Genomic DNA, 57671 nt, shown 5'->3' with positions numbered 1-57671 from the left:
TAAATTTTCAACCGCCGGTACAGGCCTTTCCGAAAATGTGGTCATCAGCGGCATGACCGATGGACTCGAAAACCGCGAGGGTACTTATTTTGATTGGGACAAAGCTTATTTTGGAACAGGAACTTACTTAACTAACGATCTCTCGGTAAGTGGCGGTGATCAAAATACAACCTATTATACTTCCCTAAACTATACAAAAGATCAAAACAGGGTGCGGGTAAATAAATTCGATCGTATTTCTGGTCGTGCAAACATATCTCAGAAAGTGGGAAAACACCTGGAGTTTACTACCAATGTGGGGGTTGCCAGAAACAATCAGTCTGGTTTTAACGATACCAGAAGTTCGGGTGCCAACTACTTCTACCAGGTAAAAAACCTGTTATGGCCTTTTTACTGGCCAACAGACTATAAAACGGGCCAACCGTTTACAGCAAGGTATGGAAGCCTGGCGTACAACAATCTTTATTATAATAATGAATGGGATAATAGTTCAATCACCAAAAGATTTTCTGTAAACGAAACGGTGCTGCTTAATGTTCTGCCGGATCTGAATTTTAAATCTGTATTCTCTTTTGATAACTCTGAGATCAAGGACCATTTGTATTACAGCGCCATTCACTACAACGGTTCTTCAACGAATGGATCGGTAACTGAAACAGGTACCACTGTCTCAAAACTGGTTTCTTCCAATACCGTCAACTACGCAAAAGATTTCGGACAACACAACTTTTCATTTTTAGGCGGTTTTGAAGTAGAGAAAAACAGAACAGACTTCCAGACTTCAACGGCAACAAATCTCGCCTCCAGTGCATTGACCACTTTATCACCGGCAGGTGCTTATGTGGCCAGCGGCTACGAGTATGGCAACTCGATCGTTTCCCTGTTATCGCGCCTGGAGTATAATTACAATCAGAAATATTTTCTCTCGGGGTCTTTTCGTCGTGATGGATCATCGAAACTGGCGCCGGAAACCCGCTGGGGTAATTTCTGGTCAGTGGCAGGATCATGGAAGATCAGCAACGAAGAATTCATGAAGGACCTTACTTATCTTAGTAATTTAAGATTACGTGCTTCCTATGGTATCAATGGTACATTGCCTTCACAAAATTACGGATGGCGAACATTGACCAGTTTTACCCTTCGCTATAACGGCAATCCTGGTGGGTCGCTGTCTGCCCACGCCAATCCAGATCTTACCTGGGAAACGAATTACACAACCAATATTGGTTTGGAGTTTGGCCTCTTCAAACAAAGGTTAACAGGTAGTATTGAGTTTTTCAACCGCGATTCCAGAAATCTTTTGCAGGACGTTCCTACTTCCACAACCACGGGTTTTTCAAGTGCATTGGCCAATGTAGGTGAAATAAATAATAAGGGTGTAGAAGTTGAGATCGGCGGAGATATCATTAACAACAACTTACTCAGGTGGAGCGCATCTGTAAATGCATCGTTCATTAAATCAAAAGTTACCAAATTGTATGGCGGCAGAGATATTATCTGGTACGATCCCACAGGTGGCGATACCAGGTCGCAATTCATTTACAGAGAAGGTTCATCTACCCTGAGTTTTTATGGTTATGAATGGGGTGGTGTAGACTCAAAGAATGGCAACAACGTTTGGTATGTAAACGATCCGGCCGATTCAAAAGCAGGCGACTTTATTTATAATGAAAGAGGCGCCACTTATTCATACAACAAAGCAAATTATAAGATCATTGGTAATGCAATGCCCGATGTTTATGGAGGTTTTAATACAGACGTTGCCTATAAAGGCGTCACACTGGGACTAAACTTTATTTATAAGCTTGGCGGCAATTTGTACGACGGCGCTTTCAAAGATGTTGCCGACGACGGTTATTACTGGGAAAGGATCAGAATAGAATCTTTGTATGGAGATATGTGGACGCCCGAAAACACTGGCGGTAGTATGCCACTGCTCAGAGGTACCGACCTTTTAGATCCAATGCAATACAGCTCACGGCATATGAGCAGCGCCAGCTTTTTACGGTTAAAGAACATCAACCTGTCTTATGATCTTCCCGGTAGTGTAATAGGTAAAGTTGGCATTACCAGTGCGAGAGTGTTCTTTAACGGTAGCAATTTGCTCACCTTCTCAAAGTATAAGAATGCCGATCCTGAAGTAAATAATTATGGAACCCGTGGATGGGAAACGCCCATTGGAAAAATTTACACATTCGGCATTGATCTTAATTTCTAATTCATTAAACTTATTATAAAATGAATAATCAACTGAGAATATTCATAGTCAGCCTACTTGCGCTTGGTTTGTTTTCGTGTAAGAAAACGCTCGATGTAGAACCTACCAACCAGGTAAACGCCAATAATTCAATAAAAACGCCCGCCGATGCGCAAATAATGATCAATGGTATTGTACGCAGCATGAGTAATGCCGATTACTACGGAAGAAATTTCTTACTCTATGGCGATGCAAAAGGTGGCGACATGACAGTTCCACAACAGGGAAGAGGCAATGATGCGTTGTATACGTTTAATCACTCCGCCAGCAATAATAGTTATTCCACTTACTGGTCACAAATATATTTTACCCTGTTACAGGTGAACAACCTGCTCCAGAACATCGAACAATTGGAAGCGGGCGGCGCCACCGGATTTAATAGTTATAAAGGACAGGCATTAACACTTCGTGCCATAATGTATTTTGATTTGGTTCGCCTTTATGGAAAATCGTATGACGTCGATAAAAATGCATATGGCGTTCCGAATATCACAATACCATTAAAGTCAACTGAACAGCCTTTAAGAAATACCGTTGCCGATAACTACAATCAGATATTGTCAGACTTAAAAGCGGCGGCCCCATTATTGGCGAAAACAAAATCGAATGGTTTTGTGAATTATTACGGCAACCTGGCTATGCAGGCCCGGGTTTACCTGTATATGAAAGATTATCCCAATGCTTTAAAAGCAGCAGAAGAGATTATCACAAGCAACGTATATACGTTATATACCAATGCAGCCTGGGTAGACTCCTGGAAAACACAGTATGGTTCAGAATCAATTTTTGAAATTGGTGTTTATCCGCTCGAAGGAGATCTGGGCGCAGGCTCCATAGGTGCTTATCACAGGAAGAAAGGAGATGGCGGATCCAGTATTTTGGGCTGGTTCATAGCCAGTGATTATTTTCTGACCAGACTGAAAGAAGATGCAGCCGATGTACGATGGGGTGTTATGAATGACGATGAGATCTCTACTACAGCCAAACCCCGAAAAGGAGCCTTGTATAAATACAGCGGAAGCATTTCATTGGCAGGTGATGGTAAAGCCACCAATACGGCGGTTAATATTAAATTGATCAGGTTATCTGAAATTTATCTGATAGCTGCAGAAGCTGCCTTGCCTGCTGATGCCCTTAAAGCGGCCACTTACTTAAACGCTATCCGTAAACGTGCACCTAACCTGCCCGCCGCCACCGCAGCAACAGTGACCATTGATATGATACTCGATGAAAGAAGCAAAGAGCTGTTTGGTGAAGGGCAAAGATTTTTTGATATGATACGGCTGAACAGATCTATCACATTTAATGATGAAATTATCGGCATATCGGTAGCTACCCGCCCAAAAACAATTGACAGAACTTTTTATAAAACGCTGTTACCGATCTCCCAGGCAGAGATCAATGCAAACCCTGGCATACAGGCTCAACAGAATCCCCAGTATTAGTAGTTTAACTACAGGACTTACTATTTATACGAAGACCGGCACAGAAATGTGCCGGTCTTTGTTTCTTACCTCCGGTTGCGGACAAATAGAAAATAAATTTAATTCCGAAGTACCCCCTTCGGTAGTCCCACCGTACAGTATATGTACTGTTATTGCAAAAAGGTGGCATGATCACTATGGGCAATTGCCTCTGGTGATCAATTGGAAAAGTATTGCCTGTTGCTGAACCTGAACAAGCTTTAAGTGATAACAGAATCCAGCAGCGTCATGTGGAATAACCAACTTTCAACCGTTACCAGCAAAAACTCATCGGCTATGCCCAACTGCCGGGCGTCAACTCTTGCATACCAATGAATACCAATCACCCACAAGCAGGTCTTGCTGACAGCATAAATCTATAGAACCCCCTATATACCAATACACAAGTATTATTTCTGAACCAATGAAAAATCCAAACCGTACAAACATGAAGATTACCCTTATGAGTAATGAGCTTCTGTTGAAGCAGAAATGGCTGCGATCTGCTGCCATGAAGATGAGAACAACAACGTTGCTTTTTGTGCTCATGCTTTTTGTGCAGCGATCATGGGCCCAAACCGGGTTGCTGAATGATGATTTCTCAACCGGCAGCACCAATAACTGGAAAGCGGCTACCTCCGGTTCTACCGGACAAATTGTAAATGGCCGTTTTGTGGTAACGATGGCCCTGCAGTCAAGCGGCAAATACCGCGGCGATTTTCAAAAAACAGGCGGCGTAACCTTCAACCGTAGCGCCTATCCTATTGTAGCCATCAAGTTCAACAAACCGCCCCGGTGTAACTATTTCTTCGATACCAACCTGGGGTCATTCAATGGTACCAATAACAATGCCACCAAAATAGCTTCGGCTACTGGCAATGTTTATTACTGGGACCTTTCTAAAGGTACCCTGGGAACTACTACATTGGCTGAAGGCAGCGCTACTACCCTTACATCATTCACATTTAAAATAGCCGATGTGGTGTTAAGTTCCACAGAAGTTGCTGCGAATGATATTCAATATGAGGTAGACTGGGTTAAAACCTTTACATCGGCCGACGAGCTGCGTGCGTATGTAGGCGTTAACAATCCACCTTCGTTTTCTTTCACCGGAACCTTTGTACATCCGGGATTATTGCACAACACGGGCGACCTGGCAAGGATAAAAGCAGCTGTGGCAAACAAATTTGGCCGTCCTTATCAAAGTTATCAGTTGCTGCAAAGTTCAACCCGGTCTTCTGCTTCTTACACAATGGCAGGACCTTACCAGCAACTTACCCGCGACGCCAGCGTTACAGTGAACGGTGTAGGCGGCGGTACAATAAAAAATGGCGTGGAAGCCGATTTTCTGGCAGCTTATTACAATGCGCTCATGTATAACATCACAGGTAATGAAGCGCATGCCAAAAAATCTATCGAAATAATAGATGCTTATGCAGCTACCACTACCGGTATTACCGGTGTTGATGCAGAACTGAACGGCCTGTACGGCTTTATGCTGGCCAATGCTGCCGAGCTTATGCGCGCTACATATGCAGCATGGCCGGTGGAAAAGCAACAGCAATGCGCAACCATGCTTAAGAATGTATTTTATCCCGTGCTGCAGAACTTTAAACCCTGCTCACATGGTAACTGGGATATCATTTGTATGAAGGCATTGATGGCAATTGCTATCTACAGCAATGATACCGACATGTTCAACCGGGTAGTAACCTACTTTTACCATGGCGAAGGCAATGGCAGTATCGATAATTATGTATTGACTGCTGCTGGTCAGTTGCAGGAAAGCAACCGCGACCAGCCACACGTAATGCTGGCATTGGGCTCAATGGCCGAACTGGCTGAAATGGGCGTTAAGCAGGGTATCGATCTTTACTCTGCTTCTGGTAATGCCATTATGCGTGGCTATGAGTATACCGCGAAATTTAACTTAGGCAATACCGTAGATTACCAAACAGCCTACGATTATTGCGAAAAGAACTACAGCGATTACACACCCGAAGCTATTTCTGAAAATGGTCGCGGTCAGTTTAGATCTGTATTTGAAATTGCGTATAACCATTATGTTGTTCGCAAGGGACTGCAAATGCCCTGGACATTGCAGGTAATGACTGCTATGGGGCCAGAAGGAGCGCCTGCCGGTGCAGACAATCCGGGTTATGGCTCTTTGTTCTTCTACCTGAATAGCGCTCCCGGTTATCCCGGCGATAGCATTGTAGCGCCGGTTGATACCACTATTGGTTTAATTAAGGATAACTTTACTTCTACAGCCGATGGCTGGGCCGCAGTTACATCTGGTTCAACAGCCAGTGTAGTGGATGGTAAACTGGTAGTTACCCTGGTTACTCAATCGAACGGTAAAGGCCGTGGCGATGCAAAGAGAACAGCAGGCGCCACATTGCATCCTGGCAACTATCCCATCTTTGCCATCAAGTTCAAAAAGCCAACGGCAGGTAATATCACATTCGATACCAACCTGGGTTCGTTTGGAAATGGTGCCAATAAGTGGACTGGCAAAGTAGGTGATGATATTTATTATTACGATCTTACTAAAGGAGGATTCGGCGCAACGCCCACCATGCTGAGCAAGGATAAATCGACCCTGTTAACTACCTTCCAGTTTAAAGTAGCGGATATTAGTTCCGGTGAAACCAGCTATGCAATAGATTGGATAAAAACAGTGAAAACAGTTGCTGATTTGCAGGAACCGGCTCCGCTTACTCCGCAAAGCATCATTTTCGATTCACTGCCAGTGAAGATACTGGGCGATACCACAGCTCTTGTGCTGAAGGCTACTGCCAGCTCGGGCCTGCCGGTTACCTATACCATTTCTGATACTACAATTGCTACTATTGTTAACAATACGGTAGTTGTTAAGAGCGATGGTACTGTGATCATCACCGCCTCACAATCTGGTAATACAACTTATGAGCCTGCAACGCCTGTTGCCCGTACGCTCATCATTAAGGATACCATCAGCGGTTTAATAGATGACAACTTCATTGGTACCAACGATGGCTGGGCTGCTGCAACCAGTGGTTCAGTAGCAACTGTTCAGGATGGTAAACTGGTAGTTGCCCTTGTTACCCAATCGAACGGTAAAGGCCGTGGCGATGCAAAGAGGACCGCCGGCGCCAAATTGTTACCAAACAATTATCCCATCGTAGCCATCCGCGTTAAAAAACCACAGGTAGCCAATATCACATTCGATACCAACCTGGGTGCTTTTGGCAATGGCTCTAATAAGTGGACTGGCATCGTAGGCGATGATATCTATTACTATGACCTTACCAAAGGTACTTTCGGTGCTGCTGCTACCAAACTGCTGCAGGACAGAGGTACTAAACTCACTACATTCCAGTTCAAAGTAGCTGATGTTACTTCTGGTGAAGCCAGCTATGCGATAGAGTGGGTGAAAACAGTAAAATCTATTGAAGATCTGAAGAATACTTTACCCCATATAGAGCAAAGCATCAGCTTTGATTCGCTGGCTGCAGTTACATTGGGCGATACAACTCCAATCGTGCTGAATGCTACCGCCAGCTCAAACCTGCCGGTTAGCTATGCCGTTTCCGATTCTGCTATCGCCACTATTTTGAATGGTGTAGTAATACCTAAACGTGCTGGTACAGTAATGATCACCGCTTCGCAAACAGGTGATTCGGCATACCTGCCTGCTGCACCTGTTTCGCGTACGTTGACGATAAACCGGATGGCACAAAGCATCAGCTTCGATCCTATTCCGGCTGTTCTATTAGGCGATACAGCAGCTATTGTACTCAATGCAACAGCTACCTCTGGTTTGCCTGTTACCTATACCAGTTCCGATTCAACCATCGCTACCATTGTTAATGGCGTGGTTAAGGTTAATCGCGATGGTACTGTGATCATTACCGCTTCTCAATTGGGTGACTCAAATTACCTGCCTGCTGAACCGGTTGCTCGCACGCTCACCATTGCTCCGTTGAAAATAGCTGTACAATCGCTTGATGGCGACAAAGGGAAAACTGCTAATAACAGCATCAATCCTTATCTGAAACTGGAAAATAACGGTACTGCTACTATACCTTATGGTGAGTTAACTGCCCGTTACTGGTTTACTGCAGAGAACTTTGCCGGCATCAATACCTGGATAGATTATGCACAACTGGGTAACAGCAAAGTGAAAATGAAATATGTGCAGCTGGATGCCCCACGCGCCGGTGCTTATGGTTATATCGAATACAGTTTCGATAAATCTGCGGGCAACCTGGTTGCTGGTGCTAATTCCGGTGTAATTCAGTCACGGTTTGCCAATACCGACTGGGTAAACTTCAACGAAACTGATGACTATTCATACGTGTATAACAAAGATTATGCAAACAACAGCCACATTACGTTGTACCGTAATGGCCAATTGGTATGGGGTGAAGAACCTGCAGCCGTAACACCTGAGGTGAAGGTGAAAGTTTATTCATCTTCTAAACACGGAGGCAATAATTCCATCAGTACCGAGCTTACCATTAACAACGAAGGCAATATACCCGTAGCGTATGGCGACCTGAGCGTTCGTTACTGGTTTACAGCCGATGGTACTGCTGCACTTAATTCATGGGTAGACTATGCGAAACTGGGCAATAGCAATATCATCACCAGCTTCAATGAGGTAACTCCTGCAGCAACCGGTGCCGATAAGTACTTCGAGATCAGGATCAGGCCAACGCTGGGTAACCTGTACCCTGCAGGCAATACCGGTACTATTCAATACCGCATAGCAAAATCCGATTGGTCGAACTTTACGTTTGCTAACGACTACTCATATAAAGCGCCTGCGGCATTGGCGGTGAATGATCATATAACCGTTTATTACAAAGGACAATTGATCTTCGGTACAGAACCAACTGCTGAGCAACTGGCACGTGTGGCTACCAATACCACTACGCAGGTAATGGAGAATACAAAAGGTAATGCTGCGGCTGGCAACATCGTTCTGTTCCCGAACCCAACAAAAGATCAGTTGAATATTCAGGTAAGTAGCGTGGTTCCTGGTGCACTGGTACAGGTTTATAGCCTCAATGGCAACCTGTTACTTTCACGCAGCATCACCGCTTCTACCCAAACTATTTCTTTGCAATCACTGGCAACCGGTATTTACGAGGTTCAGGTGCGCAACGGAAATACGGTGACAACAAAACGAATTATCAAACACTAAATCCAATAGCTTCCTTTCGGAGCTACACTTGTTAAATAAAAGACCCGCTGTATAGGCGGGTTTTTTGTTGTTAAATATCAGGTCTGACAACCTTTTACGGTCTGTCGGCTTTCGGGCAACAGGTCAGTTTGATTGGGAAGGTGTCTTTGAAAACAATGTTTTAATCTGCCTATAGTCAATAACTTTTGTTAGCGTAAAATTAAATAAAGGTATTTCGCCTGCTCTTAAATACACTTCACCGCCTAATGATACGCCAGGGCTTTCAACCAAAGTGGCGTCAATATGAAACCGGATATACCAATTCATGCTCGTACTATATTTAGTCATGTCAGTTGTACTCGTTTTTATACGGGATGAGGGATAGCGTAGAATATTAAGGCCACTTTGAAGAAATGTCTTAAGGTTTACAGATGAGCCTGAATGAATGTACATATATCCGAGATATAAATTAGAGTTCCATGAGTTTGTTCGATCTTTTGTGAGCAAAGGGCGGAAAATATAGGAACTGTCTCTCTTTCTTAAGTGGGTAGATGTGTCTGATAGAATACTGTGATTGGTGTAGTTATAGGTATTAGTTTGATAATCGATATAGAAGCCTGCCATAGCATAAAAGTTATAATTATTATTTGGCTTCATTAAGTTTCGGAGGTAGCTAAAGCTAAATCCGAGATTTTCCGTTACTATTTCCCTAAACGAATTGTATTGCCCTCTGGCAATAGTTATTGAATCGGGTTGTCCAGGTTTAAAAACTATATCTGAAAAAGGAATTCTATATAAAGAATCCCTCTCTCTAAAGAATCTATTTTTTTCAAACGTAATGTAAAATTGATGTTTACGCGGTTCATTATTACTCAAGGGTATCAAAAAAGATCCTCTGAAATAAAGATCTTTGGCTTTTACACCATCGACCAGGTCAACATTAGTCCCCACAAAAAACCAGTATTCATTATCATTGTTTTCCAACTCTCCAAAAGGTTTTACATAAATTTCAGTAGTTGTCGATTTATCGTCAGTCAGTCTAATATCATTTCCTTTTTCATCTTTAGCTTTTACTCGAAATACTAAGGTTCTGTCATTCTTGGTGTCCCTGGTAAAAGCCACTTTAAAGGTCACCTCTGAATCCTTTGAAGTGTCTGTTATTTTATGAGTTAATTCGGCGGGCAACATCAAATCCTTAACATTAGTCTTATCAAGGTCAACAGAAAAAAAGATTGTGGGGTTTGAGAAAACTGTTTGTTTGGGAATTTTGATTTTGGATATATAATAGGATTGTGACGAACTCGTGTGAATTGTATCCTTCAATTTTTCAAAACTTACGGTTAGGGATTTATCTTTTTGAGCCAACCCTTCTATGGATATCAGCAAAAAAAATAATGTTATATGTTTTTTCATAACTGCGGTTTAGTTATTGAAAATGCCAATTGGATTTGAAACTCTTCATTACTCGAGATTAAACATATGGCTTGAAGCAAACAAAGGTGTTTTTCACGTTTTTTATTTGACTGGATATAGATAAATTACTAGGTATGAATCATCAAACGAGAGATGACCACAAATACCTTTAAAGTAACCATACATATGGTTTCAAGTCTTGACGGAATTATTGCCAAAAAAGATAATAGCATTTCATGGTTTGAGACATCAGACTATTACGAGAAAGGAATAGGAATTACCGAACAAGACACAGAGGAGTTTCTTAAAAAAATAGATTGCTATATAATGGGGGCCCATACGTACGAACACGCTCTGGAACTTTCAAAATTGTATGGGTGGGCTTATGGCGACGTGCCGACAATTGTAGTAACTCACAGAAACCTGCCAATAGAAAGACAAAACATTGAGATTTATTCGGGCGATCTCAACAAACTTGTGAATGAACAGCTGAAACAAAAATATAAAAATGTTTGGCTCGTTGGTGGAGCTATGCTTGCCAAAAAGTTCATTCTTTTAAAATTAGCGGATGAAATAAGGTTGTCAGTCATGCCAATTATTTTGGGCGATGGAACGTTGTTTTTTGACCATATAGGACACGAACAGGCGTTGCACCTGAAAGACGTAACGGCATACAAAAGCGGAATGGTGGAGCTGTGTTATGAAATCAGGAAATAAAATATCTATCCTCACCGCAGTTTTTTAATCACCTCGATCGAAACCAAATAAACGTCCCCTCTGCTGGCATAGAGTAGTTACTTACCATCGGGATGGCTCCATGGGCAATTACTGCAAACACCAAATAAAATTCATCCGCTTACTTTGTTTTCCAATTAAAATTTAAGGCGCCACACTTGGGATATTTAATATATTCTTCATCAAGACTGTGATAGCTGCAACGATTACAATGCCCATAAACCTTGTTAATATGGGTTACAATGTATTTCGCATCAATATGCTTAATTTTAAATTTGTCCATAAGAAGCCTTACAGTTTGAAGAGGCGAGGTCAAATTCAATTCGTGTAATTCTATTTTTTCAGCCTGTTTGAAATCGGGGATATCTATCACTTCATTTTGCAAACAATTCTTACACTGAACTTTCATGGTTAGTAAATTGTATTAGCGTCCTCGGGCTTATTTATACCTGATATCAAATTTACAGTATCACCGGGCACTTTTACATATATTAGTATCCCCAATTCATTAAAATGACAGCAGAGTTAAAGAAATATTTACTGGAACATTGCAGGGCCTGGATGTTGCCCGAAGAAATTAGGGCATTAACTCGCATTGGACTTACAAAGTATGGTGAAGAAACTGATAGGAAGTTAGCTTTAGTTGAACCTAAAATTGAAGCTATGTATGGATTTGCAGACGAGAAAACCAATCAGCTTGTCGAAATGGGTAAAGAAAGGTTGGAGATCAGGATCGCTGAACGACTTCTAAAGGATTCAGGAGATACGATAATTAACAATTGCCCTAAATGTGGAAAGTTAACAAGAACCCCAAAAGCAAAGCAATGCAGGTACTGTAAACACGACTGGCATTAACAAAACAGATACTTTATAAATTCAAAGCCCTTATAAAATCATGATTTTATAAGGGCTTTTTTGTGTACGACTGATTGGTTTTTTATATGGATCTTAAAAGCAGGTCAAATTTTACAGTTACAAATTCACCGGCTTTTACAGCGTCCTGCATAATTCCCGGTGGTTGTACATTATAGTCAGTCATTTTTAATTTCAGCGCACCGGTATAACTGATGCTTTTATCAGCTTTCAAATGACCAGTGGCTGTAACCACCACGTCTTTTGTAACACTCGAAATGGTAAGCTTTCCTTTGGCTGTTAACAAATACCCGGTTACGCCATTAGGTTTTATATGTATAGAGGAGGCCGTAAAACTGATGTTATTGTATTTGTCAGTTTTGAGCGCTTCGTAGGCATGCTTATCCATATACGTGTTGAAGCTTTTCAGGCTTTCGGCAGGCACTGTAAAACTGATATTTGATACACCGTTCAACTTGCCAGTGCTGGTAACATAGAACAAACTGGAACAATACCCCTGATCAGATTTCATATCCCAGTCATGAACATTGGAAGTTCCTGTAATAACAAGCTTTACACCGCCAATGGATTCATACTTTGTTTGGGCGTGGGCAATTGATAAGGTAAACAATAATAGCAAAGTGAGGAATAAATGGGTAATGCGTGATGAAGTTTTCATTAGAGTAAATTTTGTTACTTATGATTTCCATCACAAAACTATTTTACCTCTTCTGCTATACGCATGACCTTGGTTGGTATATAGCTGATAACTGTCAGCCCGGCAAGTGCTTGAAAACAGCGTCAAATTTTATTTTCTTCCAACAACCCCGCAAAGCCTTTATCGTTTGCTGTTTCTATTTGAATAATTTCATCAACAAAGATATTACCGGTATATCCCATGGGATTGCCTTTTTCGGGCGCCTGAGGAACTCCAATTCCAAATCTTGCCAGATATTCTGTTTTACAATGGGGGCAATGGTACAGGATGGGTGACAAAGAGGTCATGCGCTGCAGATCAGATACGTATTCAAAATTCAGGCTGTTAATATAGTACACGCTATTTACGGCTCTTAATTCCAAATTCTTAAATAATTGAACGATATTATTTAGGAATTCTGTCTTGTAATTCCTTGAGTCCATGTTATTGAACTTTGTGTATGCTGCAGCGTGCGTTTCATAATCCTCTCCAAACGAAACGTTCCGGAAGCAGTTTTTACATTCATGACTTATTTTCCAACTGCTGTTAAATTCAACTTCAAATGGAACTTTGTTTTTTGAATTGTAAGGTAATTCGGTTGGTAATTTCATTTTGGGCTCCAGTACTTTGCCGAAAAAATGTACGTACACCTCTTCTATATTTGCTCTTTTATTTATCTGGCTCATGGTGCTTATTGTGGATTGTTCGGTATATATTGACGCTGGCAGCAGGTTCCAGGTGAGCGATACTGTATTGCGGCGCTGATCTTTAATTTTATGACGTTTTCTTTTGCGGCGGCCAGGCGCCTCTTCTCGTTGAGCTACCCATTGAATGTGATAGTTCACCAATTGCGGCTTTGGAATAAACTCCTCATTCAATTTGATCTGTTTAATCAGCAGGTTGGCAACGGCACGTGCCCTTCGTTCACTCAACTTAATATTCTGCTGCTGATCGTTAAGCGAGCCGGAACATACGATAACAGCCTCAAATTTTTGACGCGGGTGCTCGGCAAAGAACCTGACAATGCGTTGTGCAACCGGTTCCATTACTTTTTTAGCATCATCTGTTTTTTCAGCAGGAATATTAAAACTATCTGCAGGGAAGAATATGGCCGTTTCAAACTGTGAAGATGTTGAAATATCGTACAGGTCGCACAACGTTTTAATGTTGGTCAGTGCTTTTTGAATGACCACGTTGGTACGTTCGGCAAACGTGAGGATCTCTTCCTTGGTACCGGATTTATGAAGATGAACGGAAATTGCAGTCAGGGAATCAAATTGGTTTATGGTTTCATTCAGGCTATCGATGATCTTATTGCCAATCTGAACATCTACTTCATTACACTGAACTTTTTTAGCGGTAATTTTAATGGTACTGCTGACTTCCTTTTTTAAATATTTCAGGGTTTCTATAACTGTTTTGGTTAAAGGTTGTACACAATGGCTGGGGCCGCATGATGCAATTAATATACTCATGGAAAGTAAACCCACGAAAAGTAAGGTACGGATCATGGGAATAAAGATAATATGTTATTTAAATATCTCAAATGTTAGTCATTTCGTGTTTATTTTGAAGAAGTTCACTTACCTCTTAAATTCGATATTCAAAATAAACCTGTCGCACTATGAAATTCAGGAAAACGAGCTGTTTTGTATTTAGCTTACTGTTATCATCCATGTCTTACGCACAGCAAACCAGGCAGGAAGTATTTATGGAAGATATCGATCGCTTCTGGATCGCCTATGACAGTGTTCAAACCACTACAGACTCACTAAGGCAGATACAGTACATTAAAGAACTGTATACCGATAAAGGCACCGATGGCTTAAAGCTATTCATGAAATTGAGGAAATATACGCCTGAAGTATGGGCGCGGGCAATTCGTCAGTACCCGAAATTCTGGAGGACCATACGCCCCAACACCCTGGTGGTAAAACAAAAACAGGCTGAAATACTAGCTGCAGTAGAGCGTTTCAAAAGAGTTTATCCCGATTACCGCTATGCTACAATCTATTTTACGATAGGTGCACTTAGATCGGCAGGTGTTGCAGAAGGTAATACGGCTTTAATAGGTATGGAATTAACCGGCGGCAGCCCATTGATCGATGTATCGGAGTTTCCCAATAAAAGAATTGAAAGGTATTTTAAAACCCAGGATATCGGTAATATTATAGCTGTTACAGTGCATGAATACGTGCATACCCAACAGAAAGAAGAAGGAAAAACCTTGTTAGGTCAATCTATTTATGAAGGTGCCTGTGATTTCATTACCGAACTCGCGTTGGGAACAACCCTCACAAATTCGTATCTCCAATATGGGAAAGCACATGAAGCAGAACTTAAGGTAGCTTTCAAAAAAGAAATGCTTAATACAGATTATAGTCAATGGATATACAATGGATCTACTGCAAAGGAAATGGGCGATTTGGGTTACTTTATGGGATATACCATTTGTAAATCGTATTACAAGAACGCAACCGATAAGAAGAAGGCTATCAAAGACATTATCGAACTTCCTTACTCCGATCAGGAAAAAGTTGAACAGTTCCTGCAGGCATCAGGGTATTATAAGGAATAGCAACTATTATTGATGTTATATTACCGCTTTGGCCTCATAGGGGCCTGTGCTGCTTTAATAGCCATATCGATGTCGTCAATAAATACCTCATCGGGCATTTCGCAATATATATCATTCAAATGATGGCCTGTGCCAGCCAGTGCCCGGGCTTTTTGTAAAGTTGTAAGCGCTTCTTTGTTGCGGTGCATCAATTGTAATATTAACCCCTGGTAATAATATATTTCGGCGTAATTGTCGTATCGTTTTATTTGCCGTTCAAGGTCTAAGAGAGCGCCGGCGTAGTCTTTTGTTCTCATTTTTGTTACCGCCCGGTGCAGATAGTCTGATAAACCAACCCACTTTTCACCTTGTTGTGCTACTATACTGTCAATACCCAGCGAAAAATAATGAAAGGCCTGCTGATAATTTCCCAACTCACGATGGCAAATAGCCATAACAATGTATAAATGGTAATTACCATCGCCACTATAGGATGGGTGGAAAGCTGTTAACGTGTCAAAGCTGCGCAGGTCATGTAAGGCGCCTTCATAATCCCGTAAAAATTTAAACAGGCACCAGCCTCTGATGCCCAAAAACAACCTGGGCTTCAGCAATACTGCTTTATCGAGGTATTTTCGCCACGTATAATAATCTCCGCGTTTTAAATAAGGAATACTGATGGCCCGCCAGGCTTCAGCATAATCTGGACAGGTCCTGATAGCGCTGTCGTAGTATTGCTGTGATTTTTGGGAGCCTTGCGCAAAGGAGTTTGCTTCATTGTATAAAAGGCAGGCTTTAATATGACAGCTGTCGGTAAATACCCGGCAATTGGTTTGTGCCCGGCACCATAGTACCGTTGACATCAAAAGCAACAACAGGTTGGTTTTAATTAAGGTAACACACATTCAATGGCTCCTTTTTTTAGTTTGAAGGTTATATATTGATAGCTGTCATAGATCTTGTTCTTATATTCGGCCGGTTGCCAGTTTTTGAGGGCTTTTGTTAGTGTCATTAACTGGCTGCAAATACTGTCATTGAATTTATAAGGCTGGTAATGGGCATCAAGCTCATACATTCTAAACCGCCCTGTTTTACCTGAACAATTGATTATAAAACGTATGGTTAAATAACCAGTTTGCTCGGCTGTTTGTGCCGGGCGATAATTGCGTTTGAAATACTGTTCAATTTCTCTTTTATGTTGTTTATAGTACGAACCGGTATTATAATATTGAAATACTTCATTGGGGTTGCAAATAATAAAGCCTGGATCATCGAGCAACGCATTAAAAGCTATATCGCCGGTATTAGGTGGAAAACTGTCGGTTTGTGCAGATAAAGTATTGCCTGCTGTTAATATTAAAAAGAGCAACAAGCAGTTTAGTATATGAATTGAGCATGGCCTGGCTAAAGTTCTCATGTGTTTATTAATTGTAAACCGGGGTTACCTGGTATCATTAGATACTGAAAGATATGATTTAACACAAAACAATAACCTGCCCTCTTGTAGTTAGATTGCTACGTAAAAACACGAATAAAAAATCGTTTTGTTCTCACAATAAATTTTTTAATACGTTTTGTTTGTATTTAAAAAAAATGACATCTATTTTGGGCCTCATAAAACCCAATATTTCATGAAAAAGATCTCTCTCAGTATCCTAATGTTAGCATCAGCTGTTTTTGCTAAAGCCCAGCAAGAGCACGTATTTAAACCTTTCAAAGTAGATGTTAGTTTGGGATATGCCATTCCGGGCGGAGAAGGCGCCAAAGGCGGCGTTTTATTTGTCGTTGAACCTAAGTATGCGGTTATCCCCAATGTTTCGGTTGGTCTTCGCTGGGAACTGGCAGTTATGGCCCGCGGAACTTCCGATGCCACCGGAAGTACAGCAAAAGTTGATGCAAAAGCAGCAGGCTCTTATTTGCTTACCGGTGATTATTATTTCACCCAAACCACAGTTCGTCCGTTTGCAGGTGCTGGTTTAGGTATTTATTCCCTGGCGGCCGCTTCAGTTGATAACAGCAGCGCTTCTGCCGGAGCAAGTAATAAATTTGGCGAAATGGTTAGAGCTGGTGTTGAACTTGCCCACTTCCGTGTAGGACTGGAATATAATATCGTTCCTAAAACTACCATGGAAACAGTTAACTCTTCAGGTGTAAAAACCTCTAATGATATGAAGAACGGTTATATGGGCATCAAGCTCGGATTTGTTATCGGCGGCGGTAAAATCAAAAAATAAACCGACATAATCTTTGAAATAATAGGGTCCCAACGGTTTCGTTGGGACCTTTTTTATGCCTGGTAACCAATAGCGAATGCCCCTGGTGTACCAAGGGCATCCTTATTAAGAATAACGTTACGCAGTTGGAACAGCCATTCGTACTTCAACAATGGCTCCGTACTTGATGATGGGGCATCCTTTTGCAATTTCCACTGCTTCGTCATAATCTTTTGCTCTTATCAGAAATAACCCACCAATGGATACCGTGCCTTCAGCATAAGGGCCATTGTGTATTTTCTTTGCTGAACTTACAACTCTGCCGTCAACATCCCATCGCTTAGGCGGAGCTACTAATTTCTCCTGGGCCGCTATTCCTGCAATCCAATCCTGGTAAGGTTTCATTGCCTCTTTCATTTGCTCTGGTGAAGGGCTTGGATGTTTGCTTGTAAGATCTCTGTGGATTGCGATTAAAAACTCGTTCATTTTGATTTGATTTTTATGGTTTAAAAAAATGGATACTTTGTTTTGAATGTTGTACGTGTGTATTTATTAGAAAGGAGTCAACTATAATTTTTCAGCTGCGCTAATAATAAATGCTGCTACTTTTTTCGGGTCTGTGACCATGGGTACATGGCCGGTTTGAAGTTCGATGCTGGTTGCTTTTATGAGTTTGGCCTTGAATCGTTGCAGGTCGGGATTTATCATTCCATCTTTTGCTGCAACAATTGACCATGATGGTTTGGTTTTCCAGGCTGGGCTATATACTTTCTGTTGGGTGGCCGATGCAGCCCAGGGTACCTGTGTAACAAGTATTATTTTTCTTTCATCAGGTGTTGCGTCCTGTGCAAAAAACTCGTTGATCCCTTTTTGAGACAGAGACAAAAAGCCATCGGAGCTAAGCTGGAACTCTGGTCCAACTGCCGTTGGCGCCATAGCGGCATTAACGTCGTTAACATTTTGGCCATCTTCAGGAACCAGGGCTGCTACGTAGAGCAATCCGGCCACCTTTGCATCTTTGCCCGCTTCGGAGATCACCATTCCGCCATAGGAATGTCCTATCAGCAGTACGGGCCCTTCCATTTGAGCGATGGCCCGTTTGGTTGCAGCAACATCATCGGCAAATGAAGTGAGCGGGTTTTGAACGGCAACTACATTTAGCCCTTTGCCCTGAAGTACAGGAATGATCTTTGACCAGCTTGAACCATCGGCGAAGGCGCCGTGAACCAATACTATATTCTTTATTCCTTTGGAAGCAGATTGTGATCTTGCAATTTGGGGTAGTGAAACTATTGTAAATACTACTATAAGTATTAACGAACTGAGTTTTTTAGTGAACATAAAATTTGTTTTATTGATTAAGGATGTGTTTCCTTTCCCTCCTTTGGGAGGTTGGGTAGGATCAAGAAGCTCACGCATTCGTTTGAATAGGGACGCGGCTTACTCCTGTTCCGGTGTAGCCGGGAGGAATAAATCAATTTGTTTTCAAAAAAAATACAATGAAATGTTAGTCTGCTGCCTGTTGACTTGCCGTGTTGTTGACCGGTTTTCGTAAGGATAATACGCCGGCGTAGGGTTATCCTAATGCACGAACAGGTGGAAAGTGCATTCCCATTACAACCGCCTCGGCAAGCTGACACCCGTCATCTTCGTTTCAACAGATAGCTGGTCATTGCCGTTAGGCTATTTATTATCGCCGGAATCTTTAATGATAGCGATTTTCATAGTTTTATTTTAATTGTTTGTTGTACCATAATAGGCCAACGAAATGCCAACTAATCAAATTATTGAAAGTCAATGAGATTGTTAAATTGAGGGATCCTGTTTTTCACTGTAATTAGTGAATGCACGATATGATTCATTAAATAAAGTGAAGAATAGCTTTTGTAAAAGGCTGGCTGATTTTTCCCTTTCAGTTTTATACTGCCCGGTTATTCTGTATAATAGTATTTTTCTATCTCACTGTTCTCAAATACAAATGATTCCAGGTGGGAAAATTGGCTGCAAAGCGTCTTGCAAAGCCGGGGTTGAAAATATTTGTGCTCATATACAATATGGTTAAAGATCAAATGTCAGCTTTAATTATGAGCTTTGCCCCAACAACCTTTCTATGCAGCAAGACCAGCAAATTTTAGATAAATGCATTCAATTCCTTAACAGCATCGGCATTTCCATCGCATTCAGAAAAATTGAGAACGGCAGTTTTTTACCGGGCTTGCTTATAGAGCAGGGATGTATTGTGATTGACAAAGACGCCTTACTGTATCCTGGTGATATTTTGCACGAAGCGGGGCATATTGCTGTTGTGCCTGCCGATCGCCGTTCATTATTGGGTAAGGAAGCTATTATAGAAAGTAAGGAGCGGGAAACAGAAGAAATGATGGCCATTGCCTGGTCTTATGCGGCCTGTATATATTTGCAAATTGATCCGCATATTGTTTTTCACGAGCAGGGATACAAGGGCAGTGGCAAAAGCATTGTTGAGAATTTTCAGGCCGGCCATTTTTTCGGCACTCCTATGTTGCAGTGGTGTAAAATGACCATTGAACCCAGGAATGCCCAGCCTGGTGAATCCGCTTATCCACAAATGTTAAAATGGTTACGGGATTAATGGAACACTTAAATCAACACATGCAGCATTTAGAAGATAATAATTTAACCATTCAACTGCTAGGTTTCAATAGACCCACTGAACTTACGGAAAGTTTTTATTTTCTCGAAATGTCTACTTTACAAGCGACAACCCTTTTGCCACGAGACACACAATTGCTTTCGTGCAAAATTGTTGCTTATTCAAAGGACAATCCATACCTCGATAATAAAATAGTTGATGGGTTTAAAACTATTGGCGACTTCAATAACTTCTTTTTAAATAATCCAGATTATTTCATTCATAACTGCGAAATTGAAATAGAAGGTAGAATGACTATTGGCAGCCATGATGACGGTGAGGTTTCTATTGAATATCCTATCGAGAGTTCTGATCAGGCAATTATAACCAGGATCTTTGAGACGTACAATCTGGATAAAGGGATAATAGAGATCCTAAAAAGTAAGCCCGGCCATCTTTTTGGCATCGATAATGAAAACAAGGTGATAGCAGAATATATAAATTTTGACGACTATTTAACCCGGGCGCTTAATTGGTTTAAATGATCCCGTAATAAATAGAAATAGGTCAGCAACTGTCAAAAATAATGGATACTTGCAAATACTGTTAGCAGGTATTATTTTTCGGTTTTAATTCTAAATCTCAATCCTTTGGAAAAGCATGTTCGTGATAAGCTAGTACAAATAGCTTCCAGCCTTTATAAGCAAAAATGGAACGCTATTCAAATTAGGGAAGCTTTAATAGAAAAAGGAAAGCTAACACCCGAAATGGCCCGGCAAATTGAAGAAGCCGGCCGGCGTGATTATAAACGAATGAAACGAAGTGCCAACGCCCATATTGCCTCTGGTAGTTTTTTGTTTGTGGTTGGTGTATTGATCACCTGGGGAGCGTTTATTGCTACCGGTGGTGGGCTGATAGTTGTGTGCTTTGGGGTTATTGGTCTCGGAATTGCCGAGTTTCTTCATGGACTTAGAATACGTAGCGGCGTATAATATTCCGTATTAATTGATTTATTATAAAGTCCCGACGTTGCCGTCGGGACTCTTTTTATTATGAAAGGGTTACCAGATCACTTTTCCCATCACCGGATCACTAAAACTTTCTTTTCCTGTTTCAACCCTGCCGGCGTATCGTTTTTCAAATGCTTCGGCACCATTGACCTTTACACTGAGGTCGTACCAGCCATGGCTTTCTTTTAGCGGTAGAACTACGGTATCCTTGCTGCCTTTTGCTATTTCGCGTACCAGGTCTTTCTTTTTGTACCCGTTGTCTTTAATTGTTATTTGTACAGCTTTTTGTGCATTCTTATTGGCAAACTGTAAAATCACATTACCGGTTGGCTTATGTGTTTTTGCATCCAGCTCATACTCCAGGTTTATTTCCAGTTCAGGATCTGATGCGCCGCCTTTGAATTCGCGGTAAAAACCATTAGGCCCATACAGGCGCAGATGATACTGGTTATTTTCAAATGCATCCAACGGCCAGGTATAGTTAAGACTGTCGCCGGCTTTTACGGCAAAACCCCAATTGCGCGAAATGTCCTGTATTCCTTTTTCGGTATACTTACCGGGTGCGTATACGGTAAATGGTGAGCCGGCAGCCTGTTTGCCAAAAGCTTTATTGCCGGCTGTCATTTTTATCTCTATTTGATTTTTATGAGCGTTGTAAGTTGCATCGGCATACAACTCGTAAGGCAACGCGCTCGATGCACGTACACCTTTCTCCTGCCACATTACCTGGTCAATGGCGCCCGGTGTTTGAATAATGTTGTTGATCTGCTGCCCGGTCAATTGTTTAATGCCTTTGGGCTCTTGTTTGAATTTGGCATTATAGATCTCTTCAACAAATTTATTGCGGTTCAAAAAGGGCAGCGTTTCCATCTTATTACCATTGTATGGACTGAACGCAGCGGTAAGATCGCCACAGATGGTTCTTCTCCATTCGCTGATATTCGTCTGGTGAATTTTTTTACCTAGTTTTTGGGCGAAGAATGTTTCCAGGAATTGTTGTGTAGAGGTATGATCGAATACCTGTGAGCATACTTTTCCGCCGCGGCTCCAGGGCGATGCAATGATCATGGGTACACGAAAACCTAAACCAATAGGCGCTTCGCGTGCTGCCTTTTTCGACACGCCCTGCGCCAGTTCATTTTCCAAACGTACATATTCTACTTCAGTGTCGATGCCGGCTGACACTTTTCCGGTTTCAGGACGCTTTTCATCGGGAATATAAAAAGGTTGTGCATGATCGAAGTATCCATCGTTTTCATCGTAGGTAACAATGAAGATGGTCTTTTTCCATACTTCCGGATTTTTGGTAAGAATATCCAATATCTCCGAAACATACCAGGCGCCGTACCAGGGCGCGCTTGGATGGTCGCTGAAATTTTGCGGCGCTGCCAGCCACGATACGGCAGGCAACTTACCTTCATTTACATCTTTGCGGAACTGGTATAACAGGTCGCCGGCAGGTACGGCCAGCTCACGTTGTGTACCATTATCATCATAACTAAGCTTGCTTAATTTACGGTAACCGGGGTCGCCATTGTTTACTACAAAAGCCCGTTCAAACAGGCGTTTCTCCTTGTCGGTGAGTTTATCAAAATTCTCTTTCTTCCATTTATTTAGTTCGGAGCGGGCGTTATCCAATGCCTCCTGTTTCTTCGCTACAGCTGCTTTTATGTTTTTTGCAGCTTCTTCCGATGAAGGGCTTTCTTCTTCCAGTTTGCCTATCTGGCCTGGCAAAGTATCTATCAGGTTTTGCAGGGCCTGCACATAGCGGGTGGTGAACTTTACATTAAAAGCCGAAAAGAACTCCAGGTTGTTACAACCAAAATTGGCCAGCCATGATCTTTCTTCGCCTTTAAAACCACCGCCGCAGCTTAATTCGTTTTGGTAGAACTTCCATGGAATATTGTTCTCTTCAAGCAATTCAGGAAAAGTGGTCCAGGGTAGTTTGGCATAACTGTAATCATCGTTACGAATATGTGCTTTGGGGCGGCCATCTACCTCATGGGTGATCTTACCATTCCAGAAAAATGAACGGTTGGGCGTAGTGCTGGTCATGGCAGAACAAAAGTGCTGATCGCAAATGGTAAAAGCATCTGCCAGTGCATAGTTAAACGGAAGGTCTTCGCGTGTATAATAGCCCAGCGTTAAAGGCAGGTGGGCATATTGTTTATTGCCCGGTCTTTTTGCAATAAGCCATTTGTCGTATTTGCCGTTATTGTTAGCGTCTACCTGGCTGGCGCGCGAGTGTGGCAGGGAGCCCATCCAGGTTATTTTTGAATCTTTAATGTCTAAACGAAAAGGTGCATAGGTTTCGCCCTTTTCATTGGTTTGCAACCATACCGGTTTTTTATCGGGCAGCATAAGCGCACGGGGATCATTAAAGCCGCGCACACCTTGCAGGGTGCCAAAACAATGATCAAAAGAGCGGTTCTCCTGCATGAGTATTACAATATGCTCCGCATCGAGAAAGGTGCTGCCAACAGCCGGGTCAATTGCCAGTGCCCGTTGAATGGAAGCGGGCAGTACTTGCGACAAACCTGCAGCGCCTGAGAGCAACAATGATTTTTTTAGGAATTCCCTACGTGTATCCATGTTCATTTTGTGTGAGAGGTATGATGTTTTTTTTCTAACCTATTGACGGAATTTTGGGGTAGATGGTACTAGTTGAAGACCGGCGTAAATATTAATTTAATATTAATTATTAGTTGGCTGAAGAGGTATGACGGTATTACCAACCGGGGAGTTGCGGTTGATATAAAAAATAATGAAGCAATCGTTTGCGCCGGCTCAGGCAGAAGCAATCTTATTAGCGGAAGATGCGGTAGCAATTTTTATGCGCCGGTGCACCATGTGTAGAAAGCCCAGCCCGTCCAGGTTTCAATAAAATATTGTCTGTTGTTCCAGGCGTCGTTGAGGCTGGTAACATCAACTACATCATGTTCACTAAGAAAATCGAAAGTAGACGCGTTGCTTCCATTTTTAGTGATGGTTAAACTTGCTTCGCCCTGCATACCCCTCAAAATTTCGTTATAACTTTTAGTAAAGTCTTCAATATCGTAATATAAAGCGGTGTCAGGGAAATCACAAATGTCGAGGTTTACCATTGCTGTGAATTGTTCGGGCGTTAAGTCGTTCAGCATTTGTTCAGTCCACATTTCAAATTCCAATAAATACCGTTGCAGTAAGAATACGACCGCTTCTTCGGGTTTGTCGGTGACCTGTTTGTCGATGATCAACAGCTTTGCCTGGCACCATAATTCACTGTCTGTTGAGAATATGTAGTAATCAGTTGCTTTCCACTTGTTGCTGTATAGAATTTCGGGAGTGGTGGGGGTATGATTGATATTGAACTGGTACGCCATTGGTGGTAAAATGCAAATATTTTCCTGAATAAGCAAATTGACTTAAACTTGTACAAGTTAAACAGGAATGGTTGAGATCTTCGATAATATCAGAAAAATATATCAGTTCAGCCCGCCATGTGAAGAACTGGCCAGCTATATTGAGTTCTTTTCCGAATCTTCACCCCACGCAACGCATGCCTTCGCCGGTAACGATTGCTTTACAGTTAAAATGTTTGCCAGCCTTACGCCTACTTTCTGGATCAATTTGGGAACATCATACTACCTTACCCTCGGAAATAAACACTTTCTGGTGCCTGGCAACCATGACATTCTCCTTACCAGAGATACCATTGTCGAAAGATATAATCAACCGGCCGATCATATATTTACTGTTAAGTTCTACCCCGGTGCTCTGGAATCGGTTTTAGGCGTAGACCAGTCACAAATGGCAGGTAAGCTGGTGCCTTTGCAGCAAGTGCTTCCTGCCTCTTTAATTATGCGTATTAAAGTTGCCGGTGGTTTTTACGAAAGGAAGAAGTTACTTGAAGACCACTTTCTTGATCAGCTAAAAACAAAAAGAGCGCGTACCCATTATATTGAGCTGGTGACCAAAACAATTGCCATGTATGAAGGTGGGAGCATGAAATATAATGTTGACGAACTTGCCGAACGGTTGTTTATGTCCTCAAAAACCATTAACCGGTATTTTAATAAAGTGGTTGGCATAACCCCTAAAAAGTATCTTTCAATAATGAGGTGCCGAACGGCACTGACCGCCTTTGTGGCCAATAAGCAGGCATTCGATCCTGCGGTTTATGGTTATCATGATATGAGCCATTTTTATAAAGAGGCTATAAAATTTACCGGGGAAAGAATGATTGATCATGGCCGTTAAATTGTCCTTTTTTTACCTGCGCTTTTATGGGTGAGCCGGTTACATTTGTTAAAAAAATAGCTGCCATGAGAATGCTCCTGGTTTTGTTTATTGTTGTTACCTGTTTTATTCAAAATACTTATTGCCAAAAGAAACCTGCCTACATACCCCGCATAGAACCCTGCGATTGTGCTGTGAAGGTTGATAGTAACTATAGCCACCAATGTGCTTACCTGGTGGTACCCGAGAACAGGAAAAAGGCAAATGGGAAATTTGTTAAGCTGCCGTTTATTATAGTTAAAAGTAATAACCCCAATAAAAGAAAAGATCCGCTGTTATTTACTGCAGGCGGCCCCGGGGGCAGTTCACTTGGCTGGATAACCGGTGCGCGTAATCGCGGTGTCATCAACGACAGGGATTGTATAGCATTTGAACAGCGCGGCACCCACTTTGCCATTCCCAATCTTTCGAGTGATGAATTGAGCGACGCTATCAGGGAGTCGTACAGGAAGAATCTTTCTAAAGATAGTATGGTAATTGTGGGCGTTAAACGCTATAAACAGGCGCTTGAAAAGAAGGGAATAGATATAGCCGGATACAATACCGATGAAACGGTTGCAGATATCCACGATCTGTTACAGGTTTTGCAAATTGATTCGGTTAATTTGTTCGGCGGCTCATATAGTGGCGGACTAATGCTTGCCGTGCTGCAAAAAGATCCCTCGCGCATCAGGTCATTGGTGCTCGATTCTCCGCTACCTACATTTATCCCGATAGATGAGGATGAACCCGCCAATTTTAATGAAGCGCTTGCCATATTGTTTGATCATTGCGATAAAGATTCAACAAACACGGCATTGTATGGGAACTTAAAAGAGAAGTTCGATCACTATTTTTCTTCAATAGAAAATAAAGCTTTTTATTACCCTTATACCGATTCGGGCAGGGTATTGAATATAGAATATACCAGAAGCGACTTGTTAAATATTGTTGTGAATGCCTTTTACGATCAGGCGCACATAAAGGACATTCCTTATCTTATAACGCAAATGATACAGGGCAATCACCAGCCATATATAAAAGAGGTTATTGAAAATATTTTTAATGGTGGAAATGGACCTTCAGGAATGCGGATCTCTGTTTATTGTGCCGATCAAACTGCGTATCATGAAGAATCTATATTGCGCCAGGTGTATGGCCCCTATCCTTATATGAAAGGATATCACATTAACGATGTGTACAGGGAAATGTGCGATTGCTGGAAGTCGCCGCCCATACAGGCGCAAACCAAAAAGCCGTTTTACTCAACCAAACCTGTGCTGTTGGCAGATGGCGAAATGGACCCGGCCTGCCGGCCTTTATATATCGACATGATCCATCACTATATGCCTAATAGCCATCGCTTGTTATACCGTAACCGTTCTCACATGGTATTGGGTGGGGTTATAGGCAATACTATTATCCGCAATTTTCTGAATGACCCTTTTAAAAAGATTGAATCGGGCAATAAGGATATCATCTCCTATTAGATGTTATTTCAGCTTACAACCTGGTTAATACCCCTTACCAATTACAGCCATTATTGTAATTACTTCATGGCATGAAATTGTTTGCCTTTTCAAAAATGCTGCTCATCTGCACTGGTGTTTGTCTTGTTCATTCCACGGTATTCGCACAAGCTAAAAGCCAATGGGTGTATACCAATGCCAGTAACAAACTTCAATACAAAACTACGGAACGCGGCGACCGGATAATGGATTTTTCCTATGCCGGTTATATGGGTGGCGGCGTTGCCATTCCTGCTGTTCCGGTAAAAATAACTGTTAGCCCTTCGGCGGGCGATAACTCCATAACCATTCAGGAAGCTATTGATCAGGTAGCTGCCCTGAAAATGGTAAATGGAATACGCGGTGCTGTGTTGTTAAAACCGGGCACTTACAATTGCGAACGGCCAATAACCATTACTGCAAGCGGCGTTGTATTACGGGGAAGCGGAGCTGCAGAAAATGGTTCTGTCATTAATATGACCGGTTTGCCCCATGCCTGCTTTGTTGTAAAGGGCAATGTTACAACCAAGGCAACCAAAGCAACATCTACTATTGCCGATCAATATGTTCCCGCCGGCAGCGTTAGTTTCAAATTACAACATGTCAAAGAACTGGCGCCGGGCGATACCATTCGTATTTCCCGGCCGGTTACCGAAGCATGGGTTCGGTTTATGGGAATGGATACCCTGGTTCGCGATGGTAAAAAGCAAACCTGGATCACCGGTGACATAACAACTGAAAGGGTTATTAAAAAGATCAGTAAAAATGTGATCACAGTTGATTATCCCCTTACAGATTCCTACGATATGAAATACCTGGGAACTGATGGTGTTTCGGTAACTAAGATCACAACACAGGGCGGTATTTCACAAACCGGTATTGAGAACCTGCGCATTGTTGCGCCTGCACAATCGGTAACCATTAACGATGGGTTGTATAAAGCGCTTGGCATGAGTGATGTAACCGACGGCTGGGTTCGTAATATAGAGATCGTTAATACAACCAACAGCATTAGCATTACTGCAAACAGGGTAACGGTCGATCATGTTAACATCATGCACGATGTGCCTACAAAAGGTTCCGCCAAACCAGCCGATCTCAATGGAAGCGGAGCGCAATTGCTTTTTAATGAATGTAATATTACCGGCGATAATCTCTTCTATTTCGCCACCGGCGCCAAGGTAAGCGGGCCCATAGTTTTATTGAACTGTACCTTTAAAGGTAACGGCTGGATACAGCCGCATCAGCGTTGGGCTACAGGATTGCTGGTTGATAATTGCCAAGTTCCCGATGGTGGTATCGATTTTATGAACAGAGGTTCCATGGGTTCCGGCCATGGCTGGTCAATTGGTTGGGCCGTTGCCTGGAACTGTACTGCCCGTTCTTATTTAAACCAGTTACCTCCCGGCTCGGTAAACTGGGTCATTGGTTGCAAAGGCGAACCGCAAAAAAGAGCTGTTCCATTTAATACCGAACCCTTTTTACCCGAAGGAATTTACGATGCCCATAATACACCCGTTAATCCTTCAAGCCTTTACCTGGCGCAATTAACTGAAAGATTGGGAGCGACAGCCGTTCAGCTAATTGGATACCGTTGATAAGCAAATATACCCCGCTTTTTAAGGCGATTTTGAAAAATGGGACGGGCATGTGTCAAACCTGGGACGAGCATGTGTGAAACCAGGGACGAAGTGCATATTGCATGTGTAAACCCTATAATTTGTGGGACGAGCACACATAAAACCAGGGACGAATGGCATAATCCATGTGTCAACCATGTGTGAAACATGTGTGTTCCCTTAGTAAAGTATGCTATTTGACACATGGTTCACACAAGGATGACACAAGGTTCACATAAGGTTGAACGAAAGGACCTACTTGTTATTCAGGAAAAAACTAAGTACCGTTGCCGCTTCATCAATATTAAGCCTGGCGCCGCTCATATTAGCTGTAATTGCAAAAATATACCCGCTATCAGGCCAGAAAAATACAAAGGACCTTCCGCCGTCAATGGCGCCACCGTGGTGAATATATTTTACGCCCTGTTTAGTTTCATTAATACGCCAGGCAATGCCCACATTGGTGCTTTTACCATTTTCAAGCTTTTGATCGGTAAACAACAACTCAACGGTTTTGGCATCGAGCAGTTGATTTGTTATAAGTCCCCGAACCATATTCACAAGATCAATAGTAGATGATAAGAACCCGCCGCCGGCCCACTTATAACTGTTATCAACATAGTCGGAGTTATGTACCCCGCCGCTTTTTGTGGGCTCATAAAACCTCACCCTGCCCGGGATGATACTGTCATTCTTATCAGGAAATGTATGCGTCATGCCCAATGGTAAAAAAATGCTGTCGCGCATGTAGGACAGAAAATCTTTTTGCGCGGCAGCTTCTACAACAGCGCTTAAAAGGCTAAAGCCGAAGGTGGAATAGTTGTAAGCCGTTCCTGGTTTGAAAAGAAGGGTATCATTCTTAAAGATCGATAAACCTTCCTGCACATTCTTGTAATACCTGGGTGCTATTAATTGGTCCTCCTTTATATAGTGTCTGATGCCAGCCGTATGTCCTGCCAGCTGGCGGGCTGTTATGGGATATTTTTTTGCAGGAAAATCGGGCAGGTATTGCTGCACCGGTGCATCGAGGTTGAGTTTGCCTTGTTGATAAAGCCTGCCAACCGCCAATGCGGTCAATAGTTTTGAAACGGAGCCTAAGCGAAATACGGAGTTTATTGTTACGGGTGATTGATTTTCCAGGTCGGCATAACCGAAACCTTCGGCCCAAAGTATTTTTTCCCTGTTGCCTACACAAATTGAAATGCCCGGAATATGCTGGCTGGTTTGCAGGGAATCAATATATTTTTCGGCAGTGAGGATGGCCTTTTTAAATGCCTTATCGCGAATAGCTTCTTTAGATTTGCCCGGTTGTGCTAAAATGCAAAAGGAACAGAGCAGCAAAGTAGTTGTTAAAATTATCTTCATGGCTATATGAATTTAAATAGTTGGGCATAAATTATAAATTTACATGGGCTACTTTAACAGAAATACATGAGTTGATGCAGTTAAAACGTTATGACGCCAGATTGAACGCAATACAGTGTATAATATTAACAGATATGTGTGACCGTGTAAACTACGAAACTCCAACAACTTGACAAGTAAAAGAAAATGGCTAAGGCGTGGCATAAGGACATTAATATTGCTCTTTGTGCTCATGAACATTATCGCAGCTTTTCATTCGTACAAGTTCACGCATTTTGCAGCAGGTAATGTTACAAAAACTAATAACCCGGATAAGCTTTCTGTAGGGCAAAAAGTTAACACCCTGTTGTTTGGTGTAAGTAATCCGCGCCCTGTAAACAATGTAATCCCTTTGGCACACTTTACAACCATTCGATTAAAAAGTAATAAAGAAATTGAATGCTGGAGTATAAACACCGATAGCGCAAAAGGTACAGTTGTGCTGTTTCACGGGTTTGGAGGGCAAAAATCTTCAATGCTTGATAAGGCTGCTATTTTTAGAGGTCTTGGCTATAATACATTCCTTGTTGATTTTATGGGCTCGGGCGGTTCTGAAGGTAATCAAACCACCATTGGCTATAAAGAAGCTGAACAGGTAAAAACCTGTTTTGAGTATTTAACTAAACAAGGCGAAAAGAAGATCTGTTTGTTTGGCACTTCCATGGGGGCCGTGGCTATAATGAAAGCAATACATGATTTTCAAATAAAGCCTGAGGCTATTATCATTGAATGCCCATTTGGTTCTATGTACAAAACAGTTTGCGCCCGGTTCAGATCAATGAATGTACCTGCATTTCCTATGGCTGGTTTATTGGTGTTTTGGGGCGGTGTTGAAAATGGGTTCTGGGCCTTTGGGCACAACCCAACAAAGTATGCAAAGCATATTAGCTGCCCTACGTTGTTGTTGTATGGTGCAAAAGATGAAAAGGTAAGCAAAGAAGAAACAGACGCCATCTTTGCCAATTTAAAAGGCAGAAAGGAATTGAAGATCTACCAGGAAGCTGGACACGAAAATTACCTGTTGAAATATAAAAATGAATGGACGCGGGATGTAGAAGAGTTCATGCATCAATTTTAAAATAAAGAGCCTTCCGGTAGATCGGAAGGCTCTTTATTTTAAGTTGTAGGTACAAGTTGCCGGTTACCAGTTTCCAGGCCTTGAATTTTGAGACCGACAACTATTTGTCGGGCATCCTGAATGTAGGGCCCGGCAACGGGTATCCGGTAACCGGTAACTTCTAGAAACCCAGTTTACTTCCCAGGTCGCCAAGAATATTACCACCGGAATTATTGTCTGATCCTTCACCGCTGGTACCCAATAAAGAATCGATTTGACCGCCAAATTGCGGGAATTTTTGCTTTACAAAACCGGCCACTACACCTAAAACCTGTTGCGCCTGTTCGGCAGGAATACCTGTTTTTTCTACTATTTGTTTAACTAAATCGCTCATTATATTTAATTTTTATATACTGCAAATGTAAGAAAGGCCGGGGCAAAAAAGCTACATATTGCCGTTGGGGCGCAGCACAATTTTTGATGCCTATATCAGAAATATATTGTATGGCACACCCTTTCAAAATATCTATAGAAACGGCCGTGTTGAACGACCTGCGCAACAGATTGCAAAATGCCCGCTGGACAAACCCTATCGATAATGATAAATGGGAAGCAGGAACAAATGAAACCTATTTAAAGGAGTTGTGTGCATATTGGGCTAATGGTTTTAACTGGAATAAAAATGAAGCTTACCTGAATTCGTTTTCGCATTTTAAAACATCTATAGATGGAACCGGTATTCATTTTATTCATGAAAAGGGTAAAGGCGCCAACAGCATGCCGCTTTTATTGGTACACGGATTTCCCGATTCCTTTATACGCTTTCTTAAAGTAATTCCTTTATTGACTGCAGCAGATGAAAATGGTTTTTCATTTGATGTTGTTGTTCCTTCATTACCGGGTTATGGTTTTTCCGATATTCCCGATAAACCTGGTATGAATCAGCAACGTATGGCCAGCCTGTTTACAAAACTCATGAAAAACGAGTTGGGGTATTCGGAATATATGGTACATGGTGGCGATTGGGGCAGCAGTATCACGGAGCAGATTGCGCTTAATGATGAACAACATGTAAAAGGCATTCATCTTACCGATGTGCCCTGGTACCATTTATTCACTATTGCGCCCAATGAACTTTCAGCAGCGGAACAAAAGTATTTACAGGCAGGTCAGCAATGGAGCCAAACTGAAGGCGCCTATGCCATGATACAAAGTACCAGACCGCAATCGCTTACTTATGGATTAAACGATTCGCCGGTGGGCCTTGCGGGTTGGATCATTGAAAAGTTTTACCATTGGAGCGATTGTAATGGCAGGCTCGAAAATGTTTTTACCAAAGATGAACTGCTTACCAACCTTACCATTTATTGGGCAACACAAACAATATATTCTGCCATCAATCTTTATTATGAAGCTGGCGCGTTATTGATGCAAATGAGTAAAAGCAAAGACATTAAAAAAGTAGCGGTGCCTACAGCTGTGGCACAGTTCCCTAAAGATATGATACCTGCTCCGCGTGATTTTGCAGCGCGCTTTTTTAATATACAGCAATGGACAGAAATGCCTGCAGGCGGACATTTTGCAGCCATGGAACAACCCACGTTGTTTGCTAACGACATTCGCCAGTTTGCCAAAGAATTGTAATGAGGGAAAGGGCCTAACGCCGGCCCTTGTCTTCCAGTTTCAATTTTTTCTTCCAGAAAAAATAGGAAAGAATGCCAGGCACAAACCATACTAACATAAAGGCCAGCATGGGATCTATCTTTTTGGCCACGGCAACACCTGCGTATACTGCGCCCATAAGATCGAAAAACAAACCGGCATACGCCCATTCTTTTATTGTTTTTAAACGCGGCATTAAAATAACAATTGACCCTATCAGTTTGGCTAAGCCGGTAAATGGAATAAAGTATATAGGAAAACCAAGGTAGCCATGTATAAAGCCCTTTGCTTTTTCATTCATAAGTATACTGTCGTATGAAGAGAATATCATGAGTGCCGCAAAAAGGATCGTGAACACCCAGTAAAGAATGTTGATGGTCTTCGGTTTCATAATAGTTGGTATTGGTTCATACAAGTTAACGCAAACTATAATAACAAACAAAAAAGCCCAACGGGTTCTCTTGCACGCTTCAGCGAAACAAAGGTTACCAGCGATGCCGGCCAATTAAGGTTAGTTAAAAGCTAGTTTCCGTTTTGCGAAGCGTTTGTACAGTTTTTATATTTGAATTATATGGAACCTAAAAACGATCTGCTTTCGCGCCGCCAGTGGCTTGGCAAACTTACTGTGCCTGCAATGGCTGTTACCGCCGCCGCATTGCCTGCAACCGCATTGGCAGCGCCACACCAAAAAAACAACGACAACTTACGGGGCGCCCGCATTTTCAATGTGCGCGATCATGGTGCAAAGGGCGATGGCAAAACCCCCGATACAAAAGCCATACAGGCGGCCATTGACCTATGTAATAAAGAAAATGGTGGTACGGTGCTGATACCCGCGGGTGATTTTGTTTGTGGTACCATTGAGTTGAGGTCGAATGTTACGTTACACGTTTCGGTACAGGGACGTTTGCTTGGCAGTACCCGCCGCGAAGATTATAGTGCCGGCAAAGGCGTGCCGCCGGGCAATGGAAACATTGTGTTTATCTATGCGGTAAATGCAGAGAATATAACAATCGAAGGGCGCGGTACTATTGATGGCAGCGGCCAGGCGTTCTATAATGGTAAAGGCGATAATACGGGGCCGGGCCAACGGGGTGTTGGCGGAAATTTCGACCGGCCGCATTTGATCGTTTTTTACCAATGCACCAATTTTTTAGTGCAGGATGTTTTATTGACCCGCAGCGCCTACCATTGTTTTCGCATTTTGAAATGCAAACAGATACAACTACACGGCATTAGAATATATAACCGCGTAAACAAAAACAACGATGGCTTTCATTTTAACGATAGCCAGTATGTGCACATCAGCAATTGCGATATACAGTGCCAGGACGACGCCTGTGCGCTTTTTGGCAGCAACCAGTTTGTAACCATAACCAACTGTAGCTTTAGCACCCGCTGGTCCATCTTCAGGTTTGGCAGCGGCGAAGCGCAGAACATTGTTGTAAATAATTGTTTGATTTACGATACCTATGGTTGCCCTGTTAAGATCAGTTCGGGCAAGGCGCGTATAGAGAACCTTAGTTTCTCGAACATTATTATGCGTAATGTAACCGGGCCTATTGGTATTGCCTTTACAAATACCAGCAACAGGAACAATGCAACTGATAATGCGAATGACACCACTTCGTTTGTGCGTAATATTTCATTCAATGGCATTCGCGCCACGGTTGTTGAAAAGCCGGTGAATCACCCTGATATTGCATTTGGGGTGAATGTATTTGATGGCGAATTAAATTCATGCATTACATTGAATGGTGTTGGCAATGCATTTCTTGAGAATATCAGCTTTACCGATGTACATGTTACTTATGCCGGTGGCGGTACAAAAGAACAGGCATTGAAAAGAGACGTGCCCCAGGTAGCAGCCGAATATTTTGGCGTTTGGGCAACGCAGCCATTTGGTCCGCCGGCCTATGGCTTGTATGCCCGTAATGTAAAGAACCTTACGCTGCACAATGTTAGGTTTGAATATGAAAAAGCCGATGCCCGCCCCGCGGTTATTTTCGATAATGTGCACGATGCATCGGTAACAGGCTTAAGCGCCAAAGGAAGCGTTGATGCCGAGTTGATCAGGATCATTAATTCGAAAGATATTTTAATAGCCGCCACACGTGTATTGACAAATGCAGCTGCTTTTTTACAGGTAGAAGGTGAGGCCTGCGAAGGCATTGTTGTAAATGGCGGCGATTTGCGTAAAGCGCTGAAACCGTTGGTGTTTGAAAGAGGGGCCGGAAAGAATGCGGTGGTAATGGGATGAGTTGATAACTGATAACAGTGAAGGATGCATTATTTTCACGAAAATAGACGCACTTTTAAAATCGAAAGGCTTTTTTTCATGAAAAAAGCCTTTTCTTTTTAATAGAATTGGGATTTTTCATGAAAACAATACTTGTTTTCATGAAAAAAAGCTTTTGCATTCAAAAGAAACAAAAATTCTCATGAAAATGATACCTGTTTTCATGAGAACAGATCATTTAATTTAATTAACAACCAATATTTCATGAAAAAAGGACTTTTTTCATGAGAAAGTTTCCTGCTTTAAAATAGTGCTGCTATAAAATTAAAACTGGTAGTGTTGCTTAATTATTTTACCATTCAATTGTCCACTGGCTTTCATCATTTACAAAATAATTAAGCCCATTGCTCATATGGTGCAGTTCCTTTCCATCTTTTCTAAAACTTGTCTTTGTTTCATACACCCGCACGCCATTGTTGTCGCGGGTTAAATAATTGATCAGTGCAGGTAAGGTGGGTGGCAGGTCGTGCAGCCACTGTGCATCTTCCTCTTTTACAAACGCCTGGCTCATATAATGTTATTTAAAGTAAGCTAATGTAATCATTTATAAAAAAATAATGCCGGGGCCGGGGCAGGTCATAAAATAACTTCTGCATTTTTGTATTCTAAATTAAGTATATGGAAAGTTTAAAAGGTAAAGTGGCGTTGGTTACAGGCGCCGGGAAAGGAATTGGAAAAGCTATTGCCATTGCCCTGGCAAACGAAGGTGTGAACGTTGGGTTAATAGCCAGAACGGAGAAAGATGTAAAAGCAGTTGCCGATGAGGTTAGTAAACTGGGTGTGAAAAGTGCTTTTGCTACGGCCGATGTTAGTAACCGTGCCGGGGTGGAAGCGGCCGTTGAAAAACTGAATAAAGAACTGGGGAATGTTGATATCCTTATCAATAACGCAGGTACGGCTACGTTTGGTAATTTTCTGGCGCTGGAACCCGAAGTGTGGGAGCAACAGATAAAAGTAAATGTGTTTGGCGTTTATTATACTACACGCGCTGTACTGCCGCAAATGATTGAACGTAAAACCGGCGACATTGTAAATATTTCTTCTACAGCCGGCAAAACCGGCAGTGCTGTTACCAGCGCTTATGCGGCGTCGAAATTTGCTGTATTTGGTTTAAGTGAAAGCCTTATGCAGGAAGTAAGAAAACACAATATTCGGGTAACCGCACTGGCGCCCAGCACCGTTGTTACCGACCTGGCTAATAGCGCTAACCTGGTTACCGGTGATCCTGAAAGAGTGATGCACCCAGAAGACTTTGCTGAGCTTATTATTGCGCAATTGAAACTCAATAGAAGAGTGTTTGTAAAAGAAGCGAGTATTTTTTCAACCAATCCATAAATGACAAAGGTGGGTCGCCCTTGGCGGGCGGCCCACCTTGGCCTTTTATTTTGAAACTCAAAGCGAGCACCTCTTGAAGAGGTAACCGCCTAATCTAAGAATGCTTAATTCAATCCCAATGAAAACATTGATCGTTGATTCAAAAAAACTGTTCTATTATACGCTGATCTCGCCGGAATCCACTTACGAAGATCTCTAGTTCTTCTTATACCCGCTAAACCCATCATACAGGGCTTTCAGTTCTTTTGCCTTTTCCGGGTATTCTTCAATCACATTGGTGCGTTCCGAAGGATCGTAGTTTATATTGAACAGCTCTTTTGCTTCAGGGTTTTGTTTGGTGGAAATGTGATTTACACCTGCCGGAACCTCGCGGTACTTCCAGGCGCCCTGTCTTACGGCTTCCAGTTTACCATTGTTTACAATATAAATGGGGCGGTGCTCATAATGTTTAGGATCGGCCTTGCCTGTTAACAGGTCGGTGATATCCTGTCCGTCTAACGTACGTTGTTGTGGCACTGGCGCATTGGTAATACGCGCCAGTGTGGGCAGAATATCAAGGTTGCTGATGGGGTTTGTTAAGGTTAAACCGGTTGGCGTATGTCCCTTCCAGTAAAAAATAAACGGTTCACGGATACCGCCTTCATAAGATTGTCCTTTCGACCCTCTGAAGACACCGGCTGTGCCTGCATGCCAGGGTTTGGTTACACCGTCTTGCTCCATGCGGCCGGGGAACTCTATCCAGGGACCATTATCGCTTGAGAACATAAAGATGGTATTATCAAGCAGCTTCTTATCTTTTAATTTTTCAAAAACCCGGGCAAGGCTGGCATCAAGTTCTTCAACAACAGCGCCTAATGGGCCGCCATCCTGGTGACCTTTTAAATAGCTGGCAGCGGCTGCCCTGGCAACTGGTAAGTGCGGCAGGTTGTAAGAGAGGTAAAGAAAGAAGGGTGTGCCTTTTTTCTGTTTGTCGATATAAGAAATAGCTTCTTTAGTATACAGGTAAGTAAGCGATGAATCTTCGGGCTGATCTACTTCCGGTGTACGGTTGCGATAGATCCTGATGGTGGTATCGGTTTTCACATAAGGAAAACGATAGTCATGGCTATACAGCAAACCGTAATAAGAATCGAAGCCCTGCGCTGTTGGATAATGATAATCCTGTTTATCGCCCAAATGCCATTTGCCAACCATAGAAGTGTTATAGCCCACTTTCTTCAGCATTTCGGCAATGGTAACCTCATCATCGGCTAAACCTAATGGTGAACCGGGCGCCAGCGGTGAGGGTAAATTATACCGCGAAGCATAACGGCCGGTAAGTAATGATGCCCTCGAAGGTGTGCACGAGGGGCTTGACACAACATAGTTGGTGGCCTTTATTCCCTTAGCTGCCACCGAATCGAGAAACGGGGTTTGAATGACCGGGTTACCATAAGTGCTAAGGTCAGAATAACCCATATCGTCGGTTAAAACGAAAATGATATTGGGGCGTTCCTGCGCCTGTAGTGTTACGCTAAAAAGTGTTGCGGCTAAAACAGTTATTGCTTTTATGTTTTTCATCATTAAAAAAATAAGCGGTAATGCAATATAAGTATTGTTGATAGTATCGAAAGGTGTCATGCAATCGTTACCACGTTAGGGAATGTTGATGTTTTTTGGTGAGGAGTTCCATGTGAAGCAGGTGCCTGATTTGGAGGCGGCTGTTGCTTTTATATGTAAGGCTACTGTGGAATAACGAGCAGTCGGCAATCGGCAATCGGCAATCGGCAATCGGCAATCGGCAATCGGCAATCGGCAATCGGCAATCGGCAATCGGCAATCGGCAATCGGCAATCGGCAATAAAATTCGGGCGGCGCAAGATAGTATATTAGGCTTAATGTTCGCGAGCCCACTCACCACTCACCATTCACCACACCACTCACCACTCACCACTCACCATTTTGTCTAAATCCCCCTTGGTTAAAGTCCATATCACACCAGGGGCAAACTGTATATTGACAATACATTTGTTGTATAAAAATTACAACAATGATAAAAGAACAAACCAATGTACTGACCACGCAACAAGTGGCGGCGCGGTTCAACGAGTTGGCACAACAGGAAAAATGGTTCGAGATACAAGCGGAGTTCTTTGCAGATAATGTTAAGAGTGTCGATCCGCCCGGCTCGCCCTATATGGGGTATGCAGAAGGTAAAGCGGCGGTTCGTAAAAAGGGCGAAGACTTTGTAAAACAAATTACAGGGTTGCACAGCGCTTATACATCAGAACCAATTGTTACAGGGAATCATTTTGCGGTAACAAGAGAAATGGATATTACAACGCAGCTGCATGGTAGAATTCAAATAAACGAGATCATGTTGTATGAAGTAAAAGATGGGCAAATAGTATTGGAGCAATTCTTTTATTAAACTAAAAACCCGCATAAGATCTGGTCCTATGCGGGTTTTGAAATAAGTTACCGGTTACCAGTTACCTGTTACCGGGAAACCCGAATTTCGGAGCACCCGATTTCTTATCGGCAGGCTGCACATAAGGCCTGGGAACCGGGAACTGGAAACTGTTTAAAATTTATACCCCAGGCTCAGCGTAAAGTGTGCGCCGTTGCCCTGCACATACTCTGCATCCTGCACACGGTACTGGCTTCTGGCCGGGTAATACGATTGGTTAAATACGTTCTCAATACCCAACGCCACGTTAAATGATTGGTTGATCTTATAACCACCATTAAAGTTGAAATAAGTTACCGGTTTAACGGGGCCTTCGCTAAGTCCATATACACCTGTGCTTCTGGGCTCAAAGCGATGGCGGCTGCCGGTGTGAATGGTAGACAGCTGCAGGTTCAAAGCCGAAACAGGGCTATAGCTGATAAAGCCGGTTGCTTTCAGCGGCATAATGCGTTCGCCGTTCATATATACTTTGCTGCCGTCTTCTTTTTCTGATTTTCCTTCAACATACGAAACGGTACCACCGGCACGCAGGCCCTTAACGATCTGTGCTTCTGCTGCAACTTCATAACCTTCTACTCTTTCAGGCTCACGCTGTGTTACAAAGATGCCATTTTGCTCAACCAGGTTGGCGCCCAGTTTTGAGGTATTGATAAAATAAGCTGCGGTTACACTTACAGGTCCAACCTGGCTGCTGAAACCGGCTTCGTAGTTATTGATGATAACAGGGTCTGTTGTTATTTGGTCAAGTGAACTTTGGGTAGCACTGCGTAAAACGCGGCCAAGTTCATTCAACCCAAACGCCTGCCCGAAGCTTACAAATGGGTTAAAGTAGGGCGTGCGTGTATAGCGTATGCCCGCATTGAACATGGTGGCGTTAAAGTGAAGGGTGCCGCCCTGTACAAACTTGCCGCCTGAGCCATCGGCATTTTTTGAAATGGTAGTGAAATCAGGTACTTCAATATTAGCATCTTCATACCTCACTCCGCCTTTAATAACAAAATCTTTATAATCTATTTTAACCTGGGCAAATGGCGCATAGTTCATCATTTTCATGTCGGGGATGTACACGCGGCCATCGGTCAACGTTTGGTTGGTACGGTCTTTTAACACATCCATACCATAGGTAACATCACCTGAAAGGAACTTCCATTTCCAGGGGGTGTTCAGGTTAAGGCGTACACCTCTTTTCCAGCTTTCAATATAGGTTTGACCGGGGCCATACCAGGCAGTTGATTTTTCAACATACCGGTTCAGCGATTGAAAATGGTGATCGTATGCTACCAGTTCAAGGCTGCTGTTAAATGGCAGTTTGCTGGCACGGTAGCTAACATACAGATTATGGTTATGGGGTGTGCCAGCTGCTTCGCCGGGGTCAACACCTTCAACGCCATAGGCAGGCGATACGCCGTACTTACCGGCAACGTTTATATAATCGGCATACTGGCGGCTGCGGAATAAATTGTACGAAACGGTTACTTGCTGGTTATCGGTAATATGGTAACTGAGTTTACCAAACAGGTTGTAGTTCTTTGTTTCGCCAAGGCCGTCGGGTTGCGCAATAACATTTCCATCTGCGTCTTTTTGTACGCCGGCCTCACTGTAAATTCCGCTAACAACGTAAGAGAATTTTTTTATGTTGCCATATAAGGTTTGTGAAACCCGGTAGCCTAATGTATGGCTTGAGTAGTCGATATTCCCGTCTGTGCTTAGTTGCGTTTCACCACTGATGGCCTTACCGCCTTCGGGTTTTTTTGTAATAAAGTTGATGATACCGCCACCAGAGCCATTTCCGTAAATAGAAGTAGCGCCTTTTATCACCTCAACACGCTCTATAACCGCAGGGTCAATGGTGCGCATATCGCGGCTGCCATTCATAAGTGGGGTCGATTGCGGAATTCCATCAATAAGTACCAGCACGGCACGGCCGCGAAGCGTTTGTCCGGCATTGGTGGCCTTATTGGTATAAGTACCAAGACCGGGAACTGTATTACCAAGTATCGATGTCATGTTTGGGTTTATCGATAGCTGCTCTTTTATTTGTTTTGCCTGCAGAATGGTCACCGAAGAGGGCACTTCATTTATGCTTTCCACTTTACGGCCGGCAGTAACCACAACTTCATTCATAATGCCGTCGGCTTCCATGGTAATGTATATATCGGCTTCTTTTCCTTCCTGCACATGTACGGTAAGCGTATTGGCCAAATAGCCGGCTGCCGTGATAACGATCTCCTGACGTCCTGTTTATATATTGCTTACTACGAATTTGCCTGTTGAGTCGGTCATGGTGACAGCCTTTTTTTGTATGGAAATAGTTGCATGGGGCAACGCTTCTCCTTTTGCTGTATGCACTGTACCTTTCAACGATCCGCTTTTAACCTGGGCCTGTAACTGTAGGATAATCAATGAGAAAAATAGCACTAGAAAACACCTGTTCATTATCATGATTTTATGGGGTGGGGCAAGGTGCTCCATTTATTCGGTTTGGCTGTGCCGGATCAGGAATTAATGCTTTCGAATTGCGGAAAAACTACATGTGGTAAATATAAACAGGTAGGAATGGGCCAATTGCCATTTTGACGTAATTGTCGTGAATTATCGGTGCCCGCGTTTATTAAATTATCCATACCCGCTTTGATAAGTAACTGAAAACTTTTACTTTACGCACAATACAAGTACCCTTATTATGAAAACAATCTTCCTTGCGCTCCCTGTAGTGGTGAGCCTGTTGATCTCTTGTGGTAAAAACAAACACACAGTAGCCTATAACGCTTCTTTTTGTAAAGAGCACGTAGTTAAGATCGACGACACCTTGACCCTGCAATCAGAAAGTACAGACCGCTTTGCTAAACTTAAGCTATGGAGTGGCGAGCACACCGTTTCAATTGATGGCGGTAAGCCACAAACATTCGACGTTGACAAAAATGGCATCCTGAATATCGCAAAAGAAGAATTTGTAATATTTCCGATCGAGTTCACTATAGGGAAGCAACACCCATTGTTGGGTGGAACTCTTGGAATGCCTAACTGGATCATTATTGATTCTTTTGCCGTAGGGAATGAACGTTTTTTAGGACAGCGGGTCGACAAAACCAAAAGAGATCGCATTTTGAAAGCGGGTAAAGGCACTGAAGATAGTGAGCTGCAGTTGACTGAAAAAAGCCAACTGTATATCAATGAAGCCTGGGACATTGGTGTTGCCGACGAAACGCCCGAGACTGTTAAGGAGAAGGTTAGTAAGAATACAAGAAACGTATACCGTAAAAAAGTGCTGGAGGCAAAAACCTTCCTGCTTTACTCTATAACAACAGGCACTTATCGCGTGGCGGCCCTTTCTTCTTTTCCGGAGTAAATGCAATTTTCGAAGCATTTGCCCGTTAGCCTTTCCACAATATTTAAAACCTGTTATCGTATGAAAATTACCAGTAACGTCACTTACGTTTTGCCCTTTTTAATTTTGTTGATACCCTCGTGGTTTTTAGAAGGTGTTTTGTCTATATGGTTATATTATATTCCTGCAGTTAGAGATAACTGGAATTTATATTACCCGATAAAGGTCGTTTTTGCAATAATTACCGCCGGCCTTTTTTACCTGGCTTTTTTAAAGCTGGCACATAAAGTAAAACCAATTGTTTTTAAAATTATCCTTGTAGCTTATCCAGTACTTATAGCGATCACTCTTTACCGTCACTCCTCCTTCTTCCTGATTTCCATTGTTCTTGGGCTGTTATTACTGTGGGCGTATACGCTTTTTAATACCCGCTATATGGCTACGTTAACCGATACTTCTATTCAGTACAAGAACCTGTTGGGCCATGTAGGTGAAATTCCTTTAACTACCCTTACCAAGCTCGAACAAAAAAGAAATATTCTGAGCATGGTTTCGCGTATTGGCCGCCTGTTGGATATTTCGAAAAAAACCGCTGTTGGCTTTCGTGATGAACACCTCGATGAGTATGAAATAAATCTGTTCATGAAGGTTATGCAGCATAATAAAATCTTTCATAGAATAATAGAGAAATCGAATAAAGCAGGAAACCTGAATGTAAGACAATACACTGTGTAACAAGTTGTTCTACAGTACCGTAAAATGTGCCCCACCTCGAAGGTGTGGCACATTTTCATTTCTGAACTGTTTATTAGTACATTTGAATTATATAAGACCAACTTTTTACCTATTTCAAATGTAATACTATGATGGATAAAAGGATCCCCACCGAAAGTTTGCAGGAGTATTACGATAGAACTGGGCTGGCAGTGCCTAAAGACCAGTTACCTGTGGTTAGCGGCGGCAGCCACTTCAACATAAGGTATATTACCTGCCGAACCGGAAAAACGCCTTTTAACAGAAGGGATTATTATAAAATATGCCTCAGCAATGCCACCGGCAAAGGAAAAGGCACGCTGATATACGACGAGCAGGAAATTCAATTGCACCCACCCTGCCTTATTTTCACCAATCCATCGGTACCTGCCTCCATAGAGTTGACATATATCCATGCCAACCGGTACGGCGTAATATTCAATAAACAGTTTATAGAAAGCGCTATTCCTTCCGATGTGCAATATGCCAGTCCATTGTTCAACCCCTCCGTATTCCCTATTGTAAATCTTACTGAGGAAGAGCGCGACCGGCTTCATATGTACTTTGGTGAAATGCAACGGATGCAGGAGTCTGATTACTCCTACAAATGGGATATGATCAGGAATATTTTGCAACTGGTAATACATGAAGGAGTAAGGTTACAGCAAAATCAGCTTGCACAAAACGGTGCCGTGCGCGACCGCCTGGTGAATGCTTTTTATACATTGTTGAATCAACAGTTTCCTGTTGATTCGCCCGAGAATTCGTTAAAATTATTAACACCGGCGCATTTTGCCGATCAGCTGCATGTGCATGTGAACCACTTGAACAGTGTGGTGAAAAAGTATTCCGGCAAATCAACCCGCACTATCATTCATGAACGCATCGTGAGCGAGGCCAAGGCCTTACTACGCAATACCAACTGGAATATTGCCGAAATAGCCTATGCGCTTGGTTTTGAATACCCTTCGCACTTCAATAAATACTTTAAACAGTTCGCTTCGGTGGCGCCCATGGAATTCAGGCAGCAAAATATTGCAATTCCGGCCAGTCTTTGATTTGTATAACCATCCCTTTGAATGGTATAATTACCGGGGTGGCCATGTGATATACCTTTACATCATCAATTAAAAGGTACTAACATGAGGAACATTACACCATCACGGATACAAGCAAATACCTGGGTCGCACTGGGTTTAATTCCCCTGTCGGGCTTTGCAATGGATGTTTATATACCATCACTGCCCGATATGGCTACACAGCTGCACACTACACCTGCAGCCATTCAATTAACACTTTCGCTGTTTATTATTAGCTATGGCGTTTCACAATTGATTGTGGGCGGCCTGCTCGATAGTTATGGCCGTTACTGGCCAACCATGATCTCGATGCTGGTCTTCAGCGCAAGCAGTTTTGCCATTGCCTTTACCGAAAGCATCCAGTTCATTTACCTGATGCGTATTATACAGGGCTTTACGGTGGCCGTAATTATCGTCAGCAAACGGTCGTTCTTTGTTGATGTATATAGTGGCGATCAACTGAAAAAGTATACCAGTTTGTTTTCTGTTATCTGGGCAATAGGGCCTATCGTGGCGCCTTTCCTGGGTGGCTTTTTTCAAACAACCTGGGGCTGGAAATCGAACTTCATCTTCCTGGGTATTTTTAGTTTCGCGTTTTTTATTATTGAAGTGCTTATAGGCGGCGAATCACAAAAACAGGTGCAGCCGTTCAGTATAAAAAATGTGCTCGATACTTATGGCAAAATGGTAAAAACGCCCGACTTTACCGCTGGCATGGTCATTCTTGGTTTAGCCTATGCTATGATCCTGTTTTATGGAATGGCCAGTCCGTTCCTGATTGAGCAGAAATTGCATTTGTCGGCAACAACTACCGGTTATGCGGCATTGTTTAGTGGTCTTTCGGTAATGACGGGCGGCACACTTTCGCGGATCCTGATCAAAAAACCTTTTCTAAAAAAGTTAATATTCGCTTCTACCCTGCAACTGGTAGCGGTTACCTTGTTGATAACGCTTACATTTTATCACCAGAGCTTAGTTACGTTGCTGTTGTTTGTATTTCTGTTGCACAGTACCGGCGGGTTTATTTTCAACAACCTGATGTCTTATACCCTCACCCGTTTTCCACAATATGCAGGTAAAGCAGCCGGTTTGGTAGGCGGTGGATTTTCGGTAGTAACATCAGTGTTAAGTTCATTACTTGTGAATTCATTAAGCATTACCAGTCAAACCATGCTGGGTGTGGCTTATGCGGTACTTGCAGCCGGCAGCTTCCTGGTAATTGTAAGAACAAAATGGGTAACCCACGAAAGCGTAAAACCGGCCCAAAATACGCAACAGGTTGAGGCAGCTGTTGCAGCGTAACGGTTTCCGGTAACAATTTTTTGTTGCTATTTTTATAGAAAAAAGAATGGGCGTTGAATTAATAAGTGCAATCAGGAAACAGTATAACCCCGTTCAACCCTCCATTTTCTATAAAGCAGACAGCAGAGTGAGTTACCAGGAGCATATACCGGCCGACTTGCTTCACCCTTATATATATTGTTATTGGCAGTTGGTTGCTCCAATCCCGATGGAGCAACCTTTTATTTATAGGGTAGTGGCCGATGCCTGCATGGATATTTACTTCAACATGCACGATGCGGCCGATAGTTATGTAATGGGTTTTTGCAAACAGTATACAGAGTTTGCCCTGCCCCAGTCGTTTCATTATGTGGGCGTGCGTTTCTTGCCTGCGGCCTTCCCTTATTTGTTTTCGATAGATGGCAGCGAGCTTAGCAACCGGTACGAGAAATTAAGTGATGTTGTTCCGCCACTGGCTAAATATATTGCAGATCATATGCAGGCCGGTTATACAGCGGATAAAATAGTGGCATTGCTAAATAAATTTTTTACGAACCGTTTAATAAAGCAAACGCCGGCAACTGACCCCCGTTTTATGGAATCGGTTTTACAAATTCTTAAAAGCGCCGGCGGTCTGCATATAGAAAGTGAACTTAACACAGGACTTAGTGCCAGGCAGCTTCGCCGGATGTTTAATTTTTATATTGGCGATAGCCCCAAGATCTTCTCACAGATCATCCGGTTTCAACAACTGCTGAAAGCAAAACCATCTACACAATTATTAAAAAGTGAAAAACTGTTTTTCGATGCAGGGTATTACGACCAGTCGCATTTTATAAAAGCGTTCAAAACTTTTTATGGTACTACACCCGCTAAAATTATGGGGGAATAAATCTGCTACGGTCGATTATGTCCGATTTTTACAATGAATTCCCTTGCCTGCGAAGGAAATTTGTAAAAAAAAACGATGCGCACCACCTTTGTTACGTTCCTGTTTGTTACTTTTTCAACAGGGGGGTTTTCTCAAAATTCATTAACCACAAAAACGGGTAGTAAAATGAAGTTGAATGCAGGTATTGTTACTTCGAAGCTGGAAGAGACTAAAAAATTTTATACAGAGCAGCTTGGTTTTGGAGTAACATTTCAGAATGAATTTTATCTATTGTTGCATACACCCAATAAGCAGGCAGAGTTGAGCTTTTTAATGCCCGATCATCCTTCGCAACAAACATTGTTTCAGCCGGCTTTTACGGGCAGGGGTGTTTTCCTTACCATTGAAGTAGAGAAGGTGGATGAGTGGTACCAGCAATTAAAAAGGAAGGGTGTTGAAATAAAGATAGATCTTCGTTCTGAGCCCTGGGGCGACCGGCATTTTGCCATTCAGGACCCCAATGGCGTAGGTATTGATTTTGTTACATACACCCAGCCGGAAAAGCAGTAGCCTAACTAGATAGTTACCGCTTCCTGATCTTTGAATATGGTTGAAATGAATTTTTTGCCGGGGAAAAAAGTGAAGATCATGGCCAATTGAATGAGAAAGGTTAAAAACAGGCACGCCAAGGCTCATGTTTTTTCTTACAAAATAGAAATAAAGTTTAAGGTATCAAAGTGCGGCACGCCTCAATGGGATGCCGCACTTTTTGCTTTCCGCTTAAAAAAGCTGGTGTAAATAAAGAAGATCGCAAAGCCCCACATAAACAATGCAACAAATATGTTGGTACTATCGGCCGAATAATTCACGGACATCATGTCGTTCTCTTCTTTATTATACAATACCTCTAACTTGTCATTGGCCTTTAATTTTTCAAAGTCTTCCTCTTCAATAGGTATTGTTTTTTGTTCGTTGCCAAACTGAACGGTGGCGTCATAATCATAAAACCAGCTGTTACGTTTGCTACGGGCATGATAGTTGGTACTCAACACGGTCACTGTTTCACTCTTGCTGTTGTTTCTTATTTTATTATAATACTGGTTGTATTGCCAGGCATTGTAAGTGAAATATAATGCAACACCAACTACCAAACCGGTAACAATAAACCGCCCGATATGGCCTAACAATGGAATTTGCAAAAAGCCGGCAAGAATGCTCAACGCTATCAATGTAAATACGGTGGTAAGCATCAGGGTGAGCAGTAGCCATTTTTGTCCCTCGTTCCACCGGCCCATAAAAGAAAAAGAGATCAGGCGCGAACTGGTGCTAGGTTTATTGAAGTGCATCTGCCTGTTCAATTGGCGAAAGCCATCCAATTCAGGATGGTATAATAAGGTAACCTTGTCGCCTACGTAAACCCAGCCCGAATCCTGCACGTACCGGCTTGTATATAACCGGTTATTATAATTAAATGTTATATAGACCTTATTTGAGAACTGATCGTACCAGGTGAGGTTTTGCCGGTCGGTGGCTGTAACCTGTACTTTTACGGGGTGGCCTTCCTTAATGAACTGTTGCAGTTCTTTTTCGTTCTTATATAATTGCCAGCTGCCCCAGGCCAAAACGCCCAAAACGGCTGCAAAAATTAATAGCGTAATTAATCTAAAGAAGCTTCTGACAGATGATAAAATTCTGTTAGCCATTCGTTTTTAATGTATAATGATGCAAAAAATACAGGATTACCACGATAGCTCAAATGGGGGAATTCAAATTTGTGATTTCTTTTTTTTCAATATTTCGCCCCGATTTAACGTTGTAATAATATTAAAGCCGTAAGGCACTGGATGCATATAAAGTACATATATATTAAATTAGCCTGTTAAAAATCCAAACGATGACAAAGGTTGAGGGGTTGCATACCTTGGTAAGGACTTATTGCATAGATGCGATCGCATTTTGGAAAAAAGAGTACGCTGAAAAACGCACAGGTTCAGATTTTCCTGAGTATACCTATTCTGATTCTGATTATAATTTGTTTCCCCGCTATAATGCGCTCGACGCCATTTTAAAAGGCATTGAATTGTTAGTGCCAACGGAATATCGCGATTTTAAAACACTGAAAAAAGATATCATAGAAGTGGCGCTGGAAAATGAAACGGCTTTTACAAATAACCCCGATAATGACATTGAAGAGAAAGCCATTAAGGAAGAAAGGGTTAAGTTCAAAGCCTATGTTGAGTCATTGAAGGAAAGTGATGTAAAAGATATAGAACCGTTGCCATTACGCCGGCGGTTGAAAACCAACGAAAAAATGACCGTGCGTCAAATGCTGCACGAGGTGTGGGGTTACGATGGCGACTATTGGGAGCCGTTGGGTAAAAAAAGCCCGAAAGAAACCGTATTTCTGCTTTCAAAATATATTACTGATGGCGACCGCCTTTTTATCAAAGAGTTGTTGGCAAAAAAAGGCGGTAAACATTTGTATGAGGTAAACGAAACAGGCGACGATTACGAAACCGACCTGGAAAGCATTAGTTCCTTTTACCAGGACCATGAAGTGATGTATTTTGATGAAACCTACAAATGGGCTATCTATGGCTCACACGAGGAAACCATCACTTTTGGCGGCGAGTGGCTCATCAACAGTATTAAAGAAAGATTCAAAGACAGGCCTGAACTGATTAACAGCTGGAATTAATATATTTTAATAATGACTTCGAAAATTTAGTAATATATCGGCCAGACCTTATTTTTGTTAAGGACCCCCGTTCCCATGACAAAACCAATTGAATGTCGAAGCCGATACCAACCAACGAACAACTTTCCCAAAGAATAGAAGAACTGGAACGAGAAAATGCAGCCCTGCGCAGAGATTTCAGTCTGCTTACAGGTAAGCATGCCGTAAAAGTTCCCGAAGCCTTTAAACCATTTTTTGACGCTGCCCAACAAGCGGTTCGCAATTACTTCAGCGAACTAAAAATGGACCCTTCCCGCGGCACTATTGAAATTAACGATCAGCGTTATGTGCTGGTGCGCGCTTCGGCCTTTTCGAAAGGGTTCCTGGAAACCATTCAGCACTTGTATGCCGACAGAGGCGAGAACGAAGCATTTTCTATTGGTCATAATTTTTTGTTCGATTATGCGCATGTAATAGGAATGCATGATGCCAGGGACTTCCACCAAATAATGCATTTAACCGATCCGCTTTCAAAATTGAGCGCCGGTCCGGTGCATTTTGCTTATTCGGGTTGGGCCTTTGTAGATATACTGCCGGAAAGCAATCCAACACCCAATGAGGATTTTTGTCTTATTTACGAACATCCCTATTCGTTTGAAGCCGATTCGTGGGTACGCAACGGCGTCAGGTCAAAAGAACCGGTATGCATTATGAATGCCGGCTACTCATCGGGCTGGTGCGAAGAAAGTTTTGGTTTTCCATTAACGGCTGTTGAAGTGAGTTGCGTTGCCAAAGGCGATGATTGCTGCCGGTTCATTATGTCGCCACCGCATAAGATACAGGAGCACCTGGAACGGTTCAACGCTAAAAACCCTGGACTGCAAACAACAAAGCAGCCTTATACTATCCCAACTTTTTTTGAAAGAAAAAAGGTGGAAGAAGAAATGGAGCGGTCGCGCAAACTGGCTGAAGAATCGGCAAAAGCAAAAGATGATTTTATTGCCAATATGAGCCACGAGCTGCGAACGCCATTGGGGGCAATATTGGGCTTTGCCGATCTGTTGCAAAAAACTGAACTGGGCGATATTCAAAAAGATTATATAGAAGCCATCAATACCTCGGGCAAAAGCCTGTTGTCGATCATCAACGATGTGCTCGATCTGTCGAAACTCGATGCAGGCAAGTTTATCATTGAAACTGTACCGTTCAGTGTGCCTGAATTAATGCATTCGGTACAGGTAATGTTCTCCTCTAAAGCATCGGCGAAGGGGTTACGTTTAAGTTGTAGTGTCGATATGTCGATCAATTACCAGTTGACAGGCGATCCTATGCGCCTTACCCAGATACTTGTGAACCTGCTTGGCAATGCGGTTAAGTTTACCGAAGCCGGCGGAATTTATATAAACTGTATTGTAGAAAAAGAAGAAGACAATAAAGTGCAGCTTTGTTTTACAGTGAAAGATACAGGCATTGGTATAGATGGAGATAAACTCGGTAGCGTTTTTGAACGGTTCTCACAGGCAGACACCGATATTTCGCGCAGGTATGGTGGTAGCGGGCTCGGGCTTGCCATTACCAAACAGCTTATTGAATTGCAGGGCGGGCATATTACCGTTTCAAGCACTAAAGGGAAAGGCACCGAATTTCAGTTCACGCTTCCATACGAAAAAAGCGCCGAGCAAATGGTAGTGCCGAAAAATGAACCGGCTGCAAAACAAAGGCCCCATGGTTTTAAAAAAATAATGATCGTTGAGGATAACCTTATGAACCAGAAGCTGGCTTCCTATTTTTTGCAGAATAATGGATTCGATATAATTATAGCCACCAATGGTAAAAAGGCACTGGAGATATTGAAAAGCCAAACCGTTGACCTGATATTGATGGATATTCAAATGCCGGTGATGGATGGTTATCAAACTGCAAAGGCAATTAGGGAAGAATTGAAGATCACCACACCTATTATTGCTACTACGGCGCATGCGTTGTCGGGTGAAAAAGAAAAATGTATTCAGGCGGGTATGAACGATTACCTGTCGAAGCCATTTAAAGAAACCGATCTGCTGAATAAAATAGCTTCCTGGGCACAACGTAAAGACCAGGCAGTTGCAGCAACCAACAAGGAGGGCACCACCTCAGTGGGCATCGATCTTTCTTTTTTAATGACGCAAACCAGGGAGAATAAAAGTTTTGTTGGGGAAATGATACATATTTTCAAGGAGCAGAACCCCAAAGATATTGCGGCATTAAAGAATGCAATAGAGCTGGGCGATTATAAAGCCATTTACAGAACGGCCCATGCCGTACGGAACGGCATTATATTTTTTGGTTTGAACCGGGTAATAGGCGACCACCTGGTACAAATAGAAAAATTAGCGATGGCCAATGAAGGCATTCAGGATATGAAGCCGCTGCTGCAAAAGGTGACCGATGTGTGTAATGCGGCCGTACGTAAGCTCGACAGTTTAAGCGATGACCTGAATGGAATTAATAAACCTTTATAATTTTGTGGCTCAAATTTCGCAGTATCCTGCGCTGATCAACTTATAAATATGAAGCATATTGTATCCCTTGCCCTTTTGTCTTGTTTGGTTTTTGGTGTTAGTGCAAATCCATTAAAAGTTCCCGGTAAAAAGCCTTACGTAACTGCAGCAGCCTCCACTGCAACTGCAAGTATGGCCGATGATATTCTTAAGCTTATAAATGACTATCGCAGAAAGAAAGGCCTGGGCGCCCTGTCAATGAATGCCACCATGAATGCAGAAGCGCAGAAGCATAGTGAAAATATGGCATCGCACCGTACTGCTTTTAGTCATAATGGTTTTCAGGGCCGCATAAAAAGAATTTCATCTTCACTCAATGGAGTGTCTTATTCGGCGGAGAATGTGGCTATGGGAAGTACTTCTGCAAAGCAGGTGGTACAGGAATGGTTAAGCAGCCCTATGCATAAAAAGAATATTGAAGGGCCTTACACCCTCACGGGCATTGGTGTTGCCGCCGACAAAAAAGGTGCACTTTATTTTACCCAGATATTTGTATCGAATTAAACCAGACCTGTAAGGTCCATCATAGGGTTATGCATTTTCAGCATGAAGTCTTGGACCTGACAGGTCTGGCCAATGAACCTGTCAGGTCTAAGACTACCTAATAATTAAGCGTGCTTAAATGATAGACCTTACAGGTCAATCCTTCAACCACGCACTCGTAAGCGATTGCTTCGCTTTTAAAAGATCTTTCGGTGTTCCTTCAAATAGCACCTGACCGCCTTTGTGGCCACCTTCGGGGCCCATGTCAATGATCCAATCGGCATTTTTGATTATACTGATATTATGCTCAATGATCACTACGGTATTGCCGGCATCAACCAGGCGGTTGATGATGGAAAGCAGGTGCCCAATGTCAGACATATGTAAACCCGTTGTAGGTTCATCCATTACATAAATGCTTCCTTTTTTATGCAGCTCACTGGCCAGTTTTATTCTTTGACATTCGCCACCCGATAAAGTGCTTAACGGCTGACCCAGGGTGAGGTAGTCGAGACCCACATCACTCATGGCCTGCAGTTTTTTCCTTATCTCTTTTTGATTAAAGAACTCAAGCGCGGCTTGTACGGTTAAGTTCAATACATCGGCTATTGATTTGCCATCGAGTTTGTAGGCCAGCACTTCTTCTTTAAATCTTTTGCCTTCACAAATTTCGCAGGGCGTTTTTATTCCATCTAAAAACGCCAGATCGGTATATACAACCCCGGCGCCCTGACAGTTTTCGCAAGCGCCCTGTGAGTTAAAGCTGAACAGGGAGGCACTTACTTTATTGGCAGCAGCAAACGCTTTTCTTACATCATCCATTATGCCGGTGTAGGTGGCCGGGTTACTTCGGCTTGATGTGCCAACTGCCGATTGGTCGATCACGATCGCTTCCTCATGTTGTTTTAAAAATACATGATGTATAAGCGAGCTTTTACCCGAACCGGCTACGCCGGTTACAACTGTTAATATACCAGTGGGAATGTCGACACTTACATTTTGTAAATTGTTTACGCGTGCTTTTTTAACCGGCAGCTTACCAGTGGCTGTTCTAAAACTTTCTTTAATGGGAATGGTTTGTTGCATGAACCGGCCGGTAAGGGTTTGCGCTTTCAACAGGTTGGTAAAGCTGCCCTCAAAAACAATATTACCGCCTTTGTTACCCGCATGCGGACCAACATCAACAATATGATCGGCGATCTTTATAACATCGGGGTCGTGCTCCACTACGATCACTGTATTTCCTTTGTCGCGCAACTTCTTCAGCAGATCGTTCAGGCGATGCACATCGCGTGGATGCAGGCCTACGCTGGGTTCATCGAAAATATACATTACATCAACCAGGCTGCTGCTGAGGTGTTTTACCATTTTTATGCGTTGCGATTCACCACCCGATAAGGTGCTGGTCTCACGATCGAGGCTCAGGTAATCGAGACCAATATCAACCAGGTGTTGCAGGCGTTCGCGCAACGTTTTAAGCATGGGCGCCGCCACAGGATCGGTGATCGCATTCAATGCATTGATGAGCTCGGTAATTTCCATGGCCGATAGTTCGGCAATGTTCTTTTGGTTGATCCTGCAATTCAATGCCGCCTGGCTTAACCGTGCGCCTTTACACAATGGGCAGGGCGCCAAACCAATATATGGCGCTACTTTCTTTTGTGTTCGTTCAGAAAGCGTTTTCAGATCGCGTTTAATATAGGCCTTGGTGAATTTTTCAATAATGCCCATATAGGTGACGTTTATAACGCCGCCGCCAAACTGCATTTTTATTTTCTGTGGTTTGCTATAGAGCAACAGGTCCATTTCCTCCTGGGTGTAATCGCGCAGCTTTTTATTTACATCAAAAAATCCTGAGCTGCTGTACATGGCAATTTCCCACGATGCAAAAACCGGCACCTGCACCGCGCCTTCCTGCAGCGACTTGTCCATGTCAAGAAAAGATGCTGCTTTTACTCCCATCTTTTTACCCAGTCCGCCACACTCGGGGCACATACCTTGCGGATCGTTAAATGAAAATGCATTGGAGTAACCAACGTGCGGCTGGCCAACGCGTGAATACAGCAATCGTAATACAGGCGCAATGTCGGTAATGGTGCCAACGGTTGAAGTAGAACCGCCACCCAGCCGTTTTTGATCAACTACAATGGCCATACTTAAATTTTCAATGGCCTCGGCCTGCGGCGGTGCATAGCGAGGTAAGAAGTTGCGCACAAACATGCTGAAATTCTCATATAACTGACGCTGTGCTTCTGTAGCAATGGTATCAAATACAATGGACGATTTTCCCGAACCCGATACACCGGTAAAGATGGTGATCTTTCGTTTCGGAATTTGCAGGGAAACATTCCTGAGGTTATTTTCCCGCGCTCCTTTGATTTCAATGAATTCCTGTTGCATAGTTTATATTGAGTGTCGTAAATGTTGTAACAGCAATAAGGGCAGGGCTGATAAGAAAAGGGCATGCAATTTCGGGAAAATCTATTGTTTGGGACTTGTACCGAAACGACATTATTGCCGCTTATAAAAAAGCGGGTGGGGAAAACAGCGAGTGGCAAGTAGTAAATGGTTAGTGGGAAATACAAAAGGGGAATTGCTGAAAGAAAGCGATGCCTGAAAAAATAAAAGCGAGTGACAAGTAGAAGCCCTACTCGCCACTCGCTATCTGACTTACCCTTTTCCTATATCACCTCTATCAATTCTATCAACTTTTCAACTCCTGGTCAACTTGTCAACTTATTGCTTTATCAACTTAATCACCTTACTCTCACCCTCCTGCCTGATCTCGGCAAGATAAACACCTGCCTTCCATTCATTTCCAACAACGAGCGATTGGCCCGGTGTAGTTGTATATTGCTTCACAAGCTGTCCGTTTATATTTCTAACAATTACCTGTACTTGTTTTGTACTTACGCTTTGAATGTTCAGTACAAAAAAGTTGGTTGAAGGATTGGGTAATATTTTCACCTTCAGCGATCGTGTTATTTCTTCATCGATCACCTCGGCAACTTCGTTTGTTTGTATTCTGGCGCCTGTTGAATCACGTACGGTTGACCAGGTGCCTATTTCCTGGTAATCGTTGACTGCAACACGTGTTAATTGTGATACGCCATTTCCTTGTGCAGGTGATAGAAGAAATTGCTCGTGCAGATAAAGGAAGTCGCCATCGGGATAAGCCGGGGTATACTTTTGCATGCGGCTGTCGCCGTTTTCGCAATTGTCGTTACCGCCATACCATAGCCTGAATTTAAATTCTTTTCTGCCTGCTTTGCGGGCCAGTATTTTCAGATCGAGGCGATCGCCGGGTGTATAAGGTATGCTGTCGCTGTTAAGCGGGATGTTACATGCGCGGGCCACAGGAAGGCCATTGCCGGTCATAGTCTGGTTCAATAAACTTCCTGTTGCTACCAGTTGGCCATTGCGGAATAATTGCGCCTGCAGATCAATCCGGCGGTCGTTACCGTTCGATGCGCCAACAAAAACAGTAACTGCCCCGAATTTGCTTTGCGGGTATTTTACGGTTATTAATTGTGTAGCGGTAGCGGTATTACCGCTTAGGTCGGTGGCTGTATAGGTAACAATAGTGTTGCCGGCAGAAAAAACAGCCGGTGCATCGCTGGTTAGGCTGGCAATTCCCGCATTGTCGGTGGCAGTTGCTGTACCTGTTTGCACCGTTGCGGTAGTTGCATATGGTGCAATAAATGCGGTAATGGCTGCGGGCGCTGTTATCTGCGGTGCAATGGTGTCTTTTACAACTATAACAGTTATTGAATCGGACCACGCAACCAGTTGTGCATTGTCGGTGGCTTTGGCGCGAATGCCATATGAACCTTCGGTCAGATCGGCCAGGTTCCATTGATAAGGGGCCTGCTCTATGCTTCCTTTCTCAATACCATTTACTAAAAAATTCACGGCTGTTACTTTGCGGTCATCGGTTGCCTGTGCCTGTAATAATAACGCGCTGTGTTCGGGAATGGTGTCGCTTGCTGCTTTCGAAAGTGTTACCTGGGGATACGCGTCTATATATAATACCGGGCGCAGGCTGGCAGTTGCGGCCTCTTTACTGTAAAAACTAGCGTCATTGGTTTGACCGGCAACACTTGAAACAATGCCCAGGGTAATTATTTTATCGCCACTGGCTTCTGTTGCAACAGCATTACTTATGTCCCATTCGGCATACCCTGAGCTTTTACCAGGTGTTGAACCAAGTCGCAATGTTGTATCGGGTTTAGTATTCCAGGTAATGCCTGTTTCTGTCCAGCTATCATTATCGCATTTATATACCAGCCATTGGGTGCCGGTGATGGTAGTACCTGCACCGGCAAGGTTAAGCCTTAAGATGGCCTGGCCGGGGTTGGTAAAGTTGGTGACATCGAATTTCAAATAACTGATACGGCTGAATCCGCTGTTGCCATCTTTTTTAACGACGAGCGTGGTACCGGTGCCGTAATTCACAGTGGCATATGAAGCGTCGCGTACATACGCATCGGCAGCAGGATAGGTTCCGCCCACTACAATACCAGAACCGGAAGAGCGAACGGTATCTCCCTGTAGTCCTATGGCCTGTGCTGTGAGCGAATAATTGCCCACGGGCGCCTGCCACGAATAACTGTAAGGCGCGGTGTTGTCTGAACCTATCAATGCACCGTTTGCATAAAAATCAATTTTTGCAACTGAGCCAAAAGCGCTGGCCTGCAACAATACCGTGCTGCCCGCAGGGTACGATGCATTATTGGCGGGTGCTGTTAGTGTTACTGCTTCTATGGTAATGTTAACGGCTGTAGAAGTAACAGTGGCGTTATTGGCTGCTGTTGATTTGGCAGTGAGTGTATAACTGCCTGGGTTGGCATTATTCCAGTTAAAGCTATATGGCCGCGTACTGTCTGTTGCCAACAAAGTAGTGCCCTGATAAAATTCAACTTTAGTTATAGGTGTTGGCCCAAATGAAGTGGCCTCTATAGCAATGTTGCTGCCTGCTGCATATATGGTGTTATTTACAGGTGACGTAATTGTCGCCACCAGGTCTTCGCGTAAAGTAGAAGGATCAACCGGCGGTGGCGGATAACCAAGCGCATCGAGTTCATTGTATATCGACTGGCTTACATTTAAACCCCAGTTGCGAAAGAACTGGCCCAGGTTGTGGCCGGTGATCTGGCAACTCATTAACATAAACAAACGCATTTCGGCTTCATCGCCGCTGGCCGAAGGCGCTTCGGCGCGAATGCGTTTATGCATGGTGTGATAGAAACTGTCGCCATACACCATCCATAGCTGATGGAACATGCCCAGCCGGGTGAACAGGGCCACACTGCTGGCATTGAAATTTTTAGAGGCCTGGGGCAGCGCCAGGTAATCCATAATCGTATTCCAGTCGCTGGCACCCAAGCCTTGTGCCGTGGGATGAATGGCTCGTTTGGCGGCCAGCGAATAAATATTTACAGTAACCTCGGTACAGGTTGACCAGGTCCACAGGAATTGCTGGTGGTGATGCCCCGCTTCATGAAAAACACCCCAGCCGCCGGAGTCAAGAATATAAGCGGGATCGAGCAACCAGTTGATGCTGCCGGTGGGAATACGTATACGCCCGAGCGATGTAGCATCGGGGTTGCCGCTTGCTTTTTCAACCATCATTAGTTTGTTGCGAAGGAATGGCGCATGAATGGGCAGACTGTTGTCGAGACCGCTGATATCGCCTTCGGCTTTTAGTACGCTGTCCATTAGTGTAAGCAGCAGGTCCTGGTTCTTGCTTTGGTATTCTACTGCCTTTATTCGCGATACAACAATGAACACCCGGTTGCTGATCATGGTGACGTTGGGCGAAGATGTATCTGCCGCCAGCTGGTTGAGCCAGTCGGTATGGGTGGTGCTGCCCAAAATATAAAGGGGCATCAGTTGATACCCGCTTTGAAAAGTTACCCGCACCTTATTGTTATTATTGGGCGTAGCTGAAGAGAATTGCAGGTAAAGATCACCGCCATTTACATTGGTGATGGTATTAACGCCGGCCGCTAATGTATAAGTGGTAACCGTTTGGCGGTCGTAGGTGCCAACGATGAGTTTGGGCAGATCGGTGCCGCTGAGTTGTTCAACC

Annotated in this window: 46 protein-coding genes (2 of these 46 running past the window's edge); 27 read left to right on the top strand and 19 right to left on the bottom strand. The window is 43.0% G+C overall.

The features are described 5' to 3' along the window. The 3 genes from GGD38_RS15515 to GGD38_RS15505 all read left to right on the top strand — a co-directional run. On the top strand, positions 1-2218 hold the 3' portion of the coding sequence (locus GGD38_RS15515) for a SusC/RagA family TonB-linked outer membrane protein (RefSeq protein ID WP_375297160.1). Its footprint begins 953 nt before the window's first position; only the last 2218 of its 3171 coding nucleotides appear in the window; its start codon lies off the left edge, out of view; the stop codon is at positions 2216-2218. 20 nt (positions 2219-2238) lie between these two features. Continuing rightward, on the top strand, positions 2239-3702 hold the full coding sequence (locus tag GGD38_RS15510) for a RagB/SusD family nutrient uptake outer membrane protein (RefSeq protein ID WP_375297159.1): 1464 nt from the start codon (positions 2239-2241) through the stop codon (positions 3700-3702). A 466-nt stretch (positions 3703-4168) separates the two neighbouring features. Beyond that, entirely contained in the window at positions 4169-8911 is a 4743-nt protein-coding gene (locus GGD38_RS15505) for a DUF4979 domain-containing protein (protein WP_375303843.1), read from the top strand. 123 nt (positions 8912-9034) lie between these two features. Here GGD38_RS15505 and GGD38_RS15500 read toward each other — a convergent pair whose 3' ends face one another. Continuing rightward, on the bottom strand, positions 9035-10303 hold the full coding sequence (locus GGD38_RS15500; protein WP_375297156.1) for a hypothetical protein: 1269 nt from the start codon (positions 10301-10303) through the stop codon (positions 9035-9037). Between the two features lie 153 nt (positions 10304-10456). On the opposite strand from GGD38_RS15500, the gene GGD38_RS15495 reads away from it, so the two are divergent. Then, positions 10457-11020 (top strand): dihydrofolate reductase family protein, encoded by a 564-nt coding sequence (locus GGD38_RS15495; RefSeq protein WP_375297155.1) that lies wholly within the window; start codon positions 10457-10459, stop codon positions 11018-11020. 531 nt (positions 11021-11551) lie between these two features. After that, entirely contained in the window at positions 11552-11893 is a 342-nt protein-coding gene (locus tag GGD38_RS15490) for a hypothetical protein (RefSeq protein WP_375297154.1), read from the top strand. Between the two features lie 82 nt (positions 11894-11975). Here GGD38_RS15490 and GGD38_RS15485 read toward each other — a convergent pair whose 3' ends face one another. Continuing rightward, positions 11976-12569 (bottom strand): YceI family protein, encoded by a 594-nt coding sequence (locus tag GGD38_RS15485; protein ID WP_375297153.1) that lies wholly within the window; start codon positions 12567-12569, stop codon positions 11976-11978. Between the two features lie 122 nt (positions 12570-12691). After that, positions 12692-14098 carry a hypothetical protein gene (locus tag GGD38_RS15480; protein WP_375297152.1) on the bottom strand — a complete coding sequence of 469 codons (1407 nt, stop codon included), beginning with the start codon at positions 14096-14098 and terminating at the stop codon, positions 12692-12694. Between the two features lie 113 nt (positions 14099-14211). Between GGD38_RS15480 and GGD38_RS15475 the strand changes: the two genes are divergently transcribed. Next, positions 14212-15165 carry a DUF2268 domain-containing putative Zn-dependent protease gene (locus GGD38_RS15475; protein WP_375297151.1) on the top strand — a complete coding sequence of 318 codons (954 nt, stop codon included), beginning with the start codon at positions 14212-14214 and terminating at the stop codon, positions 15163-15165. Between the two features lie 20 nt (positions 15166-15185). On the opposite strand, the gene GGD38_RS15470 is transcribed toward GGD38_RS15475, so the two are convergent. Both GGD38_RS15470 and GGD38_RS15465 read right to left on the bottom strand, forming a co-directional pair. Beyond that, positions 15186-16007: a tetratricopeptide repeat protein gene (locus tag GGD38_RS15470; protein WP_375297150.1), complete on the bottom strand. Its 822-nt coding sequence runs from the start codon at positions 16005-16007 to the stop codon at positions 15186-15188. 26 nt (positions 16008-16033) lie between these two features. After that, positions 16034-16516: a hypothetical protein gene (locus tag GGD38_RS15465; protein WP_375303842.1), complete on the bottom strand. Its 483-nt coding sequence runs from the start codon at positions 16514-16516 to the stop codon at positions 16034-16036. 259 nt (positions 16517-16775) lie between these two features. Between GGD38_RS15465 and GGD38_RS15460 the strand changes: the two genes are divergently transcribed. Beyond that, positions 16776-17378: an outer membrane beta-barrel protein gene (locus tag GGD38_RS15460; protein WP_375297148.1), complete on the top strand. Its 603-nt coding sequence runs from the start codon at positions 16776-16778 to the stop codon at positions 17376-17378. 117 nt (positions 17379-17495) lie between these two features. Here GGD38_RS15460 and GGD38_RS15455 read toward each other — a convergent pair whose 3' ends face one another. Together GGD38_RS15455 and GGD38_RS15450 are read right to left on the bottom strand one after the other, a co-directional pair. Then, complete coding sequence (locus GGD38_RS15455; RefSeq protein ID WP_375297147.1) at positions 17496-17843, bottom strand: YciI family protein; 348 nt, start codon at positions 17841-17843, stop codon at positions 17496-17498. Positions 17844-17924: 81 nt separating this feature from the next. After that, the gene (locus GGD38_RS15450; RefSeq protein ID WP_375297146.1) at positions 17925-18698 is read right to left on the bottom strand and encodes an alpha/beta hydrolase; all 774 of its coding nucleotides are present in this window, start codon (positions 18696-18698) and stop codon (positions 17925-17927) included. A gap of 769 nt (positions 18699-19467) precedes the next feature. Between GGD38_RS15450 and GGD38_RS15445 the strand changes: the two genes are divergently transcribed. From GGD38_RS15445 to GGD38_RS15435, 3 genes are all read left to right on the top strand, one after another. Further along, positions 19468-19968, top strand: coding sequence for a hypothetical protein (locus GGD38_RS15445; protein WP_375297145.1), 501 nt, complete (start codon positions 19468-19470; stop codon positions 19966-19968). 110 nt (positions 19969-20078) lie between these two features. Further along, positions 20079-20513: a hypothetical protein gene (locus GGD38_RS15440; protein WP_375297144.1), complete on the top strand. Its 435-nt coding sequence runs from the start codon at positions 20079-20081 to the stop codon at positions 20511-20513. Positions 20514-20618: 105 nt separating this feature from the next. Further along, positions 20619-20960: a hypothetical protein gene (locus GGD38_RS15435; RefSeq protein WP_375297143.1), complete on the top strand. Its 342-nt coding sequence runs from the start codon at positions 20619-20621 to the stop codon at positions 20958-20960. A 69-nt stretch (positions 20961-21029) separates the two neighbouring features. On the opposite strand, the gene GGD38_RS15430 is transcribed toward GGD38_RS15435, so the two are convergent. Next, on the bottom strand, positions 21030-23570 hold the full coding sequence (locus GGD38_RS15430) for a phosphocholine-specific phospholipase C (protein ID WP_375297142.1): 2541 nt from the start codon (positions 23568-23570) through the stop codon (positions 21030-21032). A gap of 239 nt (positions 23571-23809) precedes the next feature. Continuing rightward, positions 23810-24340, bottom strand: coding sequence for a hypothetical protein (locus tag GGD38_RS15425; protein ID WP_375297141.1), 531 nt, complete (start codon positions 24338-24340; stop codon positions 23810-23812). 67 nt (positions 24341-24407) lie between these two features. Between GGD38_RS15425 and GGD38_RS15420 the strand changes: the two genes are divergently transcribed. From GGD38_RS15420 to GGD38_RS15410, 3 genes are all read left to right on the top strand, one after another. Next, complete coding sequence (locus tag GGD38_RS15420) at positions 24408-25217, top strand: helix-turn-helix domain-containing protein (RefSeq protein ID WP_375297140.1); 810 nt, start codon at positions 24408-24410, stop codon at positions 25215-25217. A 65-nt stretch (positions 25218-25282) separates the two neighbouring features. Beyond that, on the top strand, positions 25283-26725 hold the full coding sequence (locus GGD38_RS15415; RefSeq protein WP_375297139.1) for an alpha/beta fold hydrolase: 1443 nt from the start codon (positions 25283-25285) through the stop codon (positions 26723-26725). A gap of 71 nt (positions 26726-26796) precedes the next feature. Next, positions 26797-28341, top strand: a complete 1545-nt coding sequence (locus GGD38_RS15410) for a hypothetical protein (RefSeq protein WP_375297138.1) — start codon at positions 26797-26799, stop codon at positions 28339-28341. Between the two features lie 276 nt (positions 28342-28617). Here the strand turns inward: GGD38_RS15410 and GGD38_RS15405 are convergent, their stop codons facing one another. After that, a complete protein-coding gene (locus GGD38_RS15405) occupies positions 28618-29727 on the bottom strand; it encodes a serine hydrolase domain-containing protein (protein ID WP_375297137.1) in 1110 nt (369 codons plus the stop codon). A 232-nt stretch (positions 29728-29959) separates the two neighbouring features. Here GGD38_RS15405 and GGD38_RS15400 point away from each other — a divergent pair, with 232 nt between their 5' ends. Further along, entirely contained in the window at positions 29960-30844 is an 885-nt protein-coding gene (locus GGD38_RS15400; protein WP_375297136.1) for an alpha/beta hydrolase, read from the top strand. 160 nt (positions 30845-31004) lie between these two features. On the opposite strand, the gene GGD38_RS15395 is transcribed toward GGD38_RS15400, so the two are convergent. After that, complete coding sequence (locus GGD38_RS15395) at positions 31005-31217, bottom strand: hypothetical protein (protein ID WP_375297135.1); 213 nt, start codon at positions 31215-31217, stop codon at positions 31005-31007. 110 nt (positions 31218-31327) lie between these two features. On the opposite strand from GGD38_RS15395, the gene GGD38_RS15390 reads away from it, so the two are divergent. Beyond that, on the top strand, positions 31328-32467 hold the full coding sequence (locus GGD38_RS15390) for an epoxide hydrolase family protein (RefSeq protein ID WP_375297134.1): 1140 nt from the start codon (positions 31328-31330) through the stop codon (positions 32465-32467). A 13-nt stretch (positions 32468-32480) separates the two neighbouring features. Here GGD38_RS15390 and GGD38_RS15385 read toward each other — a convergent pair whose 3' ends face one another. Beyond that, positions 32481-32876: a DoxX family protein gene (locus GGD38_RS15385; protein WP_375297133.1), complete on the bottom strand. Its 396-nt coding sequence runs from the start codon at positions 32874-32876 to the stop codon at positions 32481-32483. Positions 32877-33056: 180 nt separating this feature from the next. On the opposite strand from GGD38_RS15385, the gene GGD38_RS15380 reads away from it, so the two are divergent. Beyond that, positions 33057-34745 (top strand): glycoside hydrolase family 28 protein, encoded by a 1689-nt coding sequence (locus GGD38_RS15380; RefSeq protein ID WP_375297132.1) that lies wholly within the window; start codon positions 33057-33059, stop codon positions 34743-34745. A gap of 331 nt (positions 34746-35076) precedes the next feature. Here the strand turns inward: GGD38_RS15380 and GGD38_RS15375 are convergent, their stop codons facing one another. Continuing rightward, complete coding sequence (locus GGD38_RS15375; protein ID WP_375297131.1) at positions 35077-35295, bottom strand: hypothetical protein; 219 nt, start codon at positions 35293-35295, stop codon at positions 35077-35079. Between the two features lie 107 nt (positions 35296-35402). Here GGD38_RS15375 and GGD38_RS15370 point away from each other — a divergent pair, with 107 nt between their 5' ends. Then, positions 35403-36119: a 3-ketoacyl-ACP reductase gene (locus GGD38_RS15370; protein ID WP_375297130.1), complete on the top strand. Its 717-nt coding sequence runs from the start codon at positions 35403-35405 to the stop codon at positions 36117-36119. Positions 36120-36314: 195 nt separating this feature from the next. On the opposite strand, the gene GGD38_RS15365 is transcribed toward GGD38_RS15370, so the two are convergent. Further along, positions 36315-37739 carry a sulfatase-like hydrolase/transferase gene (locus GGD38_RS15365; RefSeq protein WP_375297129.1) on the bottom strand — a complete coding sequence of 475 codons (1425 nt, stop codon included), beginning with the start codon at positions 37737-37739 and terminating at the stop codon, positions 36315-36317. Positions 37740-38148: 409 nt separating this feature from the next. On the opposite strand from GGD38_RS15365, the gene GGD38_RS15360 reads away from it, so the two are divergent. Further along, positions 38149-38529, top strand: a complete 381-nt coding sequence (locus tag GGD38_RS15360; RefSeq protein ID WP_375297128.1) for a SnoaL-like domain-containing protein — start codon at positions 38149-38151, stop codon at positions 38527-38529. A gap of 153 nt (positions 38530-38682) precedes the next feature. Here GGD38_RS15360 and GGD38_RS15355 read toward each other — a convergent pair whose 3' ends face one another. After that, positions 38683-40770 carry a TonB-dependent receptor gene (locus GGD38_RS15355; RefSeq protein ID WP_375297127.1) on the bottom strand — a complete coding sequence of 696 codons (2088 nt, stop codon included), beginning with the start codon at positions 40768-40770 and terminating at the stop codon, positions 38683-38685. Positions 40771-40809: 39 nt separating this feature from the next. Beyond that, positions 40810-40971: a hypothetical protein gene (locus GGD38_RS15350; RefSeq protein WP_375297126.1), complete on the bottom strand. Its 162-nt coding sequence runs from the start codon at positions 40969-40971 to the stop codon at positions 40810-40812. A gap of 280 nt (positions 40972-41251) precedes the next feature. Here GGD38_RS15350 and GGD38_RS15345 point away from each other — a divergent pair, with 280 nt between their 5' ends. The 6 genes from GGD38_RS15345 (at position 41252) to GGD38_RS15320 (ending at position 46450) form a co-directional block, all read left to right on the top strand. Beyond that, entirely contained in the window at positions 41252-41917 is a 666-nt protein-coding gene (locus GGD38_RS15345; RefSeq protein WP_375297125.1) for a hypothetical protein, read from the top strand. A 60-nt stretch (positions 41918-41977) separates the two neighbouring features. Next, positions 41978-42631: a hypothetical protein gene (locus GGD38_RS15340; RefSeq protein ID WP_375297124.1), complete on the top strand. Its 654-nt coding sequence runs from the start codon at positions 41978-41980 to the stop codon at positions 42629-42631. A 128-nt stretch (positions 42632-42759) separates the two neighbouring features. Further along, positions 42760-43707, top strand: a complete 948-nt coding sequence (locus tag GGD38_RS15335; RefSeq protein ID WP_375297123.1) for a helix-turn-helix domain-containing protein — start codon at positions 42760-42762, stop codon at positions 43705-43707. An 84-nt stretch (positions 43708-43791) separates the two neighbouring features. Beyond that, on the top strand, positions 43792-45030 hold the full coding sequence (locus tag GGD38_RS15330; protein WP_375297122.1) for an MFS transporter: 1239 nt from the start codon (positions 43792-43794) through the stop codon (positions 45028-45030). A gap of 46 nt (positions 45031-45076) precedes the next feature. After that, positions 45077-45901: a DUF6597 domain-containing transcriptional factor gene (locus GGD38_RS15325; protein WP_375297121.1), complete on the top strand. Its 825-nt coding sequence runs from the start codon at positions 45077-45079 to the stop codon at positions 45899-45901. A gap of 75 nt (positions 45902-45976) precedes the next feature. Beyond that, positions 45977-46450 carry a VOC family protein gene (locus tag GGD38_RS15320; RefSeq protein ID WP_375297120.1) on the top strand — a complete coding sequence of 158 codons (474 nt, stop codon included), beginning with the start codon at positions 45977-45979 and terminating at the stop codon, positions 46448-46450. Between the two features lie 179 nt (positions 46451-46629). Here GGD38_RS15320 and GGD38_RS15315 read toward each other — a convergent pair whose 3' ends face one another. After that, positions 46630-47583, bottom strand: a complete 954-nt coding sequence (locus tag GGD38_RS15315) for a hypothetical protein (protein ID WP_375297119.1) — start codon at positions 47581-47583, stop codon at positions 46630-46632. A 191-nt stretch (positions 47584-47774) separates the two neighbouring features. Here GGD38_RS15315 and GGD38_RS15310 point away from each other — a divergent pair, with 191 nt between their 5' ends. The 3 genes from GGD38_RS15310 to GGD38_RS15300 all read left to right on the top strand — a co-directional run bounded on the left by GGD38_RS15310 (position 47775) and on the right by GGD38_RS15300 (position 51601). After that, entirely contained in the window at positions 47775-48578 is an 804-nt protein-coding gene (locus tag GGD38_RS15310; protein ID WP_375297118.1) for a hypothetical protein, read from the top strand. A gap of 92 nt (positions 48579-48670) precedes the next feature. Then, positions 48671-51058, top strand: a complete 2388-nt coding sequence (locus GGD38_RS15305) for a response regulator (protein WP_375297117.1) — start codon at positions 48671-48673, stop codon at positions 51056-51058. Positions 51059-51106: 48 nt separating this feature from the next. Then, complete coding sequence (locus GGD38_RS15300) at positions 51107-51601, top strand: CAP domain-containing protein (RefSeq protein WP_375297116.1); 495 nt, start codon at positions 51107-51109, stop codon at positions 51599-51601. A 135-nt stretch (positions 51602-51736) separates the two neighbouring features. Here the strand turns inward: GGD38_RS15300 and GGD38_RS15295 are convergent, their stop codons facing one another. Together GGD38_RS15295 and GGD38_RS15290 are read right to left on the bottom strand one after the other, a co-directional pair. Beyond that, on the bottom strand, positions 51737-53980 hold the full coding sequence (locus GGD38_RS15295; RefSeq protein WP_375297115.1) for an ATP-binding cassette domain-containing protein: 2244 nt from the start codon (positions 53978-53980) through the stop codon (positions 51737-51739). Positions 53981-54316: 336 nt separating this feature from the next. Then, positions 54317-57671 carry the 3' portion of a M60 family metallopeptidase gene (locus GGD38_RS15290; RefSeq protein WP_375297114.1) on the bottom strand. 227 nt of this gene lie beyond the right edge of the window, so only the last 3355 of its 3582 coding nucleotides appear in the window; the start codon falls outside the window, past its right edge — the gene reads right to left on this strand; it ends in the stop codon at positions 54317-54319.

The organism is Niastella sp. OAS944 (assembly GCA_024809215.1).
Lineage (GTDB): Bacteria > Bacteroidota > Bacteroidia > Chitinophagales > Chitinophagaceae > Niastella.
Note: the sequence above shows the minus strand (reverse complement) of the source record. Positions and strands in the feature narration are given on the sequence as shown.

Bases quoted from the DNA above. Each gene is read 5' to 3' on its own strand.
- GGD38_RS15510 (WP_375297159.1), top strand. From the start codon at position 2,239: ATGAATAATCAACTGAGAATATTCATAGTCAGCCTACTTGCGCTTGGT.
- GGD38_RS15505 (WP_375303843.1), top strand. From the start codon at position 4,169: ATGAAGATTACCCTTATGAGTAATGAGCTTCTGTTGAAGCAGAAATGG.
- GGD38_RS15500 (WP_375297156.1), bottom strand. From the start codon at position 10,303: ATGAAAAAACATATAACATTATTTTTTTTGCTGATATCCATAGAAGGG.
- GGD38_RS15495 (WP_375297155.1), top strand. From the start codon at position 10,457: ATGACCACAAATACCTTTAAAGTAACCATACATATGGTTTCAAGTCTT.
- GGD38_RS15490 (WP_375297154.1), top strand. From the start codon at position 11,552: ATGACAGCAGAGTTAAAGAAATATTTACTGGAACATTGCAGGGCCTGG.
- GGD38_RS15485 (WP_375297153.1), bottom strand. From the start codon at position 12,569: ATGAAAACTTCATCACGCATTACCCATTTATTCCTCACTTTGCTATTA.
- GGD38_RS15480 (WP_375297152.1), bottom strand. From the start codon at position 14,098: ATGATCCGTACCTTACTTTTCGTGGGTTTACTTTCCATGAGTATATTA.
- GGD38_RS15475 (WP_375297151.1), top strand. From the start codon at position 14,212: ATGAAATTCAGGAAAACGAGCTGTTTTGTATTTAGCTTACTGTTATCA.
- GGD38_RS15470 (WP_375297150.1), bottom strand. From the start codon at position 16,007: ATGTCAACGGTACTATGGTGCCGGGCACAAACCAATTGCCGGGTATTT.
- GGD38_RS15460 (WP_375297148.1), top strand. From the start codon at position 16,776: ATGAAAAAGATCTCTCTCAGTATCCTAATGTTAGCATCAGCTGTTTTT.
- GGD38_RS15455 (WP_375297147.1), bottom strand. From the start codon at position 17,843: ATGAACGAGTTTTTAATCGCAATCCACAGAGATCTTACAAGCAAACAT.
- GGD38_RS15450 (WP_375297146.1), bottom strand. From the start codon at position 18,698: ATGTTCACTAAAAAACTCAGTTCGTTAATACTTATAGTAGTATTTACA.
- GGD38_RS15445 (WP_375297145.1), top strand. From the start codon at position 19,468: ATGCAGCAAGACCAGCAAATTTTAGATAAATGCATTCAATTCCTTAAC.
- GGD38_RS15440 (WP_375297144.1), top strand. From the start codon at position 20,079: ATGTCTACTTTACAAGCGACAACCCTTTTGCCACGAGACACACAATTG.
- GGD38_RS15430 (WP_375297142.1), bottom strand. From the start codon at position 23,570: ATGGATACACGTAGGGAATTCCTAAAAAAATCATTGTTGCTCTCAGGC.
- GGD38_RS15425 (WP_375297141.1), bottom strand. From the start codon at position 24,340: ATGGCGTACCAGTTCAATATCAATCATACCCCCACCACTCCCGAAATT.
- GGD38_RS15420 (WP_375297140.1), top strand. From the start codon at position 24,408: ATGGTTGAGATCTTCGATAATATCAGAAAAATATATCAGTTCAGCCCG.
- GGD38_RS15415 (WP_375297139.1), top strand. From the start codon at position 25,283: ATGAGAATGCTCCTGGTTTTGTTTATTGTTGTTACCTGTTTTATTCAA.
- GGD38_RS15410 (WP_375297138.1), top strand. From the start codon at position 26,797: ATGAAATTGTTTGCCTTTTCAAAAATGCTGCTCATCTGCACTGGTGTT.
- GGD38_RS15405 (WP_375297137.1), bottom strand. From the start codon at position 29,727: ATGAAGATAATTTTAACAACTACTTTGCTGCTCTGTTCCTTTTGCATT.
- GGD38_RS15400 (WP_375297136.1), top strand. From the start codon at position 29,960: ATGAACATTATCGCAGCTTTTCATTCGTACAAGTTCACGCATTTTGCA.
- GGD38_RS15395 (WP_375297135.1), bottom strand. From the start codon at position 31,217: ATGAGCGATTTAGTTAAACAAATAGTAGAAAAAACAGGTATTCCTGCC.
- GGD38_RS15390 (WP_375297134.1), top strand. From the start codon at position 31,328: ATGGCACACCCTTTCAAAATATCTATAGAAACGGCCGTGTTGAACGAC.
- GGD38_RS15385 (WP_375297133.1), bottom strand. From the start codon at position 32,876: ATGAAACCGAAGACCATCAACATTCTTTACTGGGTGTTCACGATCCTT.
- GGD38_RS15380 (WP_375297132.1), top strand. From the start codon at position 33,057: ATGGAACCTAAAAACGATCTGCTTTCGCGCCGCCAGTGGCTTGGCAAA.
- GGD38_RS15375 (WP_375297131.1), bottom strand. From the start codon at position 35,295: ATGAGCCAGGCGTTTGTAAAAGAGGAAGATGCACAGTGGCTGCACGAC.
- GGD38_RS15370 (WP_375297130.1), top strand. From the start codon at position 35,403: ATGGAAAGTTTAAAAGGTAAAGTGGCGTTGGTTACAGGCGCCGGGAAA.
- GGD38_RS15365 (WP_375297129.1), bottom strand. From the start codon at position 37,739: ATGACACCTTTCGATACTATCAACAATACTTATATTGCATTACCGCTT.
- GGD38_RS15360 (WP_375297128.1), top strand. From the start codon at position 38,149: ATGATAAAAGAACAAACCAATGTACTGACCACGCAACAAGTGGCGGCG.
- GGD38_RS15345 (WP_375297125.1), top strand. From the start codon at position 41,252: ATGAAAACAATCTTCCTTGCGCTCCCTGTAGTGGTGAGCCTGTTGATC.
- GGD38_RS15340 (WP_375297124.1), top strand. From the start codon at position 41,978: ATGAAAATTACCAGTAACGTCACTTACGTTTTGCCCTTTTTAATTTTG.
- GGD38_RS15335 (WP_375297123.1), top strand. From the start codon at position 42,760: ATGATGGATAAAAGGATCCCCACCGAAAGTTTGCAGGAGTATTACGAT.
- GGD38_RS15330 (WP_375297122.1), top strand. From the start codon at position 43,792: ATGAGGAACATTACACCATCACGGATACAAGCAAATACCTGGGTCGCA.
- GGD38_RS15325 (WP_375297121.1), top strand. From the start codon at position 45,077: ATGGGCGTTGAATTAATAAGTGCAATCAGGAAACAGTATAACCCCGTT.
- GGD38_RS15320 (WP_375297120.1), top strand. From the start codon at position 45,977: ATGCGCACCACCTTTGTTACGTTCCTGTTTGTTACTTTTTCAACAGGG.
- GGD38_RS15315 (WP_375297119.1), bottom strand. From the start codon at position 47,583: ATGGCTAACAGAATTTTATCATCTGTCAGAAGCTTCTTTAGATTAATT.
- GGD38_RS15310 (WP_375297118.1), top strand. From the start codon at position 47,775: ATGACAAAGGTTGAGGGGTTGCATACCTTGGTAAGGACTTATTGCATA.
- GGD38_RS15305 (WP_375297117.1), top strand. From the start codon at position 48,671: ATGTCGAAGCCGATACCAACCAACGAACAACTTTCCCAAAGAATAGAA.
- GGD38_RS15300 (WP_375297116.1), top strand. From the start codon at position 51,107: ATGAAGCATATTGTATCCCTTGCCCTTTTGTCTTGTTTGGTTTTTGGT.
- GGD38_RS15295 (WP_375297115.1), bottom strand. From the start codon at position 53,980: ATGCAACAGGAATTCATTGAAATCAAAGGAGCGCGGGAAAATAACCTC.